This window comes from Micromonospora sp. DT201 (assembly GCF_049841575.1).
Lineage (GTDB): Bacteria > Actinomycetota > Actinomycetes > Mycobacteriales > Micromonosporaceae > Micromonospora.
Genome location: NZ_JBNCKP010000026.1, coordinates 1 through 57,671, shown reverse-complemented (window position 1 = coordinate 57,671; position 57,671 = coordinate 1). Strand labels below are relative to the sequence as shown.

Here is a 57,671-nt window from a genome sequence, read left to right as displayed (position 1 = left end):
TGAGGGCTGGTCGCCCCACCCGGGCGGCGACGGCGTCGGCGATTCGCTGGAGCTCACCGTGCATGTAACTCCCATGGTTGCGCTGCGTGACAGGGATCGCGCGACGGCCAGTCCTTACCCTCCGGTGCGGGTGGGGCATCGCGCAAGGTCCACTGTCGAAGTCACGACAAAAATGACGGGCGGCATCGTGACTGTTCCAGCATCTGTCCGAAGACCGGGAACGACAGACGTTCCTAGGGTTCCGGTACGGATGCACTGGCGGCGCCACGGACGGTGCGGGTGGGATGGTGGGCGGCGCCGACGCCGGCGCGGAGGGGGAGTTCCGAGTGGGACCTGGTAGGCCCTGGCGGGGCGTGCTGGCCGCCATCACCACGCCATTTCGCGCCGACCTGTCGGTCGACTTCGACCAGCTCCAGGAACACGTCCGTTGGCTCGCCGCCGAGGGGTGCCACGGGGTCGTGCCGTGCGCGTCGATGGGGGAGTACCGGGCACTCTCCGACGACGAGCGGGCCGCCGTGGTGAAGGCGACTGTGGAGGCGGCGCCGTCCGGCTGCGCGGTGGTGCCCGGCGTCGGCGGGTACGGCAGCAGGCAGGCCTGCCGCTGGGCGGAGCAGGCCGCCGAGGCCGGTGCCCACGGCGTGCTCGCGCGGCCACCCGACGGGCCCGCCGCCCGCGCCGCCGACGTGGTCGCCCACTACCGGGAGGTGGCGGCGGTCGGCCTGCCGGTGGTCGCCCACAACGAACCGTACGACACCCGGATGGACCTCACGCCGGACCTGCTGGCGACCGTCGCCGAGATCGACGGGATCGTCGCGATCAAGGAGGTTACCGGCGACGTACGCAGGTTGCATCGCCTGCGGGACCTCTGCCCGCACGTCGACGTGCTGGTCGGCGCCGACGACGTGGTGCTCGAACTGGTGCTGTGCGGCGCCGCGGGATGGGTCGCCACCCTGCCCAACGCGCTGCCCCGCCAGGCCGTGCGCCTGTACGAGCTGTGCGTTGCCCGCGACCTGGGCCGGGCGCTGCCGCTCTACGCCGAGCTGCACCCGCTCCTCGGTTGGGCCTCCCGGCCGGAAGCCGTGCAGGCCGTCAAGCTCGCGATGGAGTGCGCCGGGCGGTACGGCGGGTGGTGCCGCCCCCCGCGCGGACCCCTGTCCGGGTCTGCCGCCGACCGAGTGCGCCGGGACGTGCTGCGGGCCCTTGCGGCAACGGCCGGACCGGCATCCGGGGCCGGCCCTGGCTGATCCGCCGGTGGGCGCCGGTCCTTCAGGTGTCGGAAGTCGCCGGCCCACCTGCCGACATCTGCACGGTGACCGGCACCGGCCCGCCCTCCTAGATTCGCTGCGCGGCCTGCTGACAGGTGTTCCGCGATACCCCCACCGGGACGCCAGCGCCGCGTTTCCCCCCGACGAGAGGTGGTTCCGTGCACCGTGCAAAACCCCATCGAGCCCGGCTGAGGCGGGCCGTGCTGGCCGCAGCCGTGGTGACCACGCTCGTGGCGACCGGGGCCGCGCAGGCCGCCGCGGCCCCGGCCAACCCGGCCGGCGGCACCGCGCCGTTCCAGGTCCTCGACCCGCAGGCCTGGCAGAACCCGGACACGATGACCTGGGACGACTACAAGGCCGTGCCCGGCAAGAACTGGGCCGACCCGAGCGTGTCGGGCTCGGTCCGCAACTTCAAGATCGCCCTGGTGGCACTCGACTATCCTGACGAGACGTTCGCGGTCTCCCAGCGGGCCCGCTCGACGGTCTTCGGCAACCCCCAGTCCGTCGCGACCAACATTCCGCGAGCGGACGTGCCGAAGTTCTACCAGGACTTCCTGAACACCCCGAACACCCTCAACAAGGGTCACACTCTGCACGAGTACTGGATGCAGGACTCCAACGGCCGCTACGGCGTCGACCTCACCGGGTTCGGGCCGTACCAGATGCCGGCCAAGTCCTACCAGTACGGGCTGGACAACGGGTTCAACCCGGGCGCCTGTCCGAGCGGGGACGCGTGCGGCAAGAACATCCGCACCGACGGCCTGGGCGCCTGGCGGGCGGCCGTCGGCGAGGAGGTCGCGAACCAGTACGAGCTGGTGTTCATCCTCAGCGCCGGTCAGGACGAGTCGTCGACCTGGCAGGAGTTCGGGCAGATGATCTTCCAGAACAAGGAGGACGTGCCGGACGCCTGGGGTCCGCCGGACCCCAACCTGCCGAACTGGGCGAAGACCCGCTACGTGGACTGGACCTCGTGGAAGGCCGCGGCGACTCTGTGGCCGAACGCCGGCGGCGGCTCCTCGACGCAGGGGGAGAGTTCCGGCATGGGCGTCTACGCCCACGAGTTGACCCATCTGCTGGGCATCGGCGACAACTACAACAACCCGTACGGCGAGCCGCTGCGCAGGGCGTACACCGGGATCTGGAGCATGATGTCGCGCGGGTCGTTCAACGGCCCGGGCGGTCCGCACACCCGCTGGCAGATCCCGCCGACAAACGGCGGCTCGATGGGCTCGCTGCACACCGTGCGGGACAAGCTCAAGATCGGCCTGCTCGGTGAGGAGCACGTGCTGCGGCTGTCGCGGGAGTCGCTGGCCTCCTCGGGGATGGTGGTCGCGCAGATCAAGGCCCGGGCGGTCGACGCCGGCCCGAAGGGTCTGAGCGGCGTGAACATCGCGCTGAACAAGGACCTGTCGCCGACGTGCGGTGTCAGCACCGATCCTTTGTGCGACGGTGGCAACTTCAACAACTACACCGTCGAGGTCGTCGACCGGATGGGCGCGGACTCCTTCACCCCGGACAGCGGCGTGCTGCTGAGCAAGACGAAGAACGCCGACAGCGCGCCATTCCAGTGGGTGGTGGACGCCAACCCGCAGGACATCGACATGATCGACTTCTACCGGCCAGACGGCACCCCGCAGAAGATCACCATGGGTGACTACCGGCAGCTCTCCGACGCGCTGTTCCACGCTGGCGCGGGCACCGGCAGCCAGTACGAGTACGTCGACGAGGCCAACCGGCTGCACTTCTACATCATCGACCTCAAGCGGGACTCGGCCGGCTCGCTCTCCTACACCGTGGCGGTGCGTTCGCTGGACGGCACCGGCGGGCCGAGCAGTCACGGCGTGCTTCTGGGCAAGGGCGAGGTGACCGGCGGCGGCAAGCCGACCAACCGTGGGGTGACCTGCTCGTTCGAGCTGACCAACAGCGGTTCGTACTCAGCCGGCGGGCAGCAGCACCCGGAGAACGCCAGCGCGTACCTGAAGTCGGACGTCTACCGCCTGTCGGCGGAGGTGACCGGCAAGGGCTGGCGGACCTGGCTGCCCAACCAACTCGCCACCGCGCAGTTCGGCAAGGCCACCACTGTCGCGGTGTCGGTGGGTGCCACCGACGCTGCCGCGGGCAGCGGTGTCGTGAAGCTCACCGCGACCTCGGAGAGCGACCCGACGAAGACGGTGACGAAGCAATGCCGGGTCCAGAAGTCCTGACCGGCACCTGAGGTTGACCCCGTTCCTGCCGGGTCCGCGGTGGCCTGCCGCCGCGGACCCGGCAGGCGGACGGAAGGAGGATGACGTGCGGCGAAGCATGATGACTCTGCTGCCCCTGTTGCTGGCCGGTGCGACCGGCTGCGGCGCCGTCGGTGCCGCCCAGGAGGCGGTCTCCCCGACGACCGTCCGGGTCCTGGTTCGCGACATCAACATTCGGGCCGCGGGCGTGGACTGTGCCGGCACCGGTCCGTACCAGCATTTCCACAACCGGGCGCCGTTCCGCGTGCTCGACCCGGACGGGGCGGCGCTGGCCGACGGGCAGCTGCCGGCGGGGACTGCGGTGGCCGCCTTCGCCGAGGATCTGGGAGTCGAGCGCCTGCCCACCTACTGCGAGTTCGCCGTCGGGGTGCGCGTGCCGCAGCGGGCCTCCTACCGGCTGGAGGTGGACGGCCGACCGGCGCTCGACCTGACGCCGGACAGCAGCGAGGGCCCGGCGCTGGTGGCGGTGGTCCCGTCATGAGGCAGGCACTCCTGCCGCTGTTGCTGGCGGCGGCGCTGCTGAGCGGATGCAGCACGCCCGAGCCCGCGCCCGCGCCGGCGCCCGCCGGAGGGGCGGCGGCGCTGCCCGGGCCGGTCCCCGCCGACCTGGCGTTGCGCCCGGCGCCCGGCACCGCCCCGGCCGCCCCGGCGTTCACCGGGAGGCTGACCGACGGCACACCGTTCGCCGCCGCCGAGGTGTGGGCGCAGCGTCCCGTCGTGCTCACCTTCTTCAACTCCTGGTGCACCACCTGCGCCGACCGCCAGGCTGCCCTCAGTGAGCTTGCCCGCAGCTATCGGGACCGGGTGGTCTTCGTCGGCGTGGTCGGCGCGGACCAGGCCGACGAGGTCCAGGACTACCTCCGCGCTCACCGTGTGGAGTATCCGGTCGTCTTGGACGACCAGCAGACGATCTGGCGGTCGTACGCGGTGCGGGAACCGCCGGCCGTCGTGCTGGTGGCCAAGGGTGGCGCCCTGGTTCGCGGCTGGCCGGGTGGCCTGGACGCCCCGACACTCGACCAGCGGCTGCGGGAGCTGGTGCTGTCCGGCCAGCCGTAGTCCCGTCGCCCAGACACCTGGGTGCGGCCCAACCCGGCACCGGTGGCGGACGCCTGCGATCGGCCTGCGGGGGCTCGTGGTGCCGGAGCCGGCGACCGGCACCCCGCTGCCGCGGTCAGCGGCCGACAACGCCTGAGCGCCTCCTCGGTGGCGCTGGGAGGGCAGCCCGGTCGACCTTGCCGTGCGGACTGGTCGGGATCTCCGCGAGCGCCACGATCCGCCACCGCTGCGGGCGCTCGTACGCCGCGAGCCCTGGCTCCACCTCCGCCCGCACCTCTGCCAGCACACCGTCCTCGGCCTTGATCGCGGCGCACAGCCGGTCCCCGGCCAGGAACACCACGGCGTCCAGCACCCCGGCCCGCTCCTTGATCCGGCGTTCGAGGTCAACCAGCTCGACGCGATGCCCGGCGATCTTCACCTGCCGGTCGGCGCGACCGAGGAACCGCAGCCGACCGTCCGCACCCCAGCGGACCAGGTCACCGGTGCGGTACTCCCGCTCGCCGGCGCGCTCGGTGAACGACAGGGCGGTCCGCTCCGGATCGCCCACGTACCCCTCGGCCAGCCCCCAACCGGTGGTCCGCAGCTCACCGACGGCTCCCGGTGGAACAGGTCGATCGTCCTCGTCCACGATCCGCACGTCGGTGCCACACACCGGGGTGCCGATCAGGATCGGATCCGGAACGTCGTACGCGCCGTCGGTGTGGAAGACGGCGGTGAAGACGTCCGCATCCGCGGCTGGAGTGACGGCGTCCCGGACGTTGCCGCTCCTGGTTTTCTTGATCCCTTAATCGGCGTACTCGAGGAGGCTCTGCCACCCCGGCAGCCTTGACCCACCCCGGGTCCGCCCTGCGGACCCGCGGCCGGGGTGTCACCCAACCCGGCCATCGTCCGTGGTCACCGCACTAGAATGTGGGCGTGACAGCCCGAGCCAACCCGTTCGCCTTCCCGACCCGTCGTCCAGCTGAGCGGCTGGGCGTTGCGGTGGTTGCTGAACTGGTCGAGCTCATCGTCACGGCGGAGATCGCCGAGGGCAAACTGCTCCCGCCCGAGGGTCCGCTCAGCGAGCATTTCGGTGTCAGCCGCACGGTCATTCGCGAGTCGGTGAAGCGGCTGGAGGAGAAGGGGCTGGTGGTCGTGGCCCAGGGCCGGGGCACGCAGGTGGCGCGGTCCGCCTCCTGGAACATGCTCGACCCGGTTGTCCTGTCCGCGTTCATCGACAACGACCAGACGTTGGGCATTCTGGACGAGCTGACGGTCGTGCGGGCCACGCTCGAATCAGCCATGGCGGGTGCCGTCGCCTCGCACCATGCCGCTGAGGAGTTGACCCGCATCGAGCACGCCCTCGAGGCGATGCGCGACACCCGACACGACAGCGACTCGTTCCGGCAGGCGGACGTGGTCTTCCACCTCACGATCATGGAGCTGTCCGGCAACCGCCTGGCCGAGAACATCGGCAAGCGCCTGTACCTGCGAGCGTTGGAGAGCAGCAGGTACCAGGGAATAGGGTACGAGGGCGCGTTCGAGTCCACTCTGGGCGAGCATGCGCTCGTGGTCGACGCCATTTCCCGCGGCGATGTCGAGGCCGCGCAGCGGGTGATGCGCGACCACATCGTCAGCTCCTGGCAGCGGCGCCGGTTCGAGGCGCCCCAGGAGGAGCCCGAGGCGTAAGGGCGAGGAGCCCCTACCACATCGGTCGCGGGTGATCGGGTCCGCGGCGATGCGGCGCAGGTCGGCTGCGTGGTCCCGCCCGTGGGCAATTGCGCTACCCGCAAAGAAGTTACGGCTACCAGACCTCCGGCCCCCACCCATGCCGCCAGGTCCCCTGCGCGGTCGTCGCGGCGCCGACCCGCCCGGAGGAGCCCGCAGCCACCGGCCGGCGGAGCCGACGCCGTCCGCGGTCGGCTCACCAGACCGGCTTGTTGTTGGGTAGATAGGCTTTCGCGCACTGGGCCCTGTCCGCGAGGCAGTCCGTCCGCGTCCAGTTGCCTTCTTGCAGGTCGTACTGCACCCGGTAATCGGTGGGACGGGCGGCGGCGGTCATCTGAAACGGTGGGCGATCCGGAGCGGGCACCACCAGCGTGTGGTCGGCGCCGCGGTAGTGGTAGGTCATCCGCAGCCGCCAGGTGCAGTAGCATTTGTCGGTCCACGACGTCACCCGGATCACGTGTAGTTCGCCCCTGGCCAGCGCCAAATGATGGGCCCTAAAGTACGGCGCGCCGTCCGTGCCCAGCGGCACGCCCTGCGGATCGTCGAGCCTCAGTTCCAAGAGGGTGTTGTCCATCTGTCCCTCTGCTCCGAGGCCGACGAACGTGCCGGTCAGCGGCGCGCGACGCTCGATCACCTCGGCGGTCAGGCCGGTGATTGCGACACTGCCTGAGCGTCGGCCCTCCAGGGTCAGGATCTGCAGTGAGTCGCCGACCGACACCCACTCCGGTTCGACCAATCCGGTCACGACCAAGTCGGGCTCGGTGTGGACCGTTTCGGACGCCACGTAGAGGCCTGCTGCGGGCCCGTAGGTCTTCACGTCGACCCGTAGCGCCGGATTGTTGACGAGGTCGAGGGCGCGGTCCGCGACGTACGGGATCGCTCCCGGTACGGCGGCGGCGATCGCGGTGGTGGCCAGCAGCGCGACGAGCACCCGGGTTCCGCGGGACAGTCGGCGCCACGCCGCGCGCAGAACCACCGTGGTGGTCGTGGGCGCCGAGGTGGACGAGTTCCGTGCCGGCGAGCCGGCCGGCGCGGGCGTGGCCTTCGCCGGTTTGGCACGCGGTCGGGGTGTTCCCGGCCTGTTCGGCGATCGGGTCCGTCGCTTACTCATCGCCCATGTCCGCGGACGGCGGCTCATCCCCCGTGGTAGCCGCCGATTCCGGGGTCGTCGTGTAACTGAGCAGGGCGATGCTACACAGCAGCGCGATCATCGCCGCGATCGCAACAAAATAGCCTGCGGCGGCGTGTGGTGCGGGGTTCACCCAATTCACCACTCGGTCGCCCACCGGGTCGCCGCGCCGCAGTGCGGCGAGACCGACCAGCAGGATCGTCACCACGACGGTCGACACCATCATCCCGATGCCCCGCAGCACGGTGGCGGCCCGGTACGCGCCGACCTGGGCTGCCACCAACGTGGCCACATACAGCAGGATGCCGGCGATCAGCCCGACCCGGTACGTCCCCTGCCACAGGTGGATGTCACCCACCGTCACCGCGGTGACCATGCCCTCTGACCGGCCCGTGGCGGGATTCTGCCTGTACCAGGGAAGCGCGATCGAGGCCACCGCCAGCCCGAGGGCGAGCAGGGTCATCACCCAGCGCAGGGCCGTCCGCAGCACGGCGACCGCTTTGGCGACCTCCGTCGTCCGCGAGTCCTGTACCAGCGGTGCGGGTAGCCGTGTGGAGGCTACGGTGCCGAGGGCGAGGAGTATCGCCCCGAAGGCGTACAGGAACGCACCGGTCGCCGGCGTGGCGCTCTGCACCGTGATCTCCACCGTCGAGCCCGTATCCTGGTCAGCGACGTTGAGGGTCTGTCCGCGCACCAGGTACACGGTGATGGCCAGCGTCGCGACGGCCCCGAGCATCATGATCAGCGCGGTGACCGAGCGCAGCATCGCGCCGAGCCGGCTCCGGGAGGCGAAGGCGACCCCGGCGAGCATCGCCGAAATCACCAGCAGTGCCGCAGCGGTTGGCCCCAGCGCGGGGCCGAAGTCGCTCACGTAGACGAACCTGGGCCGGCCCGGACTGTCCGAGCTGAGCCCGGCCCAGGGCAGGGTCAGCCCAACCACCGCCAGCGCGCATCCGGTGCTCGCGGCAACCAGGCCACCGATCCAGGCGCCGCTGATCCCGGAGAGCGTGGCCGGCAGCATCGCGTCGCCCTCGCGAAGGTAAGCCTCCGGGTCCACGACTGTGTCGTCGCCCTCGTCGGGATCGACCAGCTCTGTCGCGCTCGGATCTGGCTCCGACACGTCCACAGTGTAATTGCTTGCAGGCGCGACGGGGGTGCCCGATTACGCCCTCGCAGTGGTGCCGCGATGATGGTGCGCCGGTACGGTCGGCCTCACTGCCGCCGTCGAGCAACGCGTCGAACACCTGCTCGGCCAGGTTCGGCGGGAGCGGCACCACCTGGTATTGAATGCCCGCATCGATGAGTGCCTGCCGCAGCCGGTTGCCCTCGCCGGTTATCGGCAGCGCCTCGGTGCCGTACCACGCGGCCTGCTTGATTTTGCCGTCCGCCCGTAGTTGCACGTCCTTGCCGACCTGCGTGACCTTGAAGTCGATCTTCGCTTTCAACGCGTCCGCGGGCAGTTGGCTCCACGGGGTGGCCCGGTAGTGCGGAGCCTCGGTTCATGCTCCGCACCGGCTCCCCGGCGGACGTCGAGGTAGCCGAGCGATCGGTGCGGCGGGCCGGCATAGCGTGATGCGCAGGGGTTCCGGGTGAGTCGCAGGCGCTGCCAGGTAGCTGATCTTTGGGGTCTCTGTCCTGGTCCGGTCATCGGCGTCGCAGGACGGCGTAGACCAGCCTGCTGCTGCCGAACTCAGCGATGGTGATGAGTTCCCAACCGAACTGCTCGAGCACCTCGGCAGCCGCCACAGCCTGGGTCACCTTGTCGGCACCCACCCCACGATGAGAGAGGATGGTCAGGAGCCGGTGGGGATAGGTTCGCAGATCTGCTCGATTTTCGAGGATCGCAGCAGCGGTGATCGTGCGGGTACGGGCAATCTGCTCCGGGCTCTCGGCAACGGCCATACCCGGCACCATAGTGTTGATCGCGCGGACAGTCTCCATCGCCGCAACAGCCGACGGCAGGACGCGGTGCCCGCTGAAGCAGAGCAACGAGACGATGATCAGGGCGCTGCAGACCACCCGTCAACCAGGCGATGTGAGGATGTCGACCGGACTCTTGATGGCCTCTAATCGTGGACGTCCGGCAATCCGTTACGTAGCCGGTTGATCGACATGGCTAACCTCCCTCATGATCGAGGAGCTGATCAACAAGGCCGCGGCCGAGGACGACGAGGCAATCGAGGAGCTGTGCGCGATCGCGGAAACCGATCCGCAGAGGTTGGCTCCGTACCTTGGCTCGCTGCTCGACCGCGACGTGTTGTGGCCGGGGAAGTTGTACCGGGCTGCGGACGCCGACGTGATCCGCCGGGTCGTCGAACGGATCGATGGCGGCCGGCATCAGCAGGGCGACAACGGCGGCGACTTGGTCGGACTCGTGCCGGGCACCCAGGCCGTACGCCAGGGCAAGGTCGACGGCGGGACTGCCGTCGGCGCCGCACTCGGCGAGCCGCGGCAGGATCGCGGCGCCGCCGGACAGGTCCGGCGGCGCCGCTGCTGGATCTTCCCGGCGTTGAGGCCGAGGTCGACTTCGGTGAGCTGTGGCAGATGGCGGGTTGAGCCTGAGTCAGCACGTCTGGCTAGTCGCTCGCGGACTCTTTGTCGCGTCGGTGCCTGCCGGACGTGTTGTGACCATGATGGACACGCCCATGGCCAGTCGGGTCAGGGCGAGTGCGATTGCCAGGGCGACCACGGTGATGAGGGCGTGGCCGATGTCTGGTGCCCACAACTGGAGTTTGGCCAGGCCGGCGCCCTGCCAGAAGGAAGGCACCTTCCAAGCGGCGCTGGCTGCCACAGTGGCGGATCCACCGACCCAGACGGTAGTGGCGATGATCGTTTGGCCGCGCGAACGGACCGGCCGGGGGGAGCCGTGCCGCAGCCTGTGGATAAGGCGTGTCCAGGACCACACCAGGCTGATGAGGAGCACTGCGGCGACGCCGAGTAGTCCGGTCAGGACCCAGGCGTGAATCGGGTTGTCGGTGGCGGCCGCGGGTGTGCCGCCGTGCAGGATGCGGGCGAGGTTGAACGCCCCGGCGCTGAGCGGTCCGTCCATCTGTAGGCCGTAGACGTTGGTCATGATGATGACGGCGAGGTTCGAGTCGGGTGCGAGCACGAGGTGGGTGAAGTAGTCCGGGGTCGCGCCGGCGTGCCAGACGATGGGGGCGCCGACGCCGTCCAGGGTGCTGTTCCTCCAGCCGAATCCGTAGGTGCCGTTACCGGTGGCCACGACGCCGGTGTGCATCTGTTTCGTGTTGTCGGTGCCGAGGAGCCGGGTGTTGCCGTAGCGGCCGCCGTTGAGCTGCGCGATCGCGTAGTTGGTCAGGTCGTCGAGGCTGGCGGCGAGGAAGCCGTACGGGACTCCTGCGGTGTCGAACGGCGCGGCGAAGCGCTGTGGCCGGCCGAGGTAATAACGGTGCCCGGCCGGAATTCCGACGGCGCGGGCCTCCTCGGCGGTGGCCGCGGAGTGCGTCATCCGTAGGGGGTCGAGCACGTGACGGCGCAGGTAGCCACCGAAGGTGTCGCCGGTGACGCTCTCGACGAGCGCGCCGAGAATCATGTAGTTGGCGTCGCTGTACTCGTAGGTCTGCCCCACGGCGGCGGTGGGTCGCAGGGTGGCCAGGTCACGCACGGACCGACTCAGGCCGCCTGGACGGTTGTCGTATCGGTCGGTCAGGTTGGTGCTCCACACCTGCGGTAGCCCGCTGGTGTGGGTCAGCAGGTGGCGGACGGTGACCGTTCGGGCGGTCACCGCGTCGCCCAGTCTCAGCCATGGAAGGTACGTGGACGCCGGGGTGTCGAGGGCGACCCGGCCGGCCTCGACCAGTTGGGCCACCGCCAGTGCCGTGAACGACTTGCTCGTCGAACCGAGCATGAACGGCGTCTGTGTGGTCATTGGTCGACCGTCACCGTCGACGCCCCAGGCGCCGCGCCGGAGCACCTCGTCGCCGCGTACCACCGCGTACGCCAGCCCGGGCGTTTTGATCTGCTCCATGTAGGCGCGCAGGTACCTCTCGCCGGCGGCCAAGTCGTCGCCGGGTGCTGCTCGTGTAAGCGCCGGGCCGGCGGCGACCGGAGTGGCTGTCGTGGCCATCACGCTCAGACAGGCGGCTACAAGGATCAGTCGCCGAGCCTGCCTCCGTAATCGGGTCCAGGTGTTCATGTCGCACGTCCTTCCGCGTCAGCCGATCTGGCTCAGGAGCTTTTCCAGCGCGGTCAGCCGATGCCTGACTTCGCCGAGTTCGGCCCGCACGCCCTTGAGTTCGTCCGCCATGGCCTGGCCGCTGTCGGCGCTGCGCTCGGCCAGCACTCGGTAGCCCGCCTCCCGCGCCGCCGCGTAACGGGCGCGGTAGAAGCCGATCCCAACGAAACCGGCGACGGCGATCACCACCACCGCGATCACTGCCGAGGCGATGGTGGAGGTCTGTGCCATGTCCAACGCCATCTGATAAGTCATTGCTCACTTCTCCCGTTCTGCGGCCGGTCCCGTGGCGGTCAAGGTCTGCGCGGATAGCGCGATCGCGTCCAAATCCAGGGCCACGGTGAACGGCACGGCCTGGAAGTACTTCACCGAGCTGCCGTCTGGTGCTGTCACCAGTTCACCGATCACCAGATCGGCCGCTTCCAACTTCTGCAGGTGCATGTAGAGCAGTGGCCGGTTCATCTGCAGCCGCCGCGCCAACTCGCTGACGTACGTCCGGCCGTGGCTGAGGGCAGCCAGAATCCGCAGCCGGTGCGGGCTGGCCAGTGCGGCCATCAGCGACACCAACTCATCACCGGTCCGCGGGGTGCCGCTCATCCAGGAATCCCCTCCTCAGCACCGGTGTCAGACTTTCCTGACGCCGGGTGTCATGGAATCCTGACAGGGTCGTGGTGGTGGTGTCAACACATCAGGGCGAAGGGCCGTGACAACCGCCCGCCACGGGGCAGAATCACGCGCGTGGACGCAGCGCTGGCCCCAGTTGCGCGGGACTCATCCGGTCTGCCAATCAATGGTCGGAGCCGTCGGTCGTCCTGATCAGCCGTGTTGCGCTACTGGGACTCGCCGCTCGATCTGGGCAGGGGTGGCGCTAAGCCGTCGACGGACAGCCGCTACCCCTTCCGCGCAACCTGCCCCTGCCTGGGCACGCGACGTTCAGCTCTTGGGCAGCCGTAGCCGGCCGATGCGGCGCTCGCCGTCCAGCGCGCGCATCGCCTGGGCCAGCGTCCCGACGTGTAGTTCGCCCTCACCGCGTTCGAGCATGGTCTCCGCCACCACGCCGATCGCCTTGGCCTCCGCCGCCAGAGCCTGCGCGGCAAGCACGCAACCCCGTACGTCGAAGTGACCGCTGTCCCGGGCCGGGTTGAGGCGGGCTACCAGGTCGACGATGCGCAGGTAGCGGTCCACGAGGTCCTGCTCGGCGCGGGTCAGCGCGGGAAGCTCTCGTTCTGTCATCGAACTCCCTCCGTGGGTACCCCGCGCCCGGGCGGGGGAAGGAGGTGCAATCCGTGCGCGGCAGGGACAGGGAAAGCCTATCCGCCGCCGAAGGGGACAGGCCGGTACCCGTGCGTCGCCGTACGGCCGTCGATGCTGACCGGGTTCGGTGCCTGGTCGACACCGGGGATCAGTGCAGCCGCTCGCAGCAGCGCCGCAATCACCGCGGGCGGGAGTAGGTTGTCCCGCAAGATCGTGGAGATCGCGTCGAACAGGCCGGTGTTCCGTTGCTCCTCGGTGTCCACGTTGAAGGGGCCCATCCTGGCCCGCAACCAGTCGAGCAGCGCGTGCAGATTGGTGGGCAGCCCGGCCAGCGTCGGATAGTCCGTCGGGGGGAGAAGCGGGTCAGTCCCGGGGGCACGTCGAAAGTCTGGAGCGCCCCGTCAACGATCTCGGCGGCTTGCTCGCCGTCGGCCCGACTCCACCGCTGCGTCGTTACCTCGGGCTTCAGCCCCTTGCTCTTGACGTCCGCGTCCGAGTTGACAACTCTGATCTCGACGTCGGTCCACTGGTCGGGTCGCGGCGGCGTGAACGGCTGTGCCTCGGCGTACGCGGCAGCCAGCTCGAAGGTCACGGCCGCGGACCCGGACGCTCCGGAGGGCTCGTCCGGCCCCTTGCCGAGGCCACCGACGGTGACGAGGCCGACCGCCAGGGCGGCTGCGGCCACTGTGGCGATGCCGGATCGCAACGCCCAGCCCGGCAGGCGCCAACCGCGAGCCTTGACCCGCTCCCGTACGGGTACCGCCGCGACGTCGGTCCGCGCGGTACACGACGCGGGGGCTTGTCTCTACTCCGCCGATGGCGACAGGAGTGTTCGCGGGTGTGGCGGGGGAGGCGGAGGCCGACAGTGCGGCACACGCCTTCCACGAACAGCGGGTAGGGCTCAGCGCGCCGCGTTCAGGTAGCGCAGCACGGCGAGTACTCGCCGGTGGTCGGTCCGCGCCTGGGGTAGGTCCAGCTTGGTGAAGATGGCTGTCACGTGCTTCTCTACGCTGCGAGGGGCGAGGTGGAGCGACTCGCAGATGGCAGCGTTGGACCGGCCCTCGGCCAGCATCCCCAAGACCTCACGCTCCCGCTCGCTGAGGCGGGCGACGCCCGCGTCCACCGCCGGCGCCGCCAGCAACTGCCGCACCACCTCCGGGTCCAGTGCTGTCCCGCCGGCGGCCACCCTTCGCAGCGCGTCGACGAAGTCGTCGGTGCTGACAATGCGGTCCTTCAACAGGTATCCGACCCGACCGGGGTGCTCGGCGATCAGTTGCCGCGCGTACCGGGTTTCCACCCACTGTGAGAAGACCAGCACGCTGGTGTCCGGGTGCGCCGCCCGGATCGCCAGTGCCGCCCGCAAGCCCTCGTCCGTGAAGGTGGGTGGCATCCGCACGTCGACCACCGCCGCGTCCGGCCGGTGCTCGCTGACCGCCGCCCGCAGGTCGTCACCGTTGTCCACGGTCGACACGACGGTGATTCCGTGATCGGTCAGTAACAGCCTGATCCCGTCGCGCAGCAGCGGGTTGTCCTCGGCGATCACTACTCGCATGGCAACTCCACGGTGATGGTCGTCGGCCCGCCGGACGGGCTGTCCACCCGCAGCGCGCCGTCCAGCGACTCGGCCCGCCGGACCAGCCCGGCCAGACCCGTACCCTTGCTCCCCGGTCTCGCCCCGCCGCGCCCGTCGTCGGTGACAGTCAGGCGCAGTGCGCCTTCCAGCGCGCGAAGGTCCAGCCGGATCCGGCTGGCCCCGGCGTGCTTCGCCACGTTGGTGAGCAGTTCAGCGGCGCTGAAATAGAGCGCTGACTCCATGTCGGGCGTTGGCCGTAGGGGCAGGTCCACGTGCACGTCGACGGGCACCGCGCTGCGCGCGGCCAGGGTCTCGATCGCGGTGCTCAGGCCGGCGTCCAGCGCGGGTGGGTGAATGCCCCGCACGATGTCCCGCAGCTCGGTCAGCGCCTCCACCACCGTGCCCTGGGCCTGCGCCACCATCGCCCGCAGCTCCGGCTCGCCGGCTCGCCGCTCGATACGCGACAGCGCCACGCCCAGCGCGACCAGCCGCGCCTGCGTACCGTCGTGCAGGTCCCGCTCCACCCGCCGCAGCAGCGCGGCCGCGTCCGCCCGCAGCGCGGTCCGGCTGGCCTCCAGCGCCGCTATCCGGGCTCGCTCCGGGCCCGGCTCCAGCAGCGCCCTCACCAGCCGCCGGTCCAGCCACACGATGAGCCGGAAGTACCACGGAAACACCAGCAGCGCGGCCAACCCCTGCGCGGCCAGACCCCAGGGACCACCCCATGGCGGATGTTGCGGAAAATGGTGCATCCACACGGGATAGGTGATCCCTAGCAGCCCTCCGACGATGAGGACCCCGCCGAGGTAGGCGGCCGCGGCCATCAGCGGCAGCCGGGCGAAGCAGTAGGCGAGGGCCTTCCAACCGCTGGCGTCAGTCAGCACCGCGCCGGCCCAGCGCACCGGGCCCGGCCCACGGCGGCGTACGGGCGGCGGGTTCGGCCAACTCCAGCCGAGGAACAGCCGGGCCGGCCCACGGAAGTACCGTACGGTCAGCCGTGCCAGCACCAGCACACCGGTCAGCAGCGGTAGCCCGATCGTCAGCAGCGACAGCGCGGAGAACACCAGCCCCAGCAGTGCGATCGCGAACGTCGGCACGGCTAGTACGGTGCCGGTGACCGCGTACCCGACCTCACTCCAGGTACGGGCGGCCACCGGCGCGCGTAGGACTGTGCTGGCGACCGATCTCACGGGTCCACCGCCAGCGACTCCACAGCCGGGTGGCGCATTGCGACCAGCGCCGGCACCACGGTGCCCAGCAGGACCAGACCGATCACCGCGGCCAGGCCGGCGGCCAGCTGCCCGGTTGGCAGGTACGGCATCCACGTACCCAGCATGCCGTGCAGCATTGGCACCATGGTGACCATCGCGACCACCGTACCCACCGCCAGAGCGGTCACGGTCACCATCAGGGCTTCGCAGACGATGACGGCCAGCGCCCGCATCCTGCTCGCGCCGACCAGCCGGGTCACCGCAAGCTCCCGGCGCCGGGCCAGCAGCACGGTCACCAGCGTGTTCACCGCGGCGACCGCAGCGAAGGCGACGTAGACGGCGGTCCCGGAGTACTCCGTCCACACCTGTGCCGGTGGGTCGGGCGCGTCGTGCACGTGTACCGACGTGGTGTGCGTGACCACCTTCACCATGGCGAACGCGATCGCGAGGACCAGCGGTACCAGGGCGCCGGACAGCGCCTTGGATCGCACCGCGAGGTTGTCCGCAGCCAACGCCCCGGTGCCCCCGAACAGTCGCGCCAGCGGGGCGGTCAGCCGCAGCAGGACTGGACCGAGGAACCCGGCCCCTACGCACATCGCCAGCATCGTGAAGAAGCTCGACCCGTCAGCCTTCGCCGGGTCGCCGTTCGCGATCAGGATCGACAGCACCACGCCGCCAGCCAGGAGTACCACCCCGATCGCGGTACGCACAAAGCTGACCCGGCGCTGCGGGACGGCCATCTCGGTCAGCGCGGCGGCGGGGCGTACTCGCGCTGGGCGCATCGCGGCAATCAGCGCACCAACCAACGACGCCCCGGCGGTGATGCCCAACGCGGCGGGCAGCGCCGCAGTCGAAGGGTGGAACGTCACGCCGGGTGGGATCACCCCGTGCCCGGTGAGCCCCGCCAACCAGGCGCGGGCGAGTAGGGCACCGAGCGGCACCCCGAGCACGGTCGCCGGCACCGCCACCACAGCGGCCTGGACCGCCACCGCACGCCGCACCCGCCCGGGAGTTGCACCGACCGCCCGCACCAGCGCGATGTCCCGGCCCTGCCGGGCGATCGACGACGTCATGGTCAACCCAACGATCAACGCGGTCAGGTACACCGACATCACCACGAACAGCACGGCCATCTCGGGGATGAGGCTCTCGGTCAGCGCCTGATGGGCGGCCGGGTCCAACCGCGCGCCGGACATCGAGGAAGTGGCGCCGAGCGCTCCGGACACCAGCGCGGCGGCCAGGCACTGCGTGACGAACGGTCCAGCGAAGGCCCACGGCTGCTTACGCAGCGCCTGCCTGGTCAGCCCCGCGTTCACCGGGCCACCGCCGGGTCACTCACGGTGGCGCGCAGCCGCTCCGCGATGCTTGTCGGGTCGGGCGTCGGGCCGTCCGCCACCACCTCGCCGTCGCGCAGCAGGATGAGCCGGTCGCTCCAGGCCGCCGCCATCGGGTCGTGGGTGACCATCACCACCGTCACCCGGGCCCGGTCGACCCCGCTACGGAACAACTGCATCACCTGCTCACCGGTAGCCGGATCCAACGCCCCGGTCGGCTCATCCGCGAACACCACGGCGGGACGGCCAGCCAACGCACGGGCAATGGCGACCCGCTGACGCTGGCCACCGGACAACTCGCCGACCGACCGGCCAGCCAGCCCGGACAGCCCGACCTCGGCCAACACCTCCTCAAGCGGGCGCGGGCGCGGACCACCCAGCCGACGGGGCAGCAGCACGTTCTGCCGCACCGTCAGCTCCGACAGCAAGTTGTACGACTGGAAGACGAAACCCACCCGGTCGCGACGCAGCCGGGTCAGCGCACCTTCGCGCATCCGCGTGACGTCCTGGCCGACCAGCCGGACCCGGCCCGACGTCGACCGGTCCAGCCCGGCCGCGCACTGCAGCAAGGTGCTCTTGCCCGACCCGGTCGCGCCCATCACCGCCACGAACGTGCCGGCCGACACCACGAGTGAGACGTTGCGAAGAGCAGCGACCTGCCGGCGGCGCGAGCCGTAGATGCGGGTTACCCCGTCGAGTTCCACCACGTTGTCCATGCGTTCCAGCCTCGGCGCCGGCAGCGACACAGACATCCGGGTGGCCCGAACGGTATGGGTGCGGTTATCCGCACCCATACCGACCCGGGCGAATTCTTGCTGAGCCGGGGACGGCCGCTCGGACGCGGCCGTCCCCAGGGGTATGGCGGATGCGGGGGGATTCCCCCGAGGTTCAGCGGTTGGCCGCCCCGCCGTTGGAGGCTGGCTGGACCCGCTCGAACCGCACCCGGCTCAGCCATCCCGGGAGGTCACTGAGCACGTACAACTCGCCGTGCACGTCGGTGCCGATCGCGGTTGGCTGGGTGGGGAAGTTGCCGATCGTGGCGGACTCGTAGCCGCCCCTGGTCTTGGGGCGCAGGGCGAACGCGAGGGTCGAGCAGTAGTCACTCGCGATGTAGGTCCCCCACGCCTCCGGGGTGGCGGACCCTCGGTACACCACGCCACCGATGACCGAGCAGTTCTCCGTGAGGTAGTGGTCGTACTCGAAGACCGGGTCGGTGTATCGCGTGCCCGGCCGGCACTGCTCCGGGTCGAAGACCGGGGTGCCCTCTCGACAGGACCAGCCGAGGTTCGCTCCTCGCTGCGACGGGCGGATGTGGTTGATCTCCTCGACCAGGCCCTGGCCGACGTCACCGATCCACAGTGAGCCGTCGGCCGGGTCGATGGAGAACCGCCACGGGTTGCGGAGTCCGTAGACCCAGATTTCCGGCCGCGCGCCCGGCGTGCGGACGAACGGGTTGTCGAAGGGCACGCAGTAGGGCTTTCCCCCGCAGGTGCGGTTGACGTCGATCCGCAGGATCTTGCCGAGCAGGGTGCCGAGGTTCTGACCGGTCTTGAACGGGTCGTTCGTGTGGCCGCCGTCGCCGAGCGACCAGTAGAGGTAGCCGTCGCGGCCGAACGCTACCTGTCCGCCGTTGTGGTTGCCGTACTCGGCATGCTCCTGAGTGAGCAGCACCTGCACCCGCTCGGGGGCGCCGATGGGCACTCGCGCCAGGGTCAGCGCGCCGGCCGGTAGGCTCGTGTAGGCCACGTAGAGGATCCCGGTCCGCGCGAAGTTCGGCGCAGGCGTGATGCCGAGGAGACCGCGCTCGTTGTTCGACGTGTCGATCCGGGCGGTCAGGTCGAGCACCGGCTCGGCCGCCAGGCCGGTGTCGGGGTGATAGGCGCGGACGGTGCCGTTCTTCTCCGCGATCAGCATCCGGCCGTCCGGCAGCCCGGTGATCGCGATCGGACGCTGCAGACCGAACGCCACCCGTTCGGATACCACGGTCAGCTCAGCGAGTGGCGCCGCGCGGGTGTGGGATGGGCCGGCCGCGGCGGTGTCGGCCACCGGCGCCGGTGGCATCAGAGACACAGACAGGGCCAGAACGAGCAGCCCGGCCAGCATCGTGGCCGGGCGAAAACGCCGTCGCGACATGTTTCAGCTCCTCAAGCAGGTGGTGTGGGGTACGCAATCTGGGAGCGTTCCCACACTATATTGACTCTTGCCGATGTCAAGCCCGCCGTCATGCCGCCCTCCGAATCCACGCTAATGCCCGCCTATGTTGCCAGACCGGATCCAGGCATGTTGGAATGGCTCACATCGCCGCAGCACGGGGGCAACCGTGCTGGGAACGGCCAGCACGGGAGCACCGCAGTGCCGGCAGCGCGCCGCCTTGGCAGACGCTCGCATGCCGCATCGCCGGGCCATCTCTGTGACGACGGGCATCTTGCCGGGCAGGCATCCTCGCCCGCCGTACGTATCCCCCCGGCACGTCTCCCCGACGGCCAACGGGCTCGACGTCCGACACGCCGGGGGCATCCGATTCGGTCTGCCAGCGCACCAGAACCGGCGACGAGGTGAGAAGTAATCATGATTTCCCGAGAGAGTTTCGCGGGTTGGTACCGAAACCGCTTCGTGTGGGTGGCGATGATCCCACTGGCGGTGACGGCCGCCGCGGTCGTACTGGTCAACCGGGCCGGCCCGGAGGCGGAGCCGGCAGATCTGCAAGGGCAGATCATGAACCGGATGCGTACCACGCTCGAACAGGCGGACCCGGGGCAGCACAACCACGCCGGACACGGTGCCCAGCAGGTGACCACCGAGGAGAAGAAGCCACCGGTGATCTGCGGGGTCCGCGTCTACGGTTACGAGCCGGCCGAGGTCACTGCGCTCGCCGACGTGCGGACGGTCTACGGCTTCCACCTCTGCGGGGTCGCCGAGCAGAAGCGCCCCTGGGACGTGGCGGTCAAGCTGGCTGGCCCAGTGATCATGGACATGTCCACCGAGCCTCCGGGCATCCAGGTGGTCGAGGCGACCGCCGACGTCATGTTCGTCGACCGGCTGCGGGAGATGTTCCCGGACAAGTACGCGAAGGTGGCGCTCAAGGAGGCGCTGGCCGACTCGGAAATGGCCGACCAGCGCCGCCGGTACGACGCCGCAGCCGGGCTTTGACCACGCCGGGCGGTCGGGTGGGGCGTCTTTCCCGTACAAGAAATAGATCAGTATTGATATTTAAGCCCATGGATGTAACAGTTGGTTTGGGAGCGTTCCCATTGTGATCTCTCGTACCGAAGAGCGGAGGATGAACAGTGCGTTCACAAACGTCCGATCAATCCGGTGGACAATCGCGGTCAACCGTCCGCCGGTCCCTCCAAGCGCTCGTCCTGCTGTTCGCCATGGTGATCGGCACGCTGCCCTGGACCGGCGCAGCCCAGGCCCATGGCACCGTCATCAACCCGGCGAGTCGCGCCTACCAGTGCTGGAAGACCTGGGGCAACCAACACACGAACCCAGCCATGCAGCAACAAGACCCCATGTGTTGGCAGGCTTTCCAGGCCAACCCCGACACCATGTGGAACTGGATGAGCCAGCTGCGGGACGGCCTCGCCGGCCAGTTCCAAGCCCGCACCCCGGACGGACAGCTCTGCAGCAACGCCCTCTCCAGGAACAACGCGGTGAACCAGCCCGGAGCATGGAAGGCGACCAACGTCAGCCCCAACTTCACGGTCCAGATGTACGACCAGGCCAGCCACGGTGCTGACTACTTCCGGGTCTACGTCACCAAGCAAGGATTCAACCGGGCTACGCAGCAGGTCGGGTGGGGCAACCTCGACTTGATCGCGACAACCGGGCGCTACGCGCCGGCGCAGAACATCTCGTTCAACGTCTCGGCCTCTGGACGATCCGGAGGCCACGTCCTGTTCGTGATCTGGAAGGCGTCCCACATGGACCAGACCTACATGTGGTGCAGCGACATCAACATCACCTGATCGGCGAGACCGACAGCAGCGACACCAATCCGGCCCAGGACGTTCGCGTCCCGGGCCGGATTGCACCTCCGGCAGTGCCCTGTCTGTGGGTGCCGAATAACGCATCATTGCGGAGATGACCACCGACGTCGCCCGGGTTGTTTCTTGCGACCAGGCGCCGGCTTATACGTCGACACGACACAGTCAACTCCACCACTTCCGGCGACGCTTCAAGCACCGGAAGGCATCGTTGCCTGCGGCCGGCGTTGATCTTACTGACCGGGGGAGCCATCTCCGTTCTTTCAGGTTGATCCCGGATCGGTTGCCGGGGTGGCTTCATCGGTTGGTGGTTGGCGGCGGATGACCAGCAGGGCGATGTCGTCGTTAGGGTGCTCCTCGGCGGTGGAGGCCATGATGTGGTCGCACAACGCCTCGGCTGGCCCGGCCTGCACGGCGCTGGTGAGGCGCTCGATGCCGGTGTCGATCAGTTCGCTGCGGCGTTCGACAAGTCCGTCGGTATAGAAGACGAGCGCCGCGCCCGGCGGCAGGTCCAGAACGGTGGTGCGGCGCTTGGCTAATGGTCGGCCCACGCCGAGTGGCCGGTCCACCGTCAGGTTGACGAGCTGGGTGGGTTGGCCGGGGACAGCCAGCAGCGGTGGCAGATGGCCTGCGGAGGAGAGGTGCACCGTCGCGCGATCGGGTGCGACAAGGGCGTAGACGGCGGTGGTAAGGGCGCCCGCCTCAAAATGGTGGATCTTGCGGTCGAGGGAGGTCAGCGCCTCGGCGGGGTCGTCGCAATCGAGTGCGTAGGCACGTAGCGCGCTGCGGATGCGTCCCATGACGACGGCGGATGGCAGCCCGTGGCCGGAGACGTCGCCGATGACGGCGCCCAGCCAGCCCGAGGGCAACATGAACACGTCGTACCAGTCGCCGCCGATGCCCAGGTCGTGGCCGGGCACATACCGGGCGGCCAAGTCCAGGCCGGGAATGTCGGGTAGCCGGCCGGGCAGCAGGCTACGTTGCAGGGCCAGCGCCGCCTGCCGGTCGAGGACCTGCGCTCGGGCCTGACTTGCGAAACTGGCCCGATCGGCAACGAGCTGCAACAGCCGCACATCGTCGGGGCCGAACCGCCGCAGGGCCAGGGACCCGACGTGCAGAACGCCGACGAGATCGCCGTTGGCGAGCATGGGCACGCCCAGCAGGGCACGTACGCCCGTGGCGAGCAGGATGGGATTGACCACGTCGTCAGCTGTGACGTCGTAGATCGTCAACGGCGCACGTGTCGCCGCCACCCGGCCGGCGAAGCCGCGTCCGACTCGGATGCGAAAACCGCGGCGCACCTCCTCCTCCAGGCCCTTGGCCGCCGTCGCGACGAGCTCGCCGGTGTGACCGTCCAGCAGCAGGATGGTGGCGGTATCGACCTTGAGTAGGTCCCGGACCCGTTCAAGCAGCTCGTCAAGCAACTCGGCGATGTTCAGCCCCGACAGGGCGGCATCGGTGATCGCCTCGATACGACGCAGCCGCTCCTCATTCGTCATCAGCTCGGCATCGGCCACCCAAGCAGCCTAGACGCCGGCACACCACCGATGGCGCGCCAGGAGCGAGATCAACAGTGTTGCGCCTCCGAGGTGGGGTACCTTCCCATGTCACATCGATGTCTTGATCGCCCGATGAACCCGTTCCGGGAAGTCGTCCTCCGTCGCCGCACCGGAAATATCACCGGCCTGCACGTCTGACAGGGAGGGGGAGTAGTGGCGATCCCACCGCTCAACCATCGGGCAGCCGCGGCGGTTGGCGGTCTGTTGCTACAACGTCCTGTATGCATGCGGAGCCGGACGTCACGGTGGCCCGGGGCGGCCTGTCGACACCCGGGCGGCGCGTCCTGGGACAACTCGGCGCAGTCTGGTTGCTCGGGTCGACGCTGCTGACCACCGTCATCCCCGCGCTGGCGCCGCTGCTCTTCGTCGGCTGGGGCGCGGTACTGGTCGGGCTGCTGGTCGTGGTCGTCCTCGGCGCCGGGCTGCTGTGGCTGATTGCCCGGTCCACGGCGTCCGTCACGGTCCTCGGCTCGCGTCTCGGCCTCTGGGCGCTGCTGGTCCTCGCCGGTGGGCTCGCCCTGGCCCTGCTCGGCTGGCGCTGGACCGACGAGGTGGGGCTCGGCATCAGCTCCGACCCCTCCCTCGCCCTGCTCCTGGGCGGCGTGCCGTACGTTCTCGTCGCCGGGCTGCTGCTGCGGGGGTGGCGGCCGCGGCTCGCCGCCGGGCTCGCGCTGGTCGGCCTCCTGGGCTTCGGCCTGGTCGCGCTCGCCCGTTCCGGCCCCGACGAGGTCACCGAGCGGCTGCGGTACGCGGCCCAGGACCGCCGAGCCGCGTACGTGGTCGAGATCCCCGGGTACCGCGCCATCGACTCCGCCTACGGTGGCGAACTGGGCGCCGGGGAGTTCGCGCCCGCCGACCCGGCCGAGGTGCCGCCGCTGCGCTACGTCAACGTGATCGCAGGCCCGGTCGTCGGCGACGCGCGGGGCGAGTGCGGCCAGCCGCACCTCGACGCCGCCCCGACGGTAGAGAGCTGCGCCACCGAACCGGGTGGGGCGGTCTATCTTCGTGGGGTCGTTGAGCACGGATACCAGATGATCCGCGCCGACCGCGGGGTCGTCGTCCTCGGCTCGCTGGCCGTCGACCGCGACCTGCTGCGCCGCGCCACCCGCACGATACGCCCGGCGACCGCCGTCGACCTGCCCACCGAGGAACGGCCGGCCGACCTGTTCGTGGTCGACCTGCCGGGTTACCGGGCCCAACCAATCGGCATCCCCCGGGGCGTCGGCTACGCCCCCGCCGACCACACCGGCGGCGACGCCAGCGTGCGCGTGGCGCTGCACGTCACGTTCGCCGACCAGGACCCGTGCTTCCAGGCCGCCTGCACGACCGAGGGCAACGGGCTCACCTACGTCCGGCGCGAGGACAGCCATGCCTACGTGCTCCGCCGGGGTGATGTACACGTTGCTGTCACCGGTGGCGTCTCCGTCGACCGGTCGCTGCTGCGGGATGCGGCGCTGGCGGCCCGTCCGGCGAGCGAGGATGAACTGCTCCGAGCCCTGCCCCCGCCACCAAACCGGGACCTGCTGGACCGGCTCCGGGCCTGGCTGCAGGCCCGCACCTGACACCTTGCCGACCGCCGCGCGTGCGTACCTGGCCGTACGCCTGGCGAAGAGACGGCACCACTTTGCGGACCAACCCAGCCGAGCATCTTCGATACCTTGACACTCCACATGCGATCGCTAACACTTGTCCGCAACATGAACTTAACGAACTGAACACATGGCCTGCACCCGCGTGACGCGCCAGGTTTGCCCGTGCGGCAAGTCGTCCGCCGCCCAAAACCACACAGCCGCATGACATGCCCCTCGCACCGATGTTAACGCTAACAAGATTGATTTCGGGTGGCCGGCAGCGACACCTGATACATCGGCTGCCTCCGTCGTTCCAGTCCTACAGCCACCCGGACCGCTACCTGCGGCACTACAGCTACCTGCTCCGGCTCGACCCGGTCACCGACGCGCAAGGCCGTGCGGACGCCACCTTCCGCGTGACCAGCTGAACTCTCTGCACCTTCGAACCCGGAGAGGCAAGATCTAGTGATTGGACATCGCATGAAACGGATCAGCCGGTCGTTGCGCCGGACGGCGATCGCTCTGGTGACCGCGATGACGGCGATGGTCGGCGGCGTGGTCATCTTCGCGCCGTCGCCTGCCACCGCCGCCACGAGCCAGTTCCGCGGCATGAACTGGGCCATGTTGGGTGACAACTTCAAGACCAGCCCGCTCGTCGTGCAGGGCCTGAGCGCGTCCGACAGCAACGCGACGGTGCGGGCCAAGGCCAATGCCCTCTACGACGACATGGCCTCCAGCATGGGGATCAACACCGTCCGGCTGCCCATCAACACCCACACGGTGGGTACTGCCTGGTGGGAGGCGTACCGAGGCGCCATCGACGCCGCCACCGCCCGCGGATTCAAAGTCATCCTCGCCTACTGGGAGGACGGGGCCGCCTCCGGCGGCAGAATCACGAATCTCGCCGCGTGGAACACGATGTGGTCCACGGTGACCAACACGTACGGCTCGAACACCAACGTCTACTTCGAGCCGATGAACGAGCCGCACGGTTACAGCTCGACGGAGTGGCGCAACGTCGCCGCGAACTGGCTCACCTACCACACCTCAGCGGTGCCCAGCCGGGTGCTGATCGGCGGCACCGGCTTCAGCCAGGACCTGCGCGACATCTGCAACGACAGCCGTTTCAACGCGACGCTGCTCTCCTTCCACTACTACACCTTCTTCTACGGCGCGATGACCTACGACGCCTTCCGCAGCCACATCCAGGAACGCCTCGGCAACTGCGCCTCCCGCGCGGTCGCGACCGAGTTCGGCGCGCCCATGAACGACGGCCGCAACTACGCCGACGCCGGCAGCACCGACAACTTCGTGCGCTACATCCGGGCCATGGCCCAGGTCATGCGGGACAACCAGATGGGCGGCACCTACTGGCCCGCCCTCGGCGGCAAGACCGGCACCATCGGCTACGACTGGTACTCGATGTTCGCCCTCACCGGCAGCGGCACCGACCTCAACCTGACCGTCCGCAACACCTCCGGCGCGGACCGGATCCGGTACGCGTGGGGCGACACCATCGGCGGCGGCAACCCGACGACGCCCCCGCCGTCGACGGGGACGTTCTACCGGATCAACGTGCGGCACAGCGGCAAGGCCATGGACGTCCAGTCACCGAACACCGACAACGGCGCGCGCGTCGGCCAGTACACGTACGGCGGCAATGCCTGGCAGCAGTGGCAGTTCCAGGACGCCGGCAGCGGCTACTGGCGCATCGTCAGCCGAAACAGCGGCAAGTGCCTCGATGTGGTGAGCGCCTCGACCGCCGACGGTGCCGAACTGGTCCAGTACACCTGTGGGACCGGGACCAACCAGCAGTTCCAGATGGTCGCGAACGGCAGCTACTTCCAGCTCCGGGCGCGACACAGCGGCAAGTGCGTGGACGTACCGGCCGCATCGACCGCGGACGGCGTGGTCCTCAAGCAGTATTCGTGCAACACCGGCACCAACCAGCAGTGGTCCCGCACGACCGTCTGACGATCGTCTCCGGTATGCCGCCAGCTGGCTGCCTGATGTCTGGCAGCCAGCTGGCCGCATGTCACGCGTCGGCGGCGGGCTTCAGCACGTCGAGGCACCACTGGTGGAAGGTGGTCGGCGTGCCCCACTCGGGGGTCCGGACCACGCCGTTGTCCAGGCCCTCGTTCTTGGCCACGGCCATGTCGAGCATGCCCTGCGCGATGGCCTCGGAGAGGCCGGCCCGCAGCATGTTCTCCTTGAAGGCCTCGCCGGGGACCTGCTGGTAGCGCACGGGACGGCCGAGCACGTCGGCGATGATGGCGGCCATCTCGTTCTGGGTGAGGTCCTCCGGGCCGAGGACGGGCACTTCCTCGAAGCCGGTCCACGTGTCGTCGCGCAGCAGGCGGGCGGCCACCGCGGCGATGTCCCTGGTGGCGACCGTGGGCGCGGCCAGGTCCGGCACGATGGGGCCGTACAGGACGCCCTGCTGGGTGATCGGAGTGAGCTGCCGCAGCGTGTTGTCCATGAAGGACGGCATGGTCAAGGCCCGGTACGGCACGCCGGTCGCGGCGATCAGGTCGTCCATCGCGAGCGTCGCGGTGACGTGCCCGGCTCGCCCGGCCACCGACGTGCCGCGGCCCAGCGCCGAGATGCCGACCACGCGCGGGACGGCGGCCAACGCGTCGAGCACCGGGCGGGTGAAGCCGGAGTAGGCCTCGTCCGGGCTCGCCGACCGCGGGTCAGCCGGCACCAGCCAGAAGACGGCAGCGGCGCCGGCGAAGGCCTCGGTCACGACGGCCGGGTCGCCGTGCGAACCCCGGACGATCTCGACCCGGTCGACGACGCCCGGCGCCAGCCGCGCGGGGTCACGGGCCACCACCCGCACGGGCGCGCCGGCCTCGAGCAGATCCTGGACCAGCCGGCCGCCGATGTGACCGGTGGGAGCGGTTACCACAATCATGGCTTTCATCCTGTTCGGTGGGAAACTGACGTCTTTAGTCAACGCGGATGGGCCGCGGAGCGGAAAGACCATCTCCCTCCAGATTGATACCGTGGTGGTATGAGTGATCTGGAGACGCGGCAGCTGCGCTACTTCGTGGCGGTCGCCGAGGAGCGGCACTTCAGCCGGGCCGCCGAGCGACTCGGCATGGCCCAGCCGCCGCTGTCGCGCGCCATCCGCGATCTGGAACGGCAGCTCGGCGTGCAGCTTCTGATCCGCACCACGCGGCAGGTGGCGCTGACCCCGGCCGGCGAGACCCTGCTGGCCGACGCCAAGGTGGCGCTGGACGCGATCGGCGCCGCCCAGCGCCGGGCCCGCCGGGCCGGGCAGGAGACGCCGGCCCTGCGGCTGGCGCTCAAGGCCGACTACGACGGCGGGCTGCTGCCGCTGATCCTCGACGCGTACGACGTCATGCCGGTCGAGCTACTGCTCGGCGGATACGGCGAGCAGGTGCCGGCGCTGCGCGACGGGCGTGCCGACGTGGCACTGATACCGGCGCTCGGCGACGAGGACGGGCTGGACAGCGAGCTGCTGCTGACCGGGCCGAGCATGGTGGCGCTACCGGCCGCCGACCCGCTGGCCGCGCGGACGACCATCCGGCTGGCCGACCTGGCCGGCCGGCGGCTCCCGGACGGGTCGCCAGCCGAGCGGGCCCGCATGGCGGGCAGCCGGCGGCCGCTGGACCTCGCGCAGATCTTCAACCTGGTCGAGGTGGGCACCGCCGTGTGGTTCCTTCCGGAGTGGGTGGCTCGGCGGTACTCCCGACCGGGCACCGCCTTCCGCCCCGTGCCGGAGCTCGAGCCGGTGACGCTGAAGGTGGCCTGGCCGGCCGAGTCGCGCTCGCCCGCGGTGGCGGCCTTCGTGCGCGTGGCCCGGCAGATCGCCGAGGCGTCCGAGAAGCAGCTGCTCCGCGGCTAACGACGCCCACCTGCTCCGCAGCAATGGACGCCCACCGCAGAGCCAAGGGCTCTCGGGGCGGGCGCCCACTACGACAGACGTGCCGTCTGCTATCAAGCCGTACTGACCAGCACTTAGTTGCGTGTGCTCCACTGCTGATTGGCGCCGCCGTGGCAGGCCCACAGGTGCAGTTGCGTCCCATTGGCCGTGCCGGAACTGATGGCGTCGAGGCAGAGCCCCGATTGGGCTCCGGTGATGGTGCCGTTGGAGTTCAGGTTCCACTGCTGGTTGGCTTGGCCGTTGCAGTCCCAGATGAGCACGGCGGTGCCGTTGCTGCCGCCCGCCCCGCTGGCGTCCAGGCACTTGTTGCCGTAGACGGTCAGGGTGCGGTTGGCGGTGTGGGTCCAGCGCTGGTTGGTGCCGCCGTGACAGTCCCACAGTTGCGGACGGGCGCCGTTGGTCGTGCTGGAGTTGGGTACGTCGATGCAACGGCCGGACTGGCTACCGGCGATCAGCACGTTCTGCTGGCCGGTCGGCGGGGTCGATGGCGGGGGAGTGGTGGGCGGCACGGTAGACCCGAACTGGGTGAAGAACCGCCACACCTCCTGCTTGACCCAGCTCCGCGCGCCGCTCTCACAGCCGGCACACCCGTCCACGGGACCCTGCTGGTGGCCGCCGTCGAACGCGGCCCAGACCACCGGATATCCGGGCTGGCAGGAATAGGCGGTGGTGATGTGGGTCAGGCTGCCCGCCCTCGGCTCGGGCGGGTTCTGTGCGGCGCAACCGTTGTTCCGGACGAACCTGTCGCGCAGCGACCGTCCGCTGGGGATGTTGTCGTTGATGCCGTGGATCCCCAGGTACGCCACGGGCTGGGTGCCGCCGCTGCATCCGCTGATCGCCCCCGGGGCCGCGATTGCCGCGACCGCACGGAACACCGTCGGCCGGGAACACGCCAACGAGTAGCTCATCGCGCCGCCGTAGCTGAACCCGACCGAGAAACGTTGCGTGGTGTCGACACAGAGGGCGTTGTCGATAGCCCGGATCATGTCGTCGGTGAAGGTCACGTCTTCACCGTTGGAATTGCCCCAGCCGTTGTTGAGGCCCTGCGGGGCGACGAAGATCGTGGTGTTGTTCGACTGGGAGAGCATGCCGTAGTAGGCCCACGCGGCTCCGTCGGTTCCGCCCGACGCGACCTGACTGGCGGTGCCGCCCAACCAGTGGAACCCGAAGGCCAACCGGTGGGGATAGTTGTTGTTGTAGCTGTCGGGCAGCCGAAGGATGAAACTGCGGCTCTTTCCGCTGCTCTGGATGGTGTGGGTGCCGCTGTTCAGTCCGGGCGCCTTGCCGCAGCCGGCAGTGGTGGCCGCTGCCGCCGGTGCGACGGTCGCGACGACGTACGCTCCCACAGCGGCCAGCATCATGACAGCCATGGCTACCCCTATCCAGGGGGTGGAGAGTTTGCGAAGTGGCACAGTTGAGCCTCCTTGTGCGGGAATGACATTCGCCGGGTTCAGCTCCGGCTCCATCGTTGGTTGGCCGCGCCGGTGCAGTCCCAGATCTGTATGCGCGTGCCGTTGGCCGTACCGTTGCCGACCGTGTCCAGGCACCGGCCCGAACCAACCGCGGTGATCGAGCCGTCGGTATTGAGCCGCCACTTCTGGTTGGACTGGCCGTTGCAGTCCCAAATGATCACCGCGCTGCCGTTCGCGGTGCCGCCGCCGCTGACGTCGAGACACTTGCCGCCGAAGACGCGCAACTCCTGAGCGGCGGTCGACGTCCAGCTCTGGTTGCTCTGCCCGTGGCAGTCCCAGATGATCGCCGCAGTGCCGTTGGCCTGCGAGGCGCCGTTGACGTCCAGGCACCGTCCAGAGGACGTGCTGCGCAGGGCCGACGTGCCGCTCGGCGGCGGGGTGGTCGGCGGCGCGGTGGTCGGACCCGGCGTCGGGTTGGTGCTACCGAACTGGGTGAAGAATCGCCACACCTCGCCCTTGGTCCAGGTCCTGGCGCCGCTGTCCCCGCCGCCGTCCACCGGGCCGGGGGTGTGCCCGCCGTCGAAGGCGGCCCACACCACCGGATAGCCGGACCGGCAGCCGGAGTAGGTGGTGGTGATGTGGGTCAGGCTGCCCGCCCTCGGCTCGGGCGGGTTCTGTGCGGTGCACCCGTTGTTCCGCACGAACGTGTCACGCAGGGAACGTCCGGCGGAGACGTTGAGCACCGGGTCGCCGATGCCATGGATCCCCATGTACGCGATCGGCTGGGTGCCTCCGCTGCAGCCGCTGAGTTGCCCGCCGGAGTAGACCGCGACAGCGCGGAAGACACCTGCCCGGGAACAGGCCAGCGAATAGCTCATTCCTCCGCCGTAGCTGAAGCCGAGCGCGAAGAGCTGCGTGGTGTCGACGCAGAGGTCCGCCTCGATCACCCTGATCATGTCGTCGACGAAGGTGACGTCCTGGCCGCCGGGGTTGGCCCAGCCGTTGCCGTTGCCCTGCGGGGCGACGAAAATGGTGCTGTTGTTCGCCTGCTGCCGCAGCCCGTAGTAGGACCAGGCCGCCCCGTCGGACCCACCGCCGTCGACGTCGTTGGCGGTGCCGCCGTTCCAGTGGAATCCGAAGATCAACCGGTAGGGGTGGCTCCTGTCGTAGTTGTCAGGAATCCTCAGGATGAAACTACGGTTCTGGCCGCCGCTCTGGATGGACCGTTGGCCGCTGGTCAACGTGGGCGCCTTGCCGCACCCGGCGGTCGCCGCGGCCGCTGCGGGGTTCGCGGCCGACGCGGTGGTGCTCAAGCCACCGGCCAGCGCCGCCGCGCCTGCGGTCACGACGACAACCGCCGCCGTCGCAAGTGAAGCAAGGATGGGTCTACGTCTTGTCATGAGAGGGCTCCCGCCGCTCGGCACGAACTGATTCAGGTGGTGAGGTCTACGACGACTCCGAGGCCGCGGTGACGCGCCACTCCCGGTCCTTCGCCGACCACACGTGACGTGGACGAAACCCCAGAAGGCGCGATGTGCTCACGGCGCCCGGCCGGCTCATCGCCACAGGTCTCCGCCACTGGCCTCGCCGCCCCTGCGGGACCAGTGGCTCGTCGAATCGTTGGTGGCCCACACGCGCCCGAACACCACGCGACCGACCGCCGGACGGTGCCGGAGCACTCGGCTCGACGTCGAATCGATTCGCTCCGACGCTAGATCACGAAGTGACAGATGTCAATTACATGTTCGGCAGGACGGACCTCACTCGGCTCGCGCAGGGGTGAACGGCCTGGCTCCGGGTGGCCGGGTCAGGCGCTCTTGAGATCCGCCGCGCCGAAGGAGACCGCGAATCGCTTGCACCAGATGGAGACGCTCCGGAAGTCACTCGGGTCAACCGATGCCGGTAGCTCGTACACCTGGTTGCCCTTGTTGCCCTTGAGCTTCGCCAGCTCGACCCACTCGCCATCATCGAACACCCGCCAGCCGGCCGTGCCTCGGGTGACCGGTTGGTCGGTCAGCCACACCCGCAGGTCCGGCCCGTTCGACGTATTCAGGTCCCGAAGGACGAGCTGGTGGCGCCCGCCGGCGAGCCGGTGGATCTCGGCGCTGCCGGTCGTCCGGTGCTCATGGGTGACGAACTCGCCGGCGGTCAGGATCTCGATCGCCGCTGGTGCGGCTGCCGAGGTCGCCGGGCCCGGGGTCGCGGAAGCCGGGGTGGGGGTGGCCGATGCCGTCGCAACGCGAGGAACCGCCTCGTCGACGTACGTGTCGGTGAACAGCTTCCACGGCTGGAACCAGTAGAGGGCCAGGATCACCACGACGACAGCGGAGGCGAGACCGGCCCGTGCCACCGGCGAGCGGAAGATCCATTTTCCCACCCCCGCAGCGTACGGCCGCAAGAGCCGTCGAACTGTTCGCGAACCCTTTCGGAACGCTTACGAGCGCGAGCGTCGCCGCCGACCATCTCTTCTTCCCAGGCTCGGGCCCGTCCACGCCCGCCGAGTATGAGCCACCGCAGCACGTCGACCCGGCCGTGGTCGCCGACATCGCCGAATGGCTGGCGCCAGGCTCGTAGACCTGCCGCCGGAGCCAGTTGGTCTTCCTGGGGTGCCGCAGCGACGGAATCTCCTGTAGAGGGTCACCGGCGATGCGGGCGATGCGGGCAGCCTCTAAGCTGGCGTCGTGCCCGATCTTGACGTGACACTCGCCGCGCTCCTCGATCGCGGCTGTCTGGCCGAGGAAACGCGGTGAACTGCGTACCGGAGGACAACGTTGTATCGGTCACGGCACGTGAGGTCGAGCGCCGGATGCGGCGAGCGGGCTGGTGACGTGGTGACGGGGACTGCGCCGCCAGCCGAGGACCAGCCGGTCGGTTGGCTCACCGGGTCCGGCCAGTGGAGCGGGATCGGATCCGCGCTGAACTGGATCGGCGACCGGGTAGCAGTGGTAGGCCCCGATCCGGGCGGGGTGGTCGCGGCGATGGCGGCCGGAGTCCCGGCCGAGCCCGGCGTCGTGACGGTGATCGGCCTGCTCGACGACCGCGACGACGCGTGGTCGGTGGTGGAGGCGGTCCTGCCCATCGCGGTGCCGCCCGGCAGCCGGGGCCGGCTCGCTGTCGCCGACGCGGGCGCCCCCGAGGTCGGTCCGGCCCTCCGGCTCGCCCGGGAGCTGGCAGCGACCATCATCGCGCCCCGCACCGACGTGCTCCTGGTGCCCGGCGGCTCACTGTTCGCCGTGGACGGTTGGCTGCGCTACGACGCGTCGGGCGGGTCCGGCCCGGCCGGTCGCCGTACGCCCCGACCGGAGTGGGAGGCGCGGGTCGAGGAGCTGCGCGTACCCGAGGGAATCGGGAACGGGCTGTCCCTGCTACCCATTCCGGCGGGCGTTTGGCTCTTCCCGCAGGAGCCCGGCACGCCTGCACCGGACTTGGACGACCCTGCCTACGGCATACCTCTCGACGCCGAGCGTCCGGTCCTGCTGATCGGCCGGCCCGGCCAACCGGACGTGTCCGAGGAGGTCATCCGAGCGGTGGTACGGGCGCTGCCGGGTCCGCTGCTGGCACCGTACGGGTCGGTGGCCAGCACGATCGACGCGGCGACCAGCCTGGCGCGCGAGGACGGGAGGCCGATAATCGTCACTACCGGCGTGCCCGTGCTGACGGACGACGCGCAGCTGGTTAGCCGGGCCTTCGACGGGCCGGACGCGGGCCGGTGGGAGCCGCTGGCGACCCGCCTGACCGTCCCGCCCGCCGGCCCGGCCCGGCCGACCGGGCCGGTCCAGGGTCTCGACGGCTACCCGCGCATCGACGAGCGTACGTTCCGGCTCAACGAGCACTGGGTGGCCGAGGTGACCCAGTCCGGCCTGTGGGTCCGGCCGCCGCAGCTGGAGGCGGGCGCTGACGTCGTGCGGGCCATCCCGTGGGATCCGTCGACGTTGCGGATCTTCGTCGGCGTACCTGGCGAGCCGCCGGGACACGAGCTACTGCCGCTGCTGGGCGCGCTCGTCGGTCGGATGCCGGCCGAGACCCGTCGGCGCGTGGAGTTGGCGCCGGAGCCGTTCGCGATCGCGGCGTCGGCGAGCGTCATGGGCGACGATGACGGCGGTTCGGATTCCGCCGTCGGCGCGACAGGCGGGGCCGACACGGGCATCCAGCGACCGTTGAGGCTGCGCGGGCTGCCACCGTACGTCGTCGATGGTGCCGTATCGCCGAGGACCGCGACCGTCCGACCACCGGCCCCCATCGTCCCGCGACGTCCGGCGGCGTCGTCACCGCTGGTCGCCCCGGTGGAGTCGGCGCCGCCAGCCCCGCCGCCGGGGGATCTCGCCGCGTCCGGGTCGGAGGAACCGGCGGACGAGCCCACGGCCCTCGCGCCCCGCCTTCCGGCACCACCGCGCGCCGATGTGCGACCCGGCCACGACGGGTGGGGCTTGGGCGGCGGTGACTCGTATCCGGACGAGTCGCGGTCAGGCCCGGTACCCGCGCCCGGGATGTTGCACCGGGACTGGACGCGCTGGCGGTCGATGCCCGTCCTGGTCGCGTTCGCGGTGTTGGCGGTGTCGACCGCGACAGGCTATGTGCTGAGCCAGTCGTTGAAGCAGGAGACGACGGCGATGCCGTCATCGTCGGTGAGTGCGCCGCCGTCCTGGCCGACCCCGGTCCTCCCGGGCGGCGGCCCATCCCTCCTCAGCTCGTCTGGGCCCGCCAGCGGCGGGGCGTCGAACCCGGCCGCCGGAACCAGCGCGCCCGGGACACCGGGCGGCCGGGCGCCGGCGCCGTCGGCGGCCACGGCAGCGCCCACCCGGGCGGCGCCCCCCCACCCGGCGCCCACCACGAAGGCTGCCCTGCCGGGCGTGGTCAATGGCTCGGGGCGGAACCTCGCGTCCGGCGGTACGGTCACGGCTTCCAGCGTCGAACAGCCCAATACGCCCGCTTCGAACGCCATCGATGGGAGTCAGAGCACCCGGTGGAGCAGCGTGGCCCAGTCGGATCCGCAATGGCTCGCCGTTGACCTGGGCGGGGTCTGGCAGGTGACCCAGGTCCGGTTGAGCTGGCAGTTGGCGTACGCGAAGGCGTACCACGTTGACGTGTCGGTGGACGGGACGACGTGGCGGACGGTGTACGAGACCAGTAGCGGCACCGGCGGCGTCGCCGAGATCGCCATCGCCCGAACCCCGGTCCGCCACGTCAGGGTGGTGGGCACCGCGCGCGCCTCCACGCGGTACGGGTATTCGATCTTCGAGTTCGAGGTGCGCTGACCGGGATTCAACTGCTGGCGTCGCGCGAACTCCCCGTGAACTCGCGCTGAACAAGCAGAGGGCCTACCACGTCGTAATGATCCCAGCGCTGTAGCGCTGTGCTTCCGTAGCACCCAGGGAGACGACGTGCCCAACAGTGATCTCTTCATGCTGCTCTGCAACGAAGGCCGGTTTGTTCCGATCCCGGCGGGGGTCTTCCTGCATGGCGGACCCATGTCGGAGCCGGTGGACCTGGCCGCGTTGTCGTCGGCCTTGTTGGTGCCCCGAACCCCCGGAGGAGCGCGGACGCTCGTCGTGACCGAGAGCGCCCTGCGAAGTCCGGACGTGGTGGCGACGGTACGGCGGACGTTGGGTCGCCTGCCGTCGTCGGTCCGGGACCGGTTGGTGCTTACGGTGCTGGACGGCGGGTCCGACGATCGGGCGGAACCGGGTGAGTGGCTGAGGGCCGCGGAGCTGTTGGGCCTGCCGCGAACCCGTGCGGTCGACACGTCGGTGGCGTCGTCGGCTCGTGTGGTGACCGTGGACGCTGAAGGCCGGGAGACTGGCGAGCGTCCGGCGGCGGTGTGGGGCTTGCCGCGGGGGTTGGCGGCGGCGCGGGAGACGCTGCGAGCGGCGGTCGGGCTGGCGTCGGGCGACGAGGGGCCGTCGTGGGATCGCCTGCTGACGTTGTTGTCGAGGGCGTCGGAGATCCGCGACGGGCTCCTGGTGCGTTCGTGGATGCCCGGGGATCCGTCCTGGGGCGCGGCGTATCCGCTGGCGGCGGGTGTGGCGCTGCTTGGCCTGCCGGCGGGCCTGGATGTGGCGGCGTTGACGGGTGGGGTGCTGCCGGCGAGCGCGGCGCAGGTGCTGCGCATGTGGGGTGGCCCGGGGGCGGGTGAGCGAGTCGACGCGGATGCGTTGGTGGCGGCGCTGCTGAAGGTGCCGGGTTCGGCGGCACTGGTGGTGGCGTCGGGTGAGGGTGCTGCGCGGTGGCTGGTCTCGCACGACGGTGAGCTGCGGGTGGTGGACGCGCGAGTCGATGGTGAGGGTGCTGTTCGGACGGTCGACCTGCGGCCGGAGTCCGGGCAGGTGGCGGAGCTGCTGTCCCGCGACGCGACGGTGCTGGTGGTCGACCCGCCGTATCGGCGGACCACGGTGGCGGACCTGGGTGCCGACACGCCACAACCGACAGTGACCCCCGCTGCGTCGCCGGTCTCCACGGCGAGTCCGGAACCGATGCCGGCATCCGCCCGGGTGGCAGCGTCTGTTCCGACTGTTCTGGAGTCGGCTGATACGGGTGTTGGTCGTTTGGTGTCGGCGGTGAACGGGTTGTCGCCGTGGGATGGTCGGTCGGATTGTGCCGATCGGGTGGCGTCGGTGTTGCGCAGGCTGCGGCGTGGTGTGGGGTCGGTGGCGGGTGAGGACGGTGTGCTGGGCCGGCATGTGGTGGAGGGGTTGCTGGGTGGGAGGTTCGGGCCGGGTAGTGGTGTAGATCGGTTGGCGGAGCTGGCTGTGGGGGCGTTGACGGCGGTGTGGGTTGAGCCCCCACCGGTGGTCAGGCCAAAGGATGATGTGTCGTCGCGGGATCCGCGGCCGCACATGGTGTTGGTGCGTCGTGTGTCCGCACAGCGGTTTGTGTTGGTGGAGACGCAGGCGTCGGCGCCGGTGTTGGGGCAGGACGATCGGCGGTTTGTCGAGTTCGACGTGGCGGCGTTGGGCTTTGATGTGGCGGCGTTGGGTGCCGGGGAGGGCTTGCCGCAGTCGTTGCGGGGGACCGCGCGGTTGGTGGTGGACGCGGATGGGGCGTTGCGGCAGGTGGTGGTGTCGTCCGGGGAGGTGGTGTCCGGTGCGCCTGGTTCGGGCCACCCCGCCCGACTGGCGCAGGCGCTGGTTGATCCCTCGCCGTGGCCCGGTGAGCCGGGCTTGGGGGACCCCGACGAGGTGGTGTCCGGTCCGTCCAACTCAGGTCAGCCCAGGTTGGTCGAGGTGTGGGAAACGGGCGTGCACGTCGAATTCCACGAGCACCCGGCCGGGTTCGGGGAGACGTGGCTGGACAGGGTAATCGTCGAGGTCTCACTGCTCGACCTTGTAATCGTGCTCGGCAAGCGAGATCAATTGTTCTTCTTGAAGGTAGTGAGTGTCCCGACCTCGTTGACAGGGCAGGCCGGGCCCGTGCCGCGGGTCGAGTGGCGGCACCGAATCAGCAAGGCCATGGTGCGGTGGCTGGAAGCGGCTGCGGCAGACGATCTTACCTTCGCTCAGGCGATGCAGCTTGCGAGGAAAAAGCGGTCGGAAAGATTCTGGAGGTGGGTGGTTGATGAGTCCGAGATTGATCGGCCTGCCGCTGAGGCCGTTCTTAAGGCGCTGACGGACCGCACGGAACCTCCTAGGTCCCTGTGGCGGGGCGGCAAGGCACTCCTTAAGTTTCCGGTCAATGCACCTCCGGTGAACATTTCCTCCCAATGGATGGTGGGTGTGGGGGAGGCCGCCCGGTTGGTGGCGGACGCGGATGAGGCGGGCCGGTTGGCCGTGGAGTATGAAACGAGCGCGCTGTTCCAATTCCGAGGCCGCCAGGCCCAGCGCGCGAGGAATTGGCTGGAGCGGGTAATCGCCGAGGTCCCACGGCTCAACCTTGTAATCGTGCTCGGCAAGCGAGATCAACTGTTCTTCTTGAAGGTAGTGAGTGTCCCGACCTCGTTGACAGGGCAGGCCGCCTGGGGGGCCGTGCCGCAGGTCGAGTGGCAGCACCGAATCAGCAAGGCCATGGTGCGGTGGCTGGAAGCGGCTGCGGCAGACGGTCTTACCTTCGCTCAGGCGGTGAAGCCTGCGAAGAATAAGCGGTCGGAAAGAGTCGGGAGGTGGGTGGCTGATGAGTCCGAGATTGATTGGCTTGCCGTTGACGCCGTTGGTGCGGCGCTGGTTGCCCAGCCCCGGGAGAGGTCGATTAAGAACCTGTTGCGGGTCGGCGCAAGCGGTCGGGGGGTACGCCTTGATTTTCCGGTCGATGTATCTCTGCTGAACGGTTCCTACCGGCCGGCGGTGGATGTTGAATTTCCCGGGATCGTTTATCTTCTTCAGGGGTTCCAGCGTGAGGCGCAGGGTGCGGGTCCGGCGTTGGGTGCGTTGGGGGGCGTGCAGGATCGGGTGCATGAGTTCGCTGATATGGCGGCTAGATTATTCGTTCGCTCGCTGAGTGATCGGCCGTTGAGCGAGAGCGACGTGCGTGTGCTTCTTGAGAGTGAAGAAGTGTTGGCGATGCGGGGTGTGCTCGCCGTTGTGCTGACGCATGTTCTGGCTAAGGTAGTCACTTTGCCGGATGACACCGAGGTGGCGAAACTCCCGCTTTTCGCGTTGACTCCGCAGAGTCTGGGGTCGTTGGTCGAGGCGCTGCCCGATGTGGTCCGTAGTTCTGTGCGGCAACCCGCCGGCTTCCTTGTCAACTGGATAGCCGATTTTGATTTCTTTGAGGGCCTTGAGCGTAAGCCCGTCGAGGGGTGGATTGACGAGCGTTTGAACCTCCCGGGCGGAGAGCGGACCGCTCGGGAGGTGTTGATGGCGGTCTTCACCGGGTCGCGTGAGGTGACGCAGGGCCCTCTGTTCGAGGAAGCGATGTTGCCGCGGTGGCAGGCGTCGGTGGGGCGGCAGCGTGTGGTGCTTCAGCGGTTGCATCCGGCCGGTCTGACGACGCCTGGGGGCACCGACGAGCACTTGCCGTCGACAGCGCGTATCGCGCGTGAGGCGCACGAGGCTGCCCGGAAGGCGGGGGAGTGGTCGAAGCGGTGGGGCGGGTTGCGTGTGGCTGCCCTGATCTACAGCGCGGCGCATGGAGATCCGACCCATTTCGAGAATGACCTGTATCTGGGCGCTGATGGACGTCTTTGGAAGCGGAACGAGTCAGGCGGGTGGTTTCTCGGTTGGGTTGCCCCGGAAGATGTGGCTGGCCCGATTGAGCCCGTCGGGTCGCGACCTGTTCCCGATCTGATGCAAGACGCTGCGTCGCTGCTGATGCAAGTGGGTTTGGTTTTCTTCGCTGAACGCGACGGGGAGGGCGCCGAGGGTGCTCTGCGTCTGCGGCTGTGGCCTGAGGACTCCGTAGGTGGTGAGCCTAACCTTCCGCGCATCGCGATTCCGTTCGCCTCGATTCCGTACTCACGTTGGTGGGCGGCTGCTGACGATCCGTTGCCTGCTTTCGCCGTTCGTCTTGCGGATGGGCCCCGGTTGCTGGTCCGTGAGCGTGCGGTGGCGGAGCTGTTTGCGGCGGAGGTTGCTGGTGCGGTCGCGGCCTTGTTGGCGGAGCGGGCTGGGTTTGATGAGCCGCGCCAGTTGGTGGTGCGGGTGTATTGGCAGTACCGGGCGTTGGTGTCGTTGTTGACTGGGGTGCAGGCGTCGGAGCGGCCGGAGTTGGAGCTGGCGCGGGGTCGGTTGGCGCGGTTGGCGGACGTGTTGTTGGAGCATTGGTGGCCGGTTGCTGGGGGTGGTGACGAGCGGCTGCGGGAGTGGTTGGCGAAGGTTGCGGTCCCGCAGCCGATTAATGATTTGTCGGTGTGGATGGTGTCGGTGCCGGAGGTGCCGATGCCGGAGGTGGCGCCGCCGTCGGTGGAGGGTGTCCAGACGGCGGTGACGTTGTTCCGGGCGCGGTATCAGCAATGGATGGCCGAGGTCGCGGCGACGGGGGACGGGCTCGCGAGCGCCGCGGGTGAGGAGTTGGCCGGTGTGGCGTCTCGGCTGGAGGAGCTGCGAGGTTCGCTCGACGGCCTGACGCCTGAGTCGCGTCAGGGTGTGTGGGACCGTTTCGTCCAGGAGGTTCGTACCTATAACGCTCTGCGGTCGAGGCTGGCGGAGGGCGGAAATCCGGGCGTGGTGCCGCCGACCGTTGCCGAGATGTTGGGCTCCTCGCAGGGTGCGGGCAGCGGCCGGGACACGCCAGTGGACCTGACCCCTGCGGAGCCGGGCCGCGACATTGAGGCCGGCCCTTCCCGGTCCGTCGATGCGGGTGGTGCTGGCCCGGCGGTCACGGACACGCGTGAGGACGTCGTCGTCGCGCAGCCCGCCGCGGCCCGGGAGCCGGTCGCCGGGACGCGCCCATCCTTGGGGAGGGTGGCACCGACGGTACGGGAGGTGACGGCCGGTTCCGCCAGGAACGGCGTTGTGCGCTATCAGCTGTCGGCGACCGCCGCGCGGTGGAACGCGCTGGTCAGGGTTCGGCTGGCGGCCGGCACCGGAGTCACCGAGGAACAACTGCGGCAGGTACGCGACGACACGGTGGCCGGCGTCGAAGCCGCGTTCCACACATCGGACCTGCGGCTGCCGGTCAGCGGCCAGGATGCCGCCGGCGCTGCCGATCCAGTGCTGCGGGTCGGGGTCGAATTCGTCGACTCGGCTGAGCGGGCGCACGCGGCGGTCGAGGTCGTCGCCCCGGACCGGGACGACGTGCCGATGACGCGCTCCAAGTGGCTGCCCGGCAGGTCTCCGGCGGACTATGCCGGGCAACTCGGGTCGTACCTGGGTCTCAAACCGTCGGCGGCGAGCGCCGCGACGCCGGCGGAGTTGGCAGGGTTTGTCGCGGTGGCGCGGCCGTTCCTGGGCGATCTCGCCGCGTGGGTGGCGGCCGCGGTCGCGGATATCGACCACGTGCGACAGCTCGCGTCCGCGCAACCCGCCCAGACCGGTCGGGCTGTGCTGCGTCGGCGCCGGCCGGTCGGGATGAGACAGTTCGCGCGGCTGGAGGCGGTCGTCGAGGGGCGGCCGGAGGTGGTCATCCGATTCACGCACGAAGAAAAGTCGTTTGACGTACGGGTAGAGGCGAACGCCGCGTACTCGACGCCGAAGTGGACGCCCAGACAGGACAACGTGCTCGATGCCGTTTGGGGGCGTATTCCGGAGGCGGTGTTGGGGGTCCCGCCGGGACTGCCTTCCGACGAGCTGGCGGGGTGGTTGTTGTGGGCGGGCACGCGGGCCGCCTTCGAGCTGGGCTCGCGGGTTGAGCGGCTGCGGAAGGTGCTCCGGTACACGCCGTTCCGCGACGGGTTCGGGTCGGGGGAGGGCGCCGCAAAGCGGTTCTCGTTCGGGCCCGGCGACCTCGGTCGACTGGCGGGATTGACCTATCGGTTGCGGGCGCTGGAGATGCTCTCGGCGGGGCCGGGCGAGGCCGCCGTCGCGGACCACACGGTCGCTGGCCTGGAGGCCGCCGTGGTGCGCGACCTGGCGGGTCTGGGAGTGCTGCGAGACCAGCACGAAGCAGGGATACTGCGGGCCGAGGCGCTCGGGCGATGGCTGCGTACGTCAGGCCTGTCGAGGTCGTCTGCGGAGCTGGTCCGGGACCTGGTGCTCGCCTCGCGGGCCGATCCGGATTCGGCCAAGGTCGTCAAGGCGGTGGCGGACGCAGCGGAGGTGTTCTCCCAGTCGTCCCCGGACCTGCTGGGTGCCGCGGTGGTCAAGGACGGCGACCTCGACGTGCTGCGGTTGCGGCGCGATTCCGTTCTGGGCCGTCTGGCCGGTGACGAGGACATCATCGTCGAGTTGCGGATCGAGGTCGTGTCCGGCGAGGGGTGGTCGCGCTTCCGGTCGGTGAACATGCGGGAGGGCTCTGCGCAGGACGGCCGACCGGTCCTCGAGGTGCGGCAGGACGCCGGTGACGCGGTGCTGCGGCCCGGCGTGGCCGGCGTGCTGGCGGGACACCTGGCGGCGACGGCGCATTCGCTGGCGGGGGAGGATGTCCCGTTCGCCCGGCAGCTGCTGGCCGAGCACGAGGCGCTGCTCCACCTGCGGGACGGCAGTCGCAACTGGCTGACGCGCCAGCTGCGCAAGGTAGAGCGGTTGACGCGGGAGCAGACCGGACATGTCACCTTCCAGGTGGAGATGTTCGACCACCTAATCGGCGTGGTACGGGATCAGATCGGAGACCTGATCGAGGACCCGGATCTGCGAGTGCCCAATGACGTCCGCGGCGAGCTGCGGTGGGCGTACACCCGCGTGATGTCGAAGCTGGAGCCGCCCAGGCGGGTCTCGAACCGGCATGGCATAGCGATCAACGCGATCCGTCGGGGGTTCGCCGCCCCGGGTGCGGAGCTGGTCCGGGACCTGGTGCTCGCCTCGCGGGCCGATCAGGATCCGGCCAAGGTCGTCAAGGCGGTGGCGGACGCAGCGGAGGTGTTCTCCCAGTCGTCCCCGGACCTGCTGGGTGCCGCGGTGGTCAAGGACGGCGACCTCGACGTGCTGCGGTTGCGGCGCGATTCCGTTCTGGGCCGTCCGGCCGGTGACGAGGACATCATCGTCGAGTTGCGGATCGAGGTCGTGTCCGGCGAGGGGTGGTCGCGCTTCCGGTCGGTGAACATGCGGGAGGGCTCTGCGCAGGACGGCCGACCGGTCCTCGAGGTGCGGCAGGACGCCGGTGACGCGGTGCTGCGGCCCGGCGTGGCCGGCGTGCTGGCGGGACACCTGGCGGCGACGGCGCATTCGCTGGCGGGGGAGGATGTCCCGTTCGCCCGGCAGCTGCTGGCCGAGCACGAGGCGCTGCTCCACCTGCGGGAGCAGACCGGACATGACACCTTCCAGGTGGAGATGTTCGACCACCTAATCGGCGTGGTACGGGATCAGATCCGAGACCTGATCGAGGACCCGGATCTGCGAGTGCCCAATGACGTCCGCGGCGAGCTGCGGCGGGCGTACACCCGCGTGATGTCGAAGCTGGAGCCGCCCAGGCGGGTCTCGAACCTTCATGGCATAGCGATCAACACGATCCGTCGGGGGTTCGCCGCCCCGGGGATTATCGGGACCGCGGCGATGGTGGGATGGCAGGCCGGCCGGAAGCCGGAGCACATCGAGGCTGGCTTCGTCGGGGGGCTGGTGGCTGCCGGGCTGCAGGGGGTCTTCGACCACTGGTACGCCAAGATGATCGCCTACTTGACGCCCGAAGAGATCCTGCCCGGGCCGGACCACAAACTGGACGACTCCAACTTCAAGCCATCCCCCTTCGGGTCGCCGCTGCCCAACCTCGTGAAGCGAGGGCCCACGGCAGTGTTGACGCAGCTGGCGTCGCTGATCACGCTGGCTGCCATGGGGCAGCCGATCAGCCCGCTCGGGGCGGCGTCGGTGCTTCTGCCCGTACCGACGACTTTCGGCGCGGCGAAGGTCGAACACTTCGCGAACAAGCGGGAGTTCCTCCGCGAGGAGCGGTACAACCGCGAGCGCGAGCGCACCTACGACAATCTGCGTAACGACTACGTCAAGGGCGCGTACTACCGGATCCGGGAACTGATGGCACGGATGGAGGCGACGGCCCAGATCTCCGGCGAGCGTCGGGTTGACGACGCGGTGCGGACCGAACTGGAACAGACCCGGCTGACCGCCGCCGACATGATGTGGGAGATCTACCGCGAGGTCGAGAACGTGGTCAAGCGGTTGGCGGAGCGTAGCCGTACGCCCTTCCGTAGATCCGCGCTGGCGGAGACCTACGACCTTGTCGCGCGCGGTGTGGTGGACGGGAAACCCAGTCGTTCGATCAACGCCGTTTCCGACGGTGCCCAGGGCGCCGTCATGATGATCCCGGGGTGGACGCTGAGCATGCTGACCGCGACTCTCGTCGATTTGTTGACGATGAATCTGGCCACCGCCGCGGCCAGCAGCGCCGTCTACGGCGTGGGCGCGTCCGCCCTGAGAACGCACGAGTTCCAGGACCTGATGGCGGTGGCGAGCTGGGACACCCTGGACCGGCTGCGCTACATCGGTCAGGCGACCACCTACCTGCTGGCCGAGGGCAAGGACCCTCGGGCGACGCGCCCTGTCGCGATCGACGAGTTGGCCGACCCCAGCCAGTACCACCTGCTCAACTGGTTCGGGTTGAGCCGGCTCACGAAGGCGTTGGCGCAGCGTCAGGCCAACGACGCGGCCGGCCGCCCGCACGCGCTCCCCGGCCTACAACAGTTTGTCTACAAGCACCTGCCGCCGTTCGTCACGCACATGGTCACGGCAGGTGCGCTCTCCGCAGCCATCCCCCTCGCTGGTCCGGTGCTGGGCCTGTGGATCGGTCTCGGTGGTCTCGCCCGAATCCTCTCGGGCCTCTCCGAGATCTGGATGCGGAGGTTATCTCCCATTTTTGACCAGATGGCCGATAACCAGACGGCGCTCTTCCAGAGCGGAGGGTTGCCAGAAACCAAGTTTGAACTGGCCGAAAATAGCTCCAAACTCCTCGGCAAGGCCAAGAAGATGCAGGAGAAGGTCCGGCCGGTACCGATACCGCCCGACCAGGGGTTCGTGCGCGGCATTCGGCACATGCCGCGTAAGGCGGCCCACCGGGTGGCCGAGGTCGGCCGGTCGGCCCACCGCACGTTGGTGCATACCTGCGAGTCGGTGCAGTGGCGGATGCAGCCGGCGCTGGGGCGTTTCCAGGCGCCGGAGGGCCCGGTGGCGCTCAGCGAAGCTGACCGGGCGGCGGTCGACCGCCTGTACGTGGAGGTCCAGCAACTGGACCACGCCGTCGATCCGGTGCGCAACGCGCGTGCGGACCTCACCGTGGAGCGGGTCGGCACGAGATTGGTGCTGCTCCTCGACGAGTTGGGCCTGCGCACCGAGCAGGATCCGGCCGGCCACCGCTGGACGGCAGTGGTCGACGACCTCGCCAGCCGGTACGGGTACGACAGGATCAACGGCGAGATCGTGCGGCTGTTCGGGGGGTCGAACCTGCCCGCCGAGCAGTACCCGGCACACCTCCGCCGGAAGATGGCGATCGAGAACCTCCTCGGCCAGTACGGACCCGCCCGGGTGCGCAAAGGGATCGTGCTGGCCGAGCTGCGGGACACGCCGCGGCATGACGCGGACAACCAGTTCAGCACGGCACTGCGGGACGCCTACGACGGCGATCCGCTCACCGCGCAACTGTTGGCCGCGGTCGACGGATTGCCACTGCCCGGACACCTCGTCGCGGTGCGGCCAGGTGGGCAGGTGGAGGTCTACCTTCCGGGGTCCGCACGCAGCCCGTGGCACCGTCAGTGGTTCAACTTGCGGGTCACCACGGCCACCGCCGGCCCCGACGCCCGCGCACGATTCGAAATGGTCCCCGACGACCTGCTGCACGGGGTGACGCACACCAACACGACGCGACCCCATCAACTCGTCGTCGACCCCGAGCAGGTCACCGACCCGGAACGGCTCGCCGAGATCCTCAGTTGGGCAATCCGTACGTGGGCCGAGCAACGGGGTGCGAACACGCACCGGACCCGGGCGCTCCTGAACGGGCACCGGGAGACTCTCTTCACGCTGGCCGCCTCCGGTATCGATCTCGTGAGTGTGGTGGACCGGATCACCGAGCGGGTGGGGCGTTGGTCCGAGGGCGGTGTGCTGACTGATGAGCAGTTCTGCGTATTCGCGCTGGCGGCCGCGCGCGACGTGTTGTTTCCCGATGGGTTGTCGAGCGGTGAGGTTCGCGATGATCGGGATGTCGCCGATGTGCTGTGGGGTGGGTGGGGTCGGCCGGAGACGTGGCCGTTGGTGCGTGACGTCGAGACGATCCATCGGTTGGTGCAGCAGCGGCCAGGGAGCGTCGGGTTCGTCGCGCGAGCGTGGCCGGGCCGGATCGGCCATGGCTATGTGGTGATACATCACGCGGGTAAGGCTCGGTGGATCGACCCGCAGCACTCGGGTGTGGGTGGGGTGCGGCTGCTGCCGTCGGACACCTGGCCCGGCGGTGAATTGCTGGACCTGGGAGAGCGTGGCGGTGCGCGGGAGTTTGATTTGCGGGTGCGCCTCTACGACGTCGGTGATCGGTCTCCGATATCGGTTCCCGCTTCGGTCCTGGTCGAGTCACCGTCGCGTGTTGTCGACGCTCTCGTCGATCGGAGACTTCACTATCAGGGCACCGGCAACGAGGACGAGCAACGCGACTTCATCATCAGTCCGGACACTCCGGAGGAGATGAGGCTCCTCGAAAGAGGAGTCATCCTGGCGCGGAGCCGAGACGGGCTCTTCCGGCTCGAGACCGAACGGGTCGACTTTTTCGATGGACCCGGCACCAGCTTCTATCGAAGCCGGCGGCACGCGCAGGAGCGCGGCGGATCGGGCTATGCGACGCGCGCATCTGTCTTGGAACGAGTCAGTGCGGTCGCACGTAGTCACATGCACGAGGTGAACAGGCCCAAGCCGGGGGACATCTACCGCGCCTACAAGGAGATGTCAGAGCGAACCGCACTGCTGGGTGAGAGCGACAACCCTCGACTCCCTGAAATCTTCGATGGTCTGGGCCTGGACTTCACCACGATCGGCGAGACGGCCAGACTGGCGCGAGGCCCGGCCGGCCCTCCAGTCAAATCCCGGTTCCATTGGTCCATCGGCGTGGTAGACATCGGCCTACGCCGGTTCCTGGGCCATCTGTGGGAGAAGGCGTGGCGTGACAGCTCGGTCGGTTTCCCCACCAAGAAAAGCCTCGAGAGGAGTCTGCGGGCGGCCGACGGCATCGCCTGGGACTACCTGGAGTGGGTCAGGACCGCAGAGGCTCCGAAAGAACCTGCCCCCGGAGCTGCGGCCAGCATGATCGCGGGACATGTGGCCTGGCTGATGCACCATGCCTTCGCGCCGGCGTACGCGAAGGCATGGCATCATCCTCGTGGCGCGCCGAAACAGTATCTCGCATTCGTTGCCCGGCAGCAGTTCGGCGTAATGCTGCGGGAACTTCCGCCCTCCGTGCGTGCGTTCCTGAGAGCGAATGCCGATGCGATCTGGGACAGCTTCAAGCAGTGGGCCAGCGACACAATCACCGAATCCCGCAATAGATCCGGCGAGCAGTTCCGGATCGACGATGACACCGCTGTGACCAGGTTTACCGGCGAGGGCACGCAGGTAATCCGTACCTTCTTCATGAGCGGGCTCCGGGATGACGTGCCACCGGTCGACCACCGATGGTTTTTTCGGGCGATCACATTCGTCGACGGGCCGGACATCGCGCGCGGGGCCTTGCTCAGGGGCCACGTCGTCGGCGAGGCGCGCGGCGTCGGTGCGGAAAACATGAGCGAGGAGGCCGGTTGGACGTTCCACCAAGAGCTGATCAGGTTGAGCGCCGAGGCGTACGAGCGTGCGTTGATCGTCTCCCCACAGCAGCGATTTGCCGATAGCCAGGCCTGGCTGCAGGGAACCGAGCCCGGCGAGGCCGAGTTTCTCGAAGGCGATGTCGGCCTCTCGTCCTCGACGGTCAATGAACTGGATCGGGCCGCGCAAGCAGCGCGGCGTCTGGTTGTCGTGGTGGCGGCAAACCCGCTTTCCCTTGGTGGCGAGACGGACGTCTGGCGGGATATCGACCAGTCGGTTGTCGATCGTCTCGACGAGATGTTGCGGGTGCGCCCCGAGTTGGCCCGCCAAGCGTTGTTCGTGGTGGTCGGCTTTCACCCCGGAGTGCACGAGCTGCGGCGACGGCATCGGTTGACAATGGTGTATCCGCTGGGCATGGCGGAGGCCGATGGCCTAGTGGAGACGCTCGGCGATCCTCTGGTTCTGTCAGATGCTGGGCACGCTCCCCTTGTCGCGGGGTTGGGGTGGCGGGTGGTGACTTTCGACAACGAGGTAGACGACTCGTTGGGGCCGGTGTTGGATCGGCGTCTGCTGGCTGGAGTGTCGCGGCGGGTAACACGTGTCGCCGAGCGGGCGCTGAAGCAGGGCTCCGAGGCCGCGCATGGGCCGGGCCCGGGTTTGTCCGCCGATTACACCGCGCCTGATGGCACGCGACATCGTTGGCGGCCCGAGGTCGGGCGGGAACAGTTTGCGGTTAGGCGGGCGTCCGTACTCGCCGGCGTCCAGGATTCGCCCGTCACCGTGCGGCTGCTCTGGCAGGCGCACGACGGGTACCGCCGGGTGGCGGGCGCGGAGCACCTGGCGACCCGGCTGGTATTGGACAACGTGGAGCGGGCAATCGGCCCCCAGCAACTGGCGCTGCCGCCGGTGGAGGATGTTCATGCTGCGGTAACGGTGTTCTGGGCGCGCTTCCGGCAGTGGTTCGCCGAGGTGATGGACGGTCCATTCTCCGGGGTGGCGCCGGCCATTATCAGAGCGTCTTCCTCATTGCAGAGCGTTGAGCGCCAGTTGGACGAACTGCGGCGCGCGGTCGCTCCCGGGGAAAATCCCACTCTGGAACTGCGGCAATGGGTGTGGGCCCAGTTCGTCCGGGTGGTCCAGGAGTACGACAGGCTTCGGTCGGGGCTGCTGCCGAGCGGAAGTCAGGATGCGGCACCGCCGTCCGCCGACGAACTCATGCGGCCGGCCAAAACCGCCCCGGCCGATGCCGGCGGTGACCGTACTCCACTGAGCTTGGCACCGGAGGGGATACCGCACGATGCGAGCACGATCGGCATCACGTCCGTAGATTTCGGCGCGCCGATATTCGACCTGGTCAGCCGGCTCATCCCGGACTGGAACAGGGCGTGGCGGGTAAACGATGAGCCCGCCGACCCCGTGCCACTGGAACACATCCTCCGCTCGGACAACCTGCCGCGGTATCTGCCCACAGCGCTAAGCCCGATCGGTCTTGTGTTGCAGGCTGACGGTTCGGACCAGCAGTTGGGGGTCTGGGCGCGGCGCGGCGAAGCGTTCTTGCTGGACGGAATTACCGAGGGCACCGAGGCGGCTGACTACGGCGTTGATGTGCGAGTGGGGGTGGTGACCCCCTCCGGGCAGCGGACTGAGGCCGTGATGCGAGAGCGCGTGCGGTTCCCCACCCGCCACCTGTGGGTCGCGCCGGTGCCGGCGGCCGGTTCAGCCGCCAAGTCGCTGGACAAGCTCCCCAGGCTGCGGCCGTTCTCGCCCGACGGAAACGTCACTCTCATCGACCTGGACGCGGTTGCCGTCGCCCGGCTGCAGGCCCTGACCGAGCGGGAGCTGTCCGGTCGTGCCGTGCCGACCGAGCTGAGCGCGCAGGTGCGCGACTTGCTCTCCGTACCGTCGCTGCTGGCGCGGAACACGGAGCCGGAACGGCCGCCGGCGGCCTCGACGGCCGAGGAGCCGGCGGCGGGACCACGCGGCGGCGTCCGAATCGACCAGGCGCTCTACGATGCCTCGGTCGTCGGCTTCACCCAGACCGCTGCGGGCCGGCGGGCGCGGATTCGTGCAGGCGTGTTGGTGCATCTGCGGATCGGCACCGGCTCGGACGATGAGCCGATGGAGTTCGCCTTCCGGCTGACCGGTGCGGCGCAGCTGCTCGCCGATCCCACCGTGCTGTCGGGGCTGCCCGATCTGCTCTCCCCGGAGCGGGCACCGTCCGGGTGGGGCGGCCGATACGGCGACCACTTCTGGCTGTCCGCCAACGGCCTTTCCGCTGAGGAGTTCGATTGGGTGCTCAGGGCGATCGGCCCGGACTTCGATCCTCGTCGGCTGGAGCGGTTGGCCGCCACGGTCGGTGTCGAGGACCGCGAGGGCATGCGCCAGTTGGTAATGCTGGCCACGGTCCTGAGACGCGTGCCCGACGACCTGCCGGAATACGCCAGACGGATGCGCATTGCGCCGACGCCGCTGTTCGCTGTGGTGAGCGAGCTGGGGGTGGACCCGGAGCAGTTGCTGCCGCTGTCCCGGTCCGGCGTCCTGAGGAAGGTGATCGGGTCGTCCACGGCGGCGCGGCCGGCGACCGGCAGCTGGAGCGGTCGATTGGTCTCCGCTCTGCGCGGGAGCGGTGTCTGGACCAGCAGTGACCTCGTGCTGATGCTCCGGCTCGTACGCCGGCTGGGGCTGACGACCACAGCCGACCCGTTCTTCGGCGAGATGCGCAGCCAAGGCGTGTCGTTCGAATTGCTGGACGCGTTGCCGGAGAACTACGTTCGCCGGGCGCGGGAGGGCGGGCGGCTGCGGACCCTGCTGGCGACGGGACGGTCGGTCAGTCAGATTGTGGCTGACCTGCAGGAACACCTCGTCGAGAAGGGGTTGACCGGGCCGGAGCAGCAGCGCCGTTTCGTCACGCTCAGCGCGCGGATCGGCTTTCCGGCGTCCGAGCTGGCGAGGCTGCTACTGCCGTCGGACTACGGCGAGTGGCTGCTCTACGAGCTTCTGGGCGACGTGCCGAGGAACGAGGTCGCGACCGTGGTCCGGGCGCTCGGCCGAGAGCACGAGCCGAGCTACAGCGAGGCCGAGATCCAGGAGGCCGCGGAACGCCTGAATGTCTCGACGTCGGCCATCCGGGACGCTGTGTACTCGCCGCTGGTGAATCTCGACGAGCTGATGGCACTGGTCACCGAGGCGGGACTGACCCGCGAGTTGGCGCGGGATCTGGTTGGGCTGGCCGAGGCCACCGGCCGGGTGCCGACGGGCCTGTCCTGGTCCGCCTACCGGCTGGGGCTGCAATCGCCCGGGGAACTGGTCCAGGCGGCCCTGGGGCTCCGCATTGACCCGCATTTCCTGTCGCCGCTGCGCGGTGCGCTCGGTCGTGACGCGGCGACGCCGGCGGATCGACCGGCCCGGGACGAACTTGTCCGTCGCACCGTCGACGGTTACCGGATGTGGATCCACGGAAAGGGGATCCGTGAGACGGGGTCGAACCTACCCGGTGTGCGATGGGCACTGTGGCTGGCCAGCCGGGGCGGGCCCGACATCGGGCCGGAGGGCCTTTCGCCGGCCGCGTTCCAGGCCACCCGGAAAGAGATCAATGACTGGGTCCGGCAATGGGTGGGGACTGACCTCGCGAGCGTCCCGGTGGACACCGAGTCCGCCGGGCGATCGATCGAGGAAGCCGCCGACCGCCTGGACGAGCGACGAAAAGACGTGTCTTATCCCGCCCCCCTGTTCATAATGGTGGAATTCTTCCGCACGCTGCCCGGCGGGACAGCGCAGCTGTGGGCCGCAGAGGGCGACCTCCGGGTGTTGATCGAAAAACTGGAGACCCTGGCCCACGCACAGGACGTCCAGAACGACGTCCCGGACCTCGCCGACAAGGTCGACAAGTACGTGCAGAAATTTCTCTCGGTGGCCGAAGCTACCCAGACGGCGATCCGCAACGCTCTCGCGGTGACGAACCGGCGGCAGCATGTCGAGGTCGGGAACGCCCTCGATGCCCTGAGCTTCGCCCTTTCACAGCTGTCTGACATCAAGGCGATGATTCGCGCACGCAGTGCGTCGCCGGCGGAGCGAATGACGAACGCCGCCGAGTTCGCGGGCCGTCTGCGGGCCATGCAGGAGGATGGCCGGTCTGCCGTCATCAGCGCGGCCCAGGCCGCCGTCGCCACCGTGCTCGGCCCCCTCGATCTTGACAGACTGGACGGAATAGCGCCCTTGGTCAGGTCAGACGAGGCGCGTGAGCTTATCCGTCGCCTGGCAACTGAAGTCGGCGCGCTCGTCGAGTGGTTCCACCGGGTCTCGAAGATCAACGAACGCACGGCCGGCGACCTGGATGCGGTGGCGGCCGGGAGGGCCGCCCTCGGCCGTACCCCACCATGGGCAGCTCGGAGTGAGGAATCGTCTGACCCGTCGGGGCTGGCGGCGGATGTGCGGCGACTGGACGTGAACCGGGCGGAGCCGACGTGGAACGCCACGCCACCGGTACCCGTACCGTTGGCTTGGTTCGATGGCAGTGGGTCGCTGCTGGAGCGTGTCGCCCAGGTGCGGGAGGTGCTGGCCGAGGCCGCGCCCCAGGTCGTCGGCGTCATCGACGCGGACACCGAGTCGGCCCGCGATGCCCAGGCCGCCTGGGACGCCGGCACCCAGGGACTCGCCTGGCTCGCGGAGAACGCCAAGAGGCTCACCGAGCACGACGCGAACGCCGAGTTCTCCAAGCTCATGTTCACCCTCGATCTGGCCATCGACCGGATCATCAAGCTCGCGCCAGATCTGTCGAACATGTTCGTGGGCGTGCGGACCGAGCCGAAACCGTCGCGGCGCGCCGGCTCGCAGGCGCCGGTTCCCGAGCGGGCGGACGACCGTCCGGCGGAGGTACGGGCGCTCGGCAAGTGGGCCGGCCCGGCAGCCCAACGGCTGCTCGAACAGATCAGGCAACACGCGGGCGGCGCCGGCCGGCCGGTGGTGGCACTCGACCTCAGCGGAGAGCCGGAGAAGGAGGCCATTCCCGAGCTCGGTGAGGCCCTGCGCGAGTTTGAGTGGCTGGGCCAGGCACCGGTGCTGGTGGTCACGGCCGGTACGCAGCGGTCCGAGGAGGCGCTGGCCGAGGTGCTGCGGGCGAGCTACCAGCCGGTGTCGCTGCGGCAACGACCGGCCGGGCTGGACATGGTGTGGGAGCTACGGGACAGGGACGGGAAGCCGGTGCGGATGGCGGCCTCGCCGGACCGCGCGTTGTTCGAGGCCGCGGGTGCCCTGCGCGTCCCGCCGATGGACGCGCCGCTGCCACCGGTGCTGGCGGGCTGGCTGGTGATCCGCGACTGGGACAGGGCGGAGGCGTACCACCGGCAACACGACGCGGAGCTGCGGCGGCCGGAGACCCTGGCCGCGCTGCGAGACGCGGTGACGGCGTACCCGGCATCCCCGCGACTGGCCGGCTTCCTGGTCATCCTGGAGGTGACGCAGCGCGCCGGGGGGCTTGCGGCGGCGTCGGCGGCGCGGCTTGTCCCGACGGCGACGACCGTGCTGGAACTGGAGCCTCGCTTCGATCCGGAGCGGAGCGGCACGGTCCCGGCGACGTTCGTGTACGACTACCTCAAGCTCCACGGACGCTCGCGTAAGGAACGGTTCCCGATGGAGGGCCTGCTGTGGCAGTTGATGCAGGCTGGCGAACTCACCCATGCCCAGGTCGCCGCGCTGGTCCGAACGGCGGCGAAGACGCCGACTGACCGAGCGAACGCGACGGTGTTCACCATGATGATCGAGTTGGCGGAGTTGGACGACGCGGCGGTGGTCCAGGACCCGCAGGAGAGCGAGCGCATCCAGGCCATCCTGGCGAAGCTTGGGCAGGTGACGGCGTCGAGAAGCCCAGCCAACCTGAAGAACCCGGACTGCGTCGACCCGGTGGACCGCGCCGCGTGGGTGCCGCGCCTCGATGAACACAAGGCCCACCAACGCTCGTTGGAAACCGGGCCCGGCGACGCACGGGCTGGCCTGACCGAACTGGTCGCCCATTTCCTCGCCAACTGCTGACCAGCCACAACCGACCCCGTCCCACCGTCGCCCCGGAGGCTCCTGGTGACCATCCCCCTCACGCCACGCATCATGGACGCGATCTGCCTCGAACATGCGATCCCGACCAAAAACGGCATGATTCTCCAGATCGGCGCCGACGGCGGCCTGCGGCTCGCCGAGGCGAACGACCTGCGGGGCATCCGCGGGATCACCTTCCTCTCGCTCGGCACCGGCATGGAGGACGCGGTGCGCGACCTCGCCGGATCGGCGGTGGGCTGGCAGGACGGGATCCGGACTGCCGGCGAGGCCGGCCCGCCGAGCGTCAGGCGGACGCGTGCGTTGTTGTACCAGTTCCTGCGGGGCATCCCGCCGATTGCGCTGGACCGGATGGTGGTGCACTCGCTCGGCCAGGACGTGCTCGGCCTGGGCGACGCCGCCGCGCAGGCCAACGTGATCGGGCTGCCGGTGTACGCCAAAGCAGCCGGCCTGCGACCGCACGACCCCGCGGCCGGTCCGCCCGTCGACCGTGACCGGCTCCTCGCCTTCGACCGGGAGATGCGGCCCACCGCGTCGCTCGACGATGCGTACGTCGTCGGGGTCGTGCCCGACCGGCACTGGGTGACGGACCCCTACGCCGACGTCAGCGACGAGATCGCGGCGGAGGTGCTCAAGCACCCGTACCCGTTCGGCCGGATGGTGTTCGACGGCGATCGGGTCCACCTGGGCCTGCCGGCCGGCCTGGCGGATCGTGCGTACGCCCGCCCGCTGCGCGAACTCGGCCGGCCGCTCACCCGGGAAGACCTCAGCCGCACCGGGACGCCGGTCAGGGGGGTCGACAGCTACGGGGAACTGTTCGCTCGGATGGCGGCCCCACTGCCGGACGCGGCCGCCCGGTACGCGCTCGTCGCGGTGGACGGGCTCGACGCCGGTACGAGCGTGTACCTCGGTGTGCACGACGAGCACGGCGTCTCGTTCCTCGACTTCGGGACCGGCCACACGGCCGTGTTCCCGCGAGCACGTGGCGGTATCGAGATGGCGGAACTGGCCGGCGACGCGGAAATCCTCGGCCTGCTGCGCGATCTCGACGGCTCCCGCACCCCGGAGGCGTCGACGCGGCGGCCGCTGGCCGCTCCACCGTCCGGCGTGCGCGTCCACCGCCAGGTGGGTCGCGACGGGACGCACGCCGTCGAGCTGATCGGCGGGGTCGGGTCCATGCCGGACCGGTTCCTGGAGCAGCTGACGAGGGCGGCCGGCGACGGCGAGCAGGATGTGATCGTCATCGGCGGTGGACGGCCGGCGGCGCGGCCGTCCGCCCAGTCGACCCGGGGCGACCGGCTCAGGCTGGAGATGCGGTTGTTCCAGTACGTCGTCAGCGGCGCGGTGCCGACGGTGGTCGCCTGGGGCGACGTCGACAAGCCCGTCCTCGACATCCTGGACCGCTATCACGTCCCGCTGGTGCGGCGCACCACGGGCGCGGTGGGCGCCGGGTCGCTGGCGGGCGGTGGCCTCAGCCTCAACCTCGACAACCTGTGGGAGGCCCGAGGTCCCGAAGGAAGTGCGGTGACCGTGCCGCCGCAGAAGGACATCACCCCCGCGCTGCTGCGGGCAGCGACCGATCGACGACGGGAGTCCAAGCCCACCCGGCCGCCCGAGCGGCTGCTGTCGTACCTGTCGCTGCCGTTGAACGACACCTCGGCGATCCGCGCCGAGCTGGCCGAGCACGGTCCAGCGTTGCGGGAACTCCGCCCCCAGATCGACGGCCTCGGCGTCGACCCGGACGTGTTCGCCGCCCATGCCGGGTTCCTGCAGATGACGCAGCGTCATCCCGACCTGGTCGATGTCGGGTTCGGCGTGCACGGGGCCGCCACCGCAGAGGAACGCCACGAGCGGATCCTCTCCGCGGTGCCCGGGCTGGTGGTCAAGGAGCCCGAGGCCCGCAGGACGGCGTTCGAAGATCTGGCCTCAATCACGCTCGGGACGCTGGACGACGGCGCGAGCCGGGCAATCCTCCGGGCGGTCGGCATGCGGCTCGACGGGGAGCCGCAGGAAAAGGTCGAGCAGGAAATCTTCCGTCACGCGGCCTACCTGCCACGCGAGGGACGGCCCAACCTGCTGAGGATCCTGGCGGCGGTGGCCCCGCAACTGCCCGAGGAGTACCGCCCCGTGCTGCACGAGGTGGCCATCCACGTTGCCGACTGCCCCGACCTCTGACGAACGCGCTAGACGAGTAAGTCCTAACTCAAGATGGGGCTGGGGTCGCAGCGAAGGGCCCTCGCCATCCGCTTTGGCTGCCTGCCATGTCGATGTGCTGTTGAGCGGTATACCTCAGAGGTATGAATATGACTCTGAGGTATACCGCTCATTACCGCATCCGCCCTGACGGAGGTGACCGACGGTCACCGCCGGCTGCGCTCACAGTCCGGGCCAGGGTTAGGACTTACTCGTCTAGGGGAGGCGTCGCCGGTGTCTCAGGCACCGGCGACGTCAACCCGTGCGTGACTACTGGGCGTCCGGCACCCACTCGACCGTCACGCCGTCACCCTCGTAGCCGGTCCAGATCGCCCCGTCCTTGACGGTGATCCTCTTGTCATTGGGGCCGTCGACCGTCTCGACCCACGACCAATCGCCCTTGACCGGTTCGCCCTCCTTGAACCACGGGGTGGGCCCGCCCGACGTCTTCTCGCCGATCGGCGGGCCGGTGAAGTCCCGCTCACCCGGTGTGGGATCGGGTCCCTTCTCCGGCGGGTCTACGTTGGCGTGATCGCGGACCGAAGTGTCGAGTTCCTTGTCGGGAAACTCCAACGAGTCGGCGAACCACTTGAACGCGTAGAACAGGTTGACCTCGGCCTGCGCGTACGCGTCGCCGGCACCCTGCACCCCGCCGGCGACGCGATTGATCACGCCCTGCTTCTTGTTCGCGTCGGTGTCCGCCCCCTCCTCGCCGAAGAAGTCGTCCAACGCGACCTTGTACTTGTCCGAGAAGTCCTGGCTCTCCTGCTGGCTCTTGCCCGCCCAGCCGAGCGCCAGGTCTTCCCACTGCTTGTGGATCGCGAGGAAGTTGTTGGCAATCGCTGTGCTGAGGTCGTTGACCTTCTTGCCCAGATCGAATATTTCGACCGGTGCCACCCCGAGCTTGACCGTCTCGTTGTTGTAGTCGGCCTTGTTGACCACGTCGATCCCCATCTCGTGCGCATCTGCCGCCCCACGTGTACGGCGACTTCAACGTGGTTGGTGGGCGGTACACGTACAGAAAGACTCCTTCTTCGATAGCGTTTCGCCGCGCCAGGATCGTTGTCAACGTCCCGGATCTGGTGCCCCCCGTGGCATTGCGCGGTAGACCCCGTACAAGGGCTTGCCGGCGCCCCTCGAATGCTCGCTACCCTGCACCCGCCCGACCCTCTGTCATAGGTGGTGCACAGATGACCAACTCCGGTACCTCGGGGCAAGCGCCGGCGACGGCCGACGAACCCACGGGCGACGGTGCCGGCTCCACCGTCTGGTACACCGATGGCACGGTCGCCGAATTCGATCTGAACGGGCACCTGTTCAGGCGGACGCTGCCCGACGGCACCGTCCTCTCGGCGTCCGACGCATCCCAGCCCGCCGACACCTCCTCGGAGCCCGCCAATGCCGACCCGCCCACCGAACCCAACGGTGACGCCGAACCAGTCCCCGACACCCGCATCCTCCGACAGCAAACCGCCGACGGCACCGTTCTCGAATCGTTCGATTCCCTCGACCGCCCTCATGCGGGAATTGCGAACGGCAACCACTTCACCATCACGTACCGTCCCGACGGCGGTAACCTCACCTGCTACGAGGATGGTTCGTCCGCCGAATATGACGCAGGTGGCGGCCTTGTCCGGCAGACGACCGCTGACGGTACGGTCTACTCATCCTTCGATGCCCAGGGCCGACCGCATGCCGGTGTTGCCGAAGGCTCCAGTTTCACCATCGATTACCGGGCGGCCGACGACAGCTCCGTCGTCCGTTACGCAGATGGCTCCGCCGCTCGCTTCGATGCAGAGGGTAGCGTCGTTTGGCAGGACACTGGCGACGGCACTGTCTATAGCGAGTTCGACGCGCAACACCGACCGCTAGCCGGTTCGATCGACGGGGAGCCCTTCCGGGTCAACTACCGTCCGGATGGTCATTCGGTGACGCGTTATGCCGATGGCAGTGTGGTGGAGTTCGGTGCCGATGGTGTAGTGCTTCGGCAGGTGTCGCCGGATGGGACGGTGTTTTCGGGTTTTGACGGCTCAGGGCGGCCGACCGAGGGCAGCGCCGATGGGCAGGACTTTACGCTTGAGTATCCGGGTAATGGCGACACGATCACGCGTTATGCCGATGGCAGTGTGGTGGAGTTCGGTGCCGATGGTGTGGTGCTGCGGCAGGTGTCGCCGGATGGGACGGTGTTTTCGGGTTTCGACGGCTCGGGTCGTCCGACCGAGGGCAGCGCCGCCGATGGGCAGGACTTTACGTTCGAGTATTCGGGTAATGGCAATACGATCACGCGTTATGCCGATGGCAGTGTGGTGGAGTTCGGTGCCGATGGTGTAGTGCTCTCGCAGGTGTCGCCGGATGGGACGGTGTTTTCGGGTTTTGATGGTTCGGGTCGTCCGACGGAGGGTTCTGCGGGCGGTCAGGATTTTAGTATTTCGTATGGTCCGGATGGTCATTCGGTGACGCGTTATGCCGATGGCAGTGTGGTGGAGTTCGGTGCCGATGGTGTAGTGCTTTCGCAGGTGTCGCCGGATGGCACGGTGTTTTCGGGTTTTGATGGTTCGGGTCGTCCGACGGAGGGTTCTGCGGGCGGTCAGGATTTTAGTATTTCGTATGGTCCGGATGGTCATTCGGTCACGCGTTATGCCGATGGCAGTGTGGTGGAGTTCGGTGCCGATGGTGTAGTGCTTTCGCAGGTGTCGCCGGACGGCACGGTGTTTTCGGGTTTTGATGGTTCGGGTCGTCCGACCGAGGGCTCTGCGGGCGGTCAGGATTTTAGTATTTCGTA

Annotated in this window: 36 protein-coding genes (1 of these 36 running past the window's edge); 15 read left to right on the top strand and 21 right to left on the bottom strand. The window is 69.2% G+C overall.

All coding sequences use genetic code 11. From position 1 onward, the window contains the following. Nucleotides 1–64: the 5' end (the start) of a PucR family transcriptional regulator gene (locus tag ACLQ28_RS30220; protein ID WP_425689669.1), read on the bottom strand. 1,166 nt of this gene lie to the left of the window's left edge; only the first 64 of its 1,230 coding nucleotides appear in the window; its start codon is at nt 62–64; its stop codon lies off the left edge, out of view. A 262-nt stretch (nt 65–326) separates the two neighbouring features. Here ACLQ28_RS30220 and ACLQ28_RS30215 point away from each other — a divergent pair, with 262 nt between their 5' ends. From ACLQ28_RS30215 to ACLQ28_RS30200, 4 genes are all read left to right on the top strand, one after another. Then, entirely contained in the window at nt 327–1,244 is a 918-nt protein-coding gene (locus ACLQ28_RS30215; protein ID WP_425689668.1) for a dihydrodipicolinate synthase family protein, read from the top strand. A gap of 179 nt (nt 1,245–1,423) precedes the next feature. Continuing rightward, the gene (locus ACLQ28_RS30210; RefSeq protein ID WP_425689667.1) at nt 1,424–3,469 is read left to right on the top strand and encodes a M6 family metalloprotease domain-containing protein; all 2,046 of its coding nucleotides are present in this window, start codon (nt 1,424–1,426) and stop codon (nt 3,467–3,469) included. Between the two features lie 85 nt (nt 3,470–3,554). Further along, the gene (locus tag ACLQ28_RS30205) at nt 3,555–3,989 is read left to right on the top strand and encodes a hypothetical protein (RefSeq protein WP_425689666.1); all 435 of its coding nucleotides are present in this window, start codon (nt 3,555–3,557) and stop codon (nt 3,987–3,989) included. After that, nucleotides 3,986–4,564 (top strand): TlpA family protein disulfide reductase, encoded by a 579-nt coding sequence (locus ACLQ28_RS30200; RefSeq protein ID WP_425689665.1) that lies wholly within the window; start codon nt 3,986–3,988, stop codon nt 4,562–4,564. The genes ACLQ28_RS30205 and ACLQ28_RS30200 overlap by 4 nt, the downstream gene beginning before the upstream one ends. Before the next feature lie 115 nt (nt 4,565–4,679). Here ACLQ28_RS30200 and ACLQ28_RS30195 read toward each other — a convergent pair whose 3' ends face one another. Then, a complete protein-coding gene (locus tag ACLQ28_RS30195; RefSeq protein WP_425689686.1) occupies nt 4,680–5,345 on the bottom strand; it encodes an AMP-binding protein in 666 nt (221 codons plus the stop codon). Nucleotides 5,346–5,479: 134 nt separating this feature from the next. Here ACLQ28_RS30195 and ACLQ28_RS30190 point away from each other — a divergent pair, with 134 nt between their 5' ends. Then, a complete protein-coding gene (locus tag ACLQ28_RS30190) occupies nt 5,480–6,232 on the top strand; it encodes a FadR/GntR family transcriptional regulator (protein WP_425689664.1) in 753 nt (250 codons plus the stop codon). Between the two features lie 235 nt (nt 6,233–6,467). Here ACLQ28_RS30190 and ACLQ28_RS30185 read toward each other — a convergent pair whose 3' ends face one another. The 13 genes from ACLQ28_RS30185 to ACLQ28_RS30125 all read right to left on the bottom strand — a co-directional run bounded on the left by ACLQ28_RS30185 (nt 6,468) and on the right by ACLQ28_RS30125 (nt 19,097). Next, nucleotides 6,468–7,202: a hypothetical protein gene (locus ACLQ28_RS30185; protein WP_425689663.1), complete on the bottom strand. Its 735-nt coding sequence runs from the start codon at nt 7,200–7,202 to the stop codon at nt 6,468–6,470. 172 nt (nt 7,203–7,374) lie between these two features. Beyond that, nucleotides 7,375–8,520 (bottom strand): hypothetical protein, encoded by a 1,146-nt coding sequence (locus ACLQ28_RS30180; protein ID WP_425689662.1) that lies wholly within the window; start codon nt 8,518–8,520, stop codon nt 7,375–7,377. 524 nt (nt 8,521–9,044) lie between these two features. After that, nucleotides 9,045–9,419: a transcriptional regulator gene (locus ACLQ28_RS30175; RefSeq protein WP_425689661.1), complete on the bottom strand. Its 375-nt coding sequence runs from the start codon at nt 9,417–9,419 to the stop codon at nt 9,045–9,047. Between the two features lie 544 nt (nt 9,420–9,963). Then, nucleotides 9,964–11,487, bottom strand: coding sequence for a serine hydrolase domain-containing protein (locus ACLQ28_RS30170; protein WP_425689660.1), 1,524 nt, complete (start codon nt 11,485–11,487; stop codon nt 9,964–9,966). A gap of 87 nt (nt 11,488–11,574) precedes the next feature. Further along, nucleotides 11,575–11,838, bottom strand: coding sequence for a hypothetical protein (locus tag ACLQ28_RS30165; RefSeq protein ID WP_425689659.1), 264 nt, complete (start codon nt 11,836–11,838; stop codon nt 11,575–11,577). A gap of 15 nt (nt 11,839–11,853) precedes the next feature. Beyond that, nucleotides 11,854–12,192: an ArsR/SmtB family transcription factor gene (locus ACLQ28_RS30160; RefSeq protein WP_425689658.1), complete on the bottom strand. Its 339-nt coding sequence runs from the start codon at nt 12,190–12,192 to the stop codon at nt 11,854–11,856. Between the two features lie 336 nt (nt 12,193–12,528). Next, nucleotides 12,529–12,828 (bottom strand): hypothetical protein, encoded by a 300-nt coding sequence (locus tag ACLQ28_RS30155; protein WP_425689657.1) that lies wholly within the window; start codon nt 12,826–12,828, stop codon nt 12,529–12,531. Between the two features lie 77 nt (nt 12,829–12,905). After that, nucleotides 12,906–13,127, bottom strand: coding sequence for a hypothetical protein (locus ACLQ28_RS30150; RefSeq protein ID WP_425689656.1), 222 nt, complete (start codon nt 13,125–13,127; stop codon nt 12,906–12,908). Nucleotides 13,128–13,750: 623 nt separating this feature from the next. After that, nucleotides 13,751–14,401 (bottom strand): response regulator transcription factor, encoded by a 651-nt coding sequence (locus tag ACLQ28_RS30145; protein WP_425689655.1) that lies wholly within the window; start codon nt 14,399–14,401, stop codon nt 13,751–13,753. Then, on the bottom strand, nt 14,392–15,609 hold the full coding sequence (locus ACLQ28_RS30140; protein WP_425689654.1) for a sensor histidine kinase: 1,218 nt from the start codon (nt 15,607–15,609) through the stop codon (nt 14,392–14,394). Before ACLQ28_RS30140 ends, ACLQ28_RS30145 begins: the two co-directional genes overlap by 10 nt. Continuing rightward, on the bottom strand, nt 15,606–16,946 hold the full coding sequence (locus ACLQ28_RS30135) for an FtsX-like permease family protein (RefSeq protein ID WP_425689653.1): 1,341 nt from the start codon (nt 16,944–16,946) through the stop codon (nt 15,606–15,608). Before ACLQ28_RS30135 ends, ACLQ28_RS30140 begins: the two co-directional genes overlap by 4 nt. Next, nucleotides 16,943–17,680: an ABC transporter ATP-binding protein gene (locus ACLQ28_RS30130; protein ID WP_425689652.1), complete on the bottom strand. Its 738-nt coding sequence runs from the start codon at nt 17,678–17,680 to the stop codon at nt 16,943–16,945. Before ACLQ28_RS30130 ends, ACLQ28_RS30135 begins: the two co-directional genes overlap by 4 nt. Nucleotides 17,681–17,852: 172 nt before the next feature. After that, on the bottom strand, nt 17,853–19,097 hold the full coding sequence (locus tag ACLQ28_RS30125; RefSeq protein WP_425689651.1) for a PQQ-dependent sugar dehydrogenase: 1,245 nt from the start codon (nt 19,095–19,097) through the stop codon (nt 17,853–17,855). 435 nt (nt 19,098–19,532) lie between these two features. Between ACLQ28_RS30125 and ACLQ28_RS30120 the strand changes: the two genes are divergently transcribed. Next, nucleotides 19,533–20,114, top strand: coding sequence for a hypothetical protein (locus tag ACLQ28_RS30120; protein ID WP_425689650.1), 582 nt, complete (start codon nt 19,533–19,535; stop codon nt 20,112–20,114). A gap of 224 nt (nt 20,115–20,338) precedes the next feature. Then, nucleotides 20,339–20,932, top strand: a complete 594-nt coding sequence (locus tag ACLQ28_RS30115; protein ID WP_425689649.1) for a lytic polysaccharide monooxygenase auxiliary activity family 9 protein — start codon at nt 20,339–20,341, stop codon at nt 20,930–20,932. 281 nt (nt 20,933–21,213) lie between these two features. On the opposite strand, the gene ACLQ28_RS30110 is transcribed toward ACLQ28_RS30115, so the two are convergent. Next, nucleotides 21,214–22,467, bottom strand: coding sequence for a PP2C family protein-serine/threonine phosphatase (locus tag ACLQ28_RS30110; protein ID WP_425689648.1), 1,254 nt, complete (start codon nt 22,465–22,467; stop codon nt 21,214–21,216). 263 nt (nt 22,468–22,730) lie between these two features. On the opposite strand from ACLQ28_RS30110, the gene ACLQ28_RS30105 reads away from it, so the two are divergent. The 3 genes from ACLQ28_RS30105 (at nt 22,731) to ACLQ28_RS30095 (ending at nt 26,054) form a co-directional block, all read left to right on the top strand. Continuing rightward, nucleotides 22,731–24,071 carry a hypothetical protein gene (locus tag ACLQ28_RS30105; RefSeq protein ID WP_425689647.1) on the top strand — a complete coding sequence of 447 codons (1,341 nt, stop codon included), beginning with the start codon at nt 22,731–22,733 and terminating at the stop codon, nt 24,069–24,071. 269 nt (nt 24,072–24,340) lie between these two features. Continuing rightward, nucleotides 24,341–24,508, top strand: coding sequence for an AbfB domain-containing protein (locus ACLQ28_RS30100; protein ID WP_425689646.1), 168 nt, complete (start codon nt 24,341–24,343; stop codon nt 24,506–24,508). 52 nt (nt 24,509–24,560) lie between these two features. Further along, the gene (locus ACLQ28_RS30095) at nt 24,561–26,054 is read left to right on the top strand and encodes an RICIN domain-containing protein (RefSeq protein ID WP_425689645.1); all 1,494 of its coding nucleotides are present in this window, start codon (nt 24,561–24,563) and stop codon (nt 26,052–26,054) included. A 61-nt stretch (nt 26,055–26,115) separates the two neighbouring features. On the opposite strand, the gene ACLQ28_RS30090 is transcribed toward ACLQ28_RS30095, so the two are convergent. After that, nucleotides 26,116–26,994 carry an NAD(P)H-binding protein gene (locus ACLQ28_RS30090; protein WP_425689644.1) on the bottom strand — a complete coding sequence of 293 codons (879 nt, stop codon included), beginning with the start codon at nt 26,992–26,994 and terminating at the stop codon, nt 26,116–26,118. Nucleotides 26,995–27,093: 99 nt separating this feature from the next. Here ACLQ28_RS30090 and ACLQ28_RS30085 point away from each other — a divergent pair, with 99 nt between their 5' ends. Further along, entirely contained in the window at nt 27,094–27,951 is an 858-nt protein-coding gene (locus ACLQ28_RS30085; protein WP_425689643.1) for a LysR family transcriptional regulator, read from the top strand. Between the two features lie 113 nt (nt 27,952–28,064). On the opposite strand, the gene ACLQ28_RS30080 is transcribed toward ACLQ28_RS30085, so the two are convergent. The 3 genes from ACLQ28_RS30080 to ACLQ28_RS30070 form a co-directional block, all read right to left on the bottom strand. Continuing rightward, nucleotides 28,065–29,360 carry a ricin-type beta-trefoil lectin domain protein gene (locus ACLQ28_RS30080; RefSeq protein WP_425689642.1) on the bottom strand — a complete coding sequence of 432 codons (1,296 nt, stop codon included), beginning with the start codon at nt 29,358–29,360 and terminating at the stop codon, nt 28,065–28,067. 80 nt (nt 29,361–29,440) lie between these two features. Next, nucleotides 29,441–30,802: a ricin-type beta-trefoil lectin domain protein gene (locus tag ACLQ28_RS30075; protein ID WP_425689641.1), complete on the bottom strand. Its 1,362-nt coding sequence runs from the start codon at nt 30,800–30,802 to the stop codon at nt 29,441–29,443. A 407-nt stretch (nt 30,803–31,209) separates the two neighbouring features. Beyond that, entirely contained in the window at nt 31,210–31,779 is a 570-nt protein-coding gene (locus ACLQ28_RS30070) for a DM13 domain-containing protein (RefSeq protein WP_425689640.1), read from the bottom strand. Nucleotides 31,780–32,233: 454 nt separating this feature from the next. On the opposite strand from ACLQ28_RS30070, the gene ACLQ28_RS30065 reads away from it, so the two are divergent. From ACLQ28_RS30065 to ACLQ28_RS30055, 3 genes are all read left to right on the top strand, one after another. Continuing rightward, nucleotides 32,234–34,657 (top strand): discoidin domain-containing protein, encoded by a 2,424-nt coding sequence (locus ACLQ28_RS30065; RefSeq protein ID WP_425689639.1) that lies wholly within the window; start codon nt 32,234–32,236, stop codon nt 34,655–34,657. 126 nt (nt 34,658–34,783) lie between these two features. Then, entirely contained in the window at nt 34,784–52,678 is a 17,895-nt protein-coding gene (locus tag ACLQ28_RS30060) for a hypothetical protein (RefSeq protein ID WP_425689638.1), read from the top strand. 45 nt (nt 52,679–52,723) lie between these two features. Further along, nucleotides 52,724–54,871 (top strand): hypothetical protein, encoded by a 2,148-nt coding sequence (locus ACLQ28_RS30055; RefSeq protein WP_425689637.1) that lies wholly within the window; start codon nt 52,724–52,726, stop codon nt 54,869–54,871. Nucleotides 54,872–55,159: 288 nt separating this feature from the next. On the opposite strand, the gene ACLQ28_RS30050 is transcribed toward ACLQ28_RS30055, so the two are convergent. Then, complete coding sequence (locus ACLQ28_RS30050; protein WP_425689636.1) at nt 55,160–55,843, bottom strand: hypothetical protein; 684 nt, start codon at nt 55,841–55,843, stop codon at nt 55,160–55,162. Nucleotides 55,844–56,079: 236 nt separating this feature from the next. Between ACLQ28_RS30050 and ACLQ28_RS30045 the strand changes: the two genes are divergently transcribed. Further along, nucleotides 56,080–57,671 (top strand): hypothetical protein (locus tag ACLQ28_RS30045; RefSeq protein ID WP_425689635.1); only part of this gene is annotated, 1,592 nt, incomplete at its 3' end.

What these genes read in the sequence shown, in the direction of transcription:
- ACLQ28_RS30095 (WP_425689645.1), top strand. Translation starts at nt 24,561, where the DNA reads ATGAAACGGATCAGCCGGTCGTTGCGCCGGACGGCGATCGCTCTGGTG.
- ACLQ28_RS30130 (WP_425689652.1), bottom strand. Translation starts at nt 17,680, where the DNA reads ATGGACAACGTGGTGGAACTCGACGGGGTAACCCGCATCTACGGCTCG.
- ACLQ28_RS30160 (WP_425689658.1), bottom strand. Translation starts at nt 12,192, where the DNA reads ATGAGCGGCACCCCGCGGACCGGTGATGAGTTGGTGTCGCTGATGGCC.
- ACLQ28_RS30170 (WP_425689660.1), bottom strand. Translation starts at nt 11,487, where the DNA reads ATGGCCACGACAGCCACTCCGGTCGCCGCCGGCCCGGCGCTTACACGA.
- ACLQ28_RS30150 (WP_425689656.1), bottom strand. Translation starts at nt 13,127, where the DNA reads ATGGGCCCCTTCAACGTGGACACCGAGGAGCAACGGAACACCGGCCTG.
- ACLQ28_RS30080 (WP_425689642.1), bottom strand. Translation starts at nt 29,360, where the DNA reads ATGGCTGTCATGATGCTGGCCGCTGTGGGAGCGTACGTCGTCGCGACC.
- ACLQ28_RS30165 (WP_425689659.1), bottom strand. Translation starts at nt 11,838, where the DNA reads ATGGCGTTGGACATGGCACAGACCTCCACCATCGCCTCGGCAGTGATC.
- ACLQ28_RS30200 (WP_425689665.1), top strand. Translation starts at nt 3,986, where the DNA reads ATGAGGCAGGCACTCCTGCCGCTGTTGCTGGCGGCGGCGCTGCTGAGC.
- ACLQ28_RS30125 (WP_425689651.1), bottom strand. Translation starts at nt 19,097, where the DNA reads ATGTCGCGACGGCGTTTTCGCCCGGCCACGATGCTGGCCGGGCTGCTC.
- ACLQ28_RS30050 (WP_425689636.1), bottom strand. Translation starts at nt 55,843, where the DNA reads ATGGGGATCGACGTGGTCAACAAGGCCGACTACAACAACGAGACGGTC.
- ACLQ28_RS30145 (WP_425689655.1), bottom strand. Translation starts at nt 14,401, where the DNA reads ATGCGAGTAGTGATCGCCGAGGACAACCCGCTGCTGCGCGACGGGATC.
- ACLQ28_RS30115 (WP_425689649.1), top strand. Translation starts at nt 20,339, where the DNA reads ATGGTGATCGGCACGCTGCCCTGGACCGGCGCAGCCCAGGCCCATGGC.
- ACLQ28_RS30155 (WP_425689657.1), bottom strand. Translation starts at nt 12,828, where the DNA reads ATGACAGAACGAGAGCTTCCCGCGCTGACCCGCGCCGAGCAGGACCTC.
- ACLQ28_RS30085 (WP_425689643.1), top strand. Translation starts at nt 27,094, where the DNA reads ATGAGTGATCTGGAGACGCGGCAGCTGCGCTACTTCGTGGCGGTCGCC.
- ACLQ28_RS30120 (WP_425689650.1), top strand. Translation starts at nt 19,533, where the DNA reads ATGATTTCCCGAGAGAGTTTCGCGGGTTGGTACCGAAACCGCTTCGTG.
- ACLQ28_RS30105 (WP_425689647.1), top strand. Translation starts at nt 22,731, where the DNA reads ATGCATGCGGAGCCGGACGTCACGGTGGCCCGGGGCGGCCTGTCGACA.
- ACLQ28_RS30075 (WP_425689641.1), bottom strand. Translation starts at nt 30,802, where the DNA reads ATGACAAGACGTAGACCCATCCTTGCTTCACTTGCGACGGCGGCGGTT.
- ACLQ28_RS30090 (WP_425689644.1), bottom strand. Translation starts at nt 26,994, where the DNA reads ATGATTGTGGTAACCGCTCCCACCGGTCACATCGGCGGCCGGCTGGTC.